Raw genomic sequence first — 56,245 nt, 5'->3', positions numbered from 1 at the left:
GCCGGGCGCACATAAAAAAAACCTTCATCCCAAAAGGGACGAAGGTTTAGCTTCGCGGTACCACCCTCATAAGCCACATCATAGTGATCTGACCCACTCGAAACTCGTAACGTGAGTTAACGGCTACACCTACATTAAGAGTTCTCTTATTTCTCAGTGCGCGATTCAAAGACTGCTTCAATTTAACGATCCTTACTGAATTTCCACCCTCATCAGCTCTCTAAAAAGTTCGTCTAAATTTACTCTTTCTTCTCGTTATCTTTGCTATTTTTTACTATTATAACGGGAAATTGTGTCTCTGACAAGCTATTTTTGTAATAATACGTTTTTAAGCCATATCTTTAACCATATTATTAATCCATTTATTTGATTTAAAACGACGTCGTAAAATAAAGAAACGTAAGACTTCTTCAAATGTCGATAAAAAAATTACTGAAGAAATGGACCATTTAAACACATAGGCTGCAATGAAAGCAAGTGGAATTCCGACTAGCCACATCGATAATCCTTGAGCAATCGAACCATACTTAGCATCGCCCCCTCCGCGTAAAATTCCGACGATTTGAACCCCGTTATAAACACGCGGTAACATAAAAATAGCATAAATCATTAGAATCTTCATCGCATCGTTACGAACCATTTCAGACACATTATACACTTGAACAATGAACGGAGCTAACACGGCTAAAGTAATCGCCATAATAATTCCAACCACCACAGCTAAACGAATAATTTTTTTCGCATAGGTAATTCCTTCTTCCTCACGATTAGCTCCAATTTCATTCCCAATGATAACGACTGAGGCATGTGCCATTCCAAAGATGACAATGGTAAATAAGTTGATGATCGTTGATGTAATTTGCGTCGTGGCAATAGCATTCACTCCAATATGACCATAAATCATCGTGTAGGTAATATTCGCCAGCCCCCAGCAAGCTTCATTTAAAACAACTGGTAAAGCTGTTTGATAAAGAAGTTTCACCATCGGTATTTCAATGTGTTTAAAATCTTTAGATGACAAACGAAGCGGCTTAACTTTTAACGTAACGACCGTTAAAATAATTAAACATTCAACAATACGTGCAATTAATGTTGCAATCGCCGCTCCAGAAACACCTAAGGCAGGAGCCCCTAATAAACCAAAAATTAAAATAGCATTTAAGACACCATTAATCACTAACCCAACTAAACTCCCCCACATGGGTAAAGCACTATTTCCAATACTTCGTAACGCCCCGGCGTAAACAAACGACAAGGCTGAGACAAAATAACTAAAAATAGAAATACGTAAGTAGTCACTTCCTAGACGAATAACCTCCGTATCTGAATTAAATAATCCAATAATCGTCTCTGAAGCAAAGAAGCCAATTATCATAAAAACAAGTGCAAAGCCAATGGCTCCGATTAAACCAAGTTTTAGAACCGAATGTATTTTCTCTTCATCTTTTTTCCCCCATAATTGGGCAATTAAAATGGAACACCCGGCACCTATTCCCATCACAAGTAAACTATATAAGAAATAAAATTGATTGGCAACTCCAACAGCAGCTAACTGGACCTCACCAAGATTACCAATCATTAAGGTATCTAACATATTTAATGAGGTTGTAATTAAGTTTTGAATGACGATTGGTAACGTTAGAATTAACAATCGCTTATAAAATCGTTTATTTTCTGTCATAAAATCCCTCTTTCTAACATACTGATTTTCTTAAAAATTGCATACAAAAACCCCCAATTTGAAGTTTGTTCAAAGTGGGGGTTCAACACTTATAGTAAAATATCTATTTTTTACAATATCCATTACATTATATCTAATTTTCTTGAAAGAATCAAGTCTTTTTTATGAAGAAGACTAGTCAAAAACATCATTTTTCGATAGAATGAAGATAAAATGTGTTAGAAAGGAGCATCTATGATGAGTCAAACCAAACAATCAATTAAAGCATTATTAGAACAAAAAAAACAAGCGACAGCCAATCAAAAGGCACAATTATTACCAAGTCGTGAAATGGTCAAAGGACAAAAAGGAAAAAGTAAACGACGTAAAGCAGGTATTTTAGGTTAAATCATTCGCCTCTGTTACATCTTAAAGTTAAAAAAGCGATAGACATTCAATGGGTCTATCGCTTTTTTTCACTTTAAATACAGAAAAATCGAAGCCTCTTTCATCCTTAATCATCAGAAGACTAGTGACTCAATGACATAGTTGATCATTTCTAACGACTATTTGCCTATTGTCCTTACCTCTAAAAATCATTAGTGCTTCATATCTTCTTCATTTTCTAATTAATTGAATCCCAACACTATTAGAGAATTATCTAAATTTTTTATTATATAATTATATTGTTTTTGTTTATTAAAAACGCATAACTTCTAGACTAGTCATCAGTTACTAAAAGTTATGCGTTTAACCTACTACGCGTATTCTCTGAAGGAATCATCAAAGAAGCAGAAATTTATACTGCTTCTTCAAGCGATTCCTCTTTTTGTTTTTGAGGGGACAGATATAACTTCTCATACTCTTGATCAATAAATTGAGTAAAATAAAGCTTAATCACTCCCATGATGGGTACACCTAAAATCATTCCGATCATTCCCATAAATTTTCCACCGATTGTCACAGCTAATAGCGTAAGAAAGGGGTTAAGCCCCATCTTTTGTCCGACAACTTTAGGGTCAATAATTAAAGTTTCTACCTGTTGAACAATTAACAAAAAGACGAGGATCATTAAAGCCACGAAGGGACTATAAAAAAAGTTAATTCCAACCGCAATCAATGTCCCGAAAATAGGTCCAATAAAAGGAATCATATTCGTAATTCCAAAAATAACACCGAGTAACAACGCATATTTGGCTCCCATTAAAGATAAACCAACCACCGCACAAATCCCAACAAATAAAGAATCAATGGATTTCCCTATTAGATACTTACCAATATTTGAATGAAATAAGTAAGCCATATGAAAAACATGCGTCGCTAGCTTAGGTCGACAGATAATACTAACTAATTTTCTTGTGATTGAACTAAACTTTTCTTTCTCAAGTAACACATAAATACTAATAATAAATGCTAATAAAACGTTACTTGTCCCCATGAGCGCATGATACATCACCCCAATAACAGATGTTAAGGAGTTCGTTAAAACATCCGTTAATTTCGGAATAATTCTTAAGATTTGATCCTGAATTGCAGCTAAATCACTAACATCTATCTGTTTAAACTGACTTGTCCAGTTGGTTAGCCAAATCTGAATCTCACTGGCAAAGCCAGGAATTTGTGAAACTAAATCTTTTGAACTTTGATAGATAACTGGAAATAAAAAACTCGCACCCAGATAGCAAAAAAGTAATAAACCAATATACGTTACTGCAATACTTACTGTTCGCTGACACTTAAACTTTTTTTCTAAAAACACAATGATGGGATTAAAAGCATAAGCCAAAACAAAGGCAAGCAAAAAGGGCCAAATGGTTGCCAGCATTCCATTGATGCCATTAAATAAAACTTCATAATGATCAATGACTTTAATCAAAAGATAAGCCATTCCAACAAACAATAATCCCTTAAAAAAAGAGAGCGAGAGGTTATTCATTCGATTCATACAGCACTTCCTTTAGTACAACATAATACAACAAATTATACTATCTTATACTAAAGTTTACAATTTAAGGTGCCAAAATTCTACCGTTATTCTACATTATAAAATATCAATTTGTATTTCATCGATACTTACCTCATAATTTGATTCAATAAAATTAATGACCTGATCCAAAACAGATTGAAGCTGTGCTGTTGAATTCGAACCGGTCGTAATGCCTAAAACAATCTGTTGATGAACATCATGATCATCGATTTCATGAACCGACACATTAAACGTATTTCGAATTTTAGCCACTAAACTTCTTACAATCATTTGCTTTTCCTTTAAACTATGGACCCAAGGTGCACCTAATTTAATTTCTAAACAACCAATTTTCATTAAAAATACCTCGCATTCTTGAAATTACCTTTACTTTTTTCGACAAATCGATCATGAAGAATAGATAAAACGTCTTAAATATTATAAAATAAGAGAGTTAATAAAATTTTAACATCATTATTTTATGTGTAGGAGAACAAATTATGGCAACAAATATGGATTTAATGAAAAAAATCATTGAAGAAAAACGTCAAAAAACGAAACAACAAGATAAATTAAAACGCCCTGACAAACAAATTGGTGAAGCACGTAAACGCATTAAACAACATAAAGGTGGCGGATTATTCGATAAATAAGACGAGCCAACCTTTTTAAGCCAACCGTCAAATGACACGATAAAAGGAGGATGACTATGTCTTTATCATTTGAAACTCTTAATCTAAATCCTTCATTAATTGAAGGTTTAGCCAAACAAAACATTACAACACCGACAACAATTCAAGCGGAAGCCATTCCCGTTATTTTATCACGTCAAGATGTGATTGCACAATCACATACAGGAAGTGGGAAAACATTAGCTTTTGTGACGCCACTTTTCCAACTGATTGATAGTAGTAAACGTGAAATGCAAGTTTTAATTTTAGCTCCCACTCACGAATTAGTCATGCAAATTGATGCTCAAATTAAATTACTAGCTGCTAATTCAGGTGAACCTGTCACATCAACGACAATTATTGGGGGAGCAAACATTGAAAAACAAATTAAAAAGCTTAAAGAAAAACCTCACTTCATCGTGGGTTCAGCAGGACGTATTCTTGAATTAATCAAAAAGAAAAAAATTACAGCCCATACGATTAAAACAATTGTCTTAGATGAAGCGGACAGCTTATTAGATAATACGAATACGAAAACGATTCAAGATATCATTAAAACAACATTACGCGATCGACAATTATGTCTATTCTCTGCTTCAATTAGTGATAATACTTTAGAATTAGCCAAATCATTGATGAAAGAGCCGGTGGTTTTAAAAACAGCTGAGACAGTAGAAATGAATCCTAATATTGAGCACTTCTACTTAAAAGGTGATCGACGTGATAAATTTGAATTACTACGTAAATTAATTGTCGCTGAAGAACCACAACGTGCTTTAATCTTTGTTAATCAAAATGATTCAATGCAAGAAATTGCAGAAAAATTAAATTATCACCAAAAAGAAACATTTATGATGCGTGGAAACATTAAGAAAGAAGAACGCAAACGCGCCTTAGATGCCTTCCGTAGCGGAAAAATTAAATTATTAATTTCATCAGATTTAACGGCTCGTGGTCTAGATATTCCTGAAGTGACCCATATCATTCATTTAGATTGTCCATCAAATCCAAATGAATATTTACATCGTGCTGGACGTACAGCTCGAGGAAACGCCTCAGGTAAGTCAATTTGTATCGTAACAGATAAAGATTTAAGTACGTTAAAAAAATATCAAAAGAAATTTAAGATTCAATTTGAAGAAATGAAAGTGAGCCATGGAAAGTTTATTTCTGCTGCTTCAAATTAAAAAAGATGACCTTGGCGTCATCTTTTTTAATTGATAGCTTCTTCAAGCGCATACGGATTAAATTTTCGAACTTGTTCATCTGTTAAATTCGCAATAAATTGGCGCTTAATTTCAAGCAAATGCATCACATCATTCAAATATTGAAATAGCATCGCACGATTTTCAAACTCTTCACGAGTTTTTGGTAACTCTTGATTTCGACAACTCGTTAAGACTGCTTTTGTCTTTTTAATCAAGTCATCAGCTGTATTGAATTCATGTAAACTCATTGCTATATGTTCAGTTAAATCAGCTAGCATGATTGACTGTTCAAGTGTCATGACTACTTTTCCAAGCGTTTGTCGCATATTCGTTAAGACGTGATATTGCATCGTGCGCATCTCCATATACTGTGCGTAATACGTCATCTCATCAAATAAGTAATTTTGACGATTTTGTTCTGCACGAAGCCGTGCTATTTCTAAACGATTCGCTAATGATAAAAATAAAGCTTCTTCGTCAATTGACACCGATTGACTTCTCGTCGTATTTGCTAAACAAAATAAAACAGTACGTAAGTGTTCCTCAATGTCATCTTGATCCTTCTTAATTTGATGTATCATTTTTGGCATATATAAGTTAAAAATTAAGGCGATTCCTGCTCCAATGAGCATCAGCATCAATTCATTGATTAAGAGCGACAAATTAACATACCCCTCACCTAGTAAATGGGTGACTAAAACCGAACTCACAACAATCCCATCGCTTAATTTAAAATGAGCAGCTATTGGAATAAAAATTAATAAGTAGATACCAAAGGCAACTGGATGAAACCCTAATAACAAAAATAAAATACAACTAATTCCTAACGCAAGCAGCGTCGAATTTAATCGTAAAAGAGCAATTTCTAACGATTTTTTCTTGGTATTTTGAACACTTAAGACGGTAATAATCCCTGCTGATAAGGCGTATTTTAACCCTAATGACTGGGCCATTAAAATTGCAATGGTCGCACCAATTGCCGTTTTAATCGTACGCATACCTAATTTATGTTTCATTTTTTATCTCCTTTTTTTTCTCTCTTACATTAACATTGAAAGTAGTCGATAAACAGATTCTTCTGCTTTCATAAACCATGATTTACTTTGTTCGTATTCAAAGTCTAAGCGACGACAATCTTTTTGATCAAATTTAAACTGCTCCACTAATTGTTTAGCCATCGTATCGTTATAAATAAAAGCAGCTAATTCAAAATTAATACTAAAACTACGAACGTCCATATTAACTGACCCCACCGTTGCCATTTCTTGATCAATGATAATAATTTTCGAATGTAAGAATCCTTCGTAAAAGTATACCTCAATTCCCGCTTCGAGTAACTCTTTGATATACGATGTTGTCGTTCGATGAACAAAATGATTATCCGGAATGACGGGAATCATAATTTTAACATCAATTCCTGAATGGGCAGCTATTTTTAAAACATGTAAAAATTCACTATCTGGAATAAAATAAGGTGATTGAATCCAGATACTTTTTTTTGCCGTCATAATTAATTTAATATAGGCAGCACGCATATGATCTGTTTTTTGGTCAGGACCATCACAAACCAGTTGCATAAATGTCTCATCTTCATCCAATGAAACGGAGCGGAAATAACGCTCAATATTTGATTCCACCTCATTTAAATCAGAGACATCTTCAATGACAGCCGCATAATCTTTAAAAAAGCGTAGCTGTAACAATTGGACGACTCCCCCTGTGACTCGCAGATGCGCATCACGCCAAGGCGTAAATTTAGGATTTTTCGATAAATATTCATCACCAATATTCATTCCTCCTAAATAGGCAATGGTCCCATCAATCACGACAATTTTCCGATGATTTCGATAATTCCAATTTAATGTAAAGATCTTAAATTTAGCGGGATAATGTTTGACAACAGTTCCTCCAGCCTCCTTTAAAGGTTTAAAAACTGATGAAGGCGTCATAAAACTTCCTCCATCATCATAAACTAAGCGAACTTTAACACCTTCACGAGCTTTTTTAGCTAAAGTCTTAATTAAAGCTTTTCCACTTTCATCACCACGAATAATAAAATACAGGACGTTAATCGTATCCTGCGCCTGTTCAATATCGGATAGTAAACGTTCATATTTATCATTCGCATCGCTAAAATACTCTAGCGTATTATGGCGCGTTAAAATGCTACGATTATAATTTAAGTTAAATTTTATTAAAGACATATAGGATGATGGTATTGTTGACACCGAATCCATCATTTCAAGTTGTGAATCAACGGCTTGTTGATAGTAGTGTTCTTCTATGGCATCTAAAAATGTTCGTTTTTCTTTAATAATCGGTCCATGTCCAAATAAAAGGTACAATAAGAAACCGATAAACGGAATAAACGTCATAATCATTGTCCATGCAATAATATAAATCGGTTCATCTCTTCGACGAAAAATCATAACTAAAATCGTACATAAGTTAAGAACTTGTATCACCATAAGTGATAACGCAATCATCCAAGCAATCATGAACAAACCTCCAATCCCTCACCTCTTCGTATCCAATCTCAAAAGATGAGCTTTTTCCTTCCTTTGCGTGATTTTATCATGATCCATGAAAAAACATAAGCTTTCCTATTATACCTTAAATTTCGCCTTTTGGTAAGAGGGCTAATGTGACTGCCCTTCTTGTGTTGATTTAAGAAAATTGCTTAAAGCTAAGATAAATTGTTGCGTATCTTCTCTCGTTCGTTTCTTTGGTCCTTTTAAACGCTGACCAGATTGACGTAACTTGGACGAAAGATGACGGGTAAATAATAGCTGATCAATATTATGATCCTCATATGTACGGCCATTTTGATTCATCGCATAACCTTTTTTGGCCAATACAAGCGCACCTAAGCCATAATCTTGTGTAATGACTAAATCACCCGGTTGTAATCGATTAATAATTTCATAATCCACCGCGTCTGAGCCTGGCATGACTGTAATCGTCTGAACTCCCTCATGCATAAAATAATGAGCAGCATCACAAATAATAATCACTGGAATTTCAAATTGTTTCGCGACGTTAATAGTTTCCTTCACGACAGGACATCCATCGGCATCAATATAAATATTCATTTCTTTCACTCCTATTTCACAGCTTTAATTCGATTCATTTCTGCTATATTCAAAAAATTAATGGGAAATTTGTGAAAAACCTTATTTTTTCAGATTACATCGGATATAATTAACCTTATCAATAAATCCTATTTAACACAAACATGATTGGAGGCCTCATATGTCTGTTAAAATTATTACCGATAGTACATCATACATTCCTGAATCTATTCGTCAAAAACTCGATATCACCATTATTTCTCTTAATATTATCACGGATACCTCCTCAAAACGAGAAGTAGAAATAAATCTAGATGAGTTTTATCAGGAACTCCCTCACCTTTCAGCCATTCCAACCTCTTCTCAGCCAAGTCCAGATGAAATGTTAGCTGCCTTTGAGCAATTAACGAACGAAGGACATGAGGTACTCGGAATTTTTCTTTCCTCTAAAATGAGTGGAACGTATTCAAGTGCACATTTGATTAAAAATTTAATCCTCGAAACAAATCCAGATGCAAAAATTGAACTTTTTGATTCGTTAACGAACTGTATGCAAATGGGGCTAATCGTGATGGAAGCTGCTAAAGCAGCCCAATCAGGCTCATCTTTAGAAGAAATCTTATCGCTTATTCACACCGTGCAACATAACAGTCGTTTTTTATTCACACCACACACCCTAGATTATCTAAAGAAAGGTGGCCGAATTGGAGGGGCTTCCGCTCTACTTGGAAATCTATTTCAAATCAAACCAATCTTAACCGTTGAAAATGGTGAAACGACAGTATTTACAAAAGTGAGAACGAAGAAAAAAGCTATTCTAAGCATGATTAACAAATTAAAAGAAGACCTTGATGGTCATGAACTAGGAGGTCTTTTCGTGCATCATATTAGTTGTGAAGATGAAGGTCTAGAATTGGCCAAACAAATTGAATCTGAACTAAATACGCCAATTCAGATTCAATCCATTGGACCGGTCATTGGTTGTCATGTAGGCCCTGGTAGTATAGGAATTGCATATTTTGTAAAATAATGATTGCGACGACTCATAATGAATGATATAATGCAAAAGCTAAGAAAAACTATTAGAAATGCGAAGTGAGATTATGAAGAGTTCAGCTATTGAAAAGCGTATTGTAAAAATCGATCAAGAAATTCAAGCGATGAACATTGCTAAGAAATATTTAAATAACCATGAAGAAATTAAACAAGTGATTTTAGAGTTAAATCGCGAACGTCAATTATTAGTTAATGATTTATATCGTGATGATAAAGCGTCTTATGCCATCGTACGTGATCACATGGAATCATTAGTTGAAGTTGAATTAGATGCTACACAACAAAAAGAATTATTAGAGTACATTAAAGAAACATTCGGTCGTCAAGCGGCTACAGATGGAAAAACAGCCACAGGATTAAATGCCTGGTTAAAAAAATTAAACGTTAAATTCAATTGGCAAACAACAGATAATTCTGATTGGGCAACGTTAATTATTACGGGATTCGAACCATTTAAATGCTAATGATGAAAGACCTTTAGAACTTTTTTCTAGAGGTCTTTTTTAATTTTCTATTTTTTTCATTTAACTTCACTTTTATTCCATTATTCTACATTTTACGGTATACTTATCTTCGGAGTGTCAAAAAATGATGTAGACATAACAGACAAAGGAGGCTCATTATGGAAAAATTACAACTTATTGGAGAACGTATGTTAGCATTCCTAAGCGATTTGATTAGTTTTGGGAATACGTACATCGGAACATACTTATTAATTATTTTATTATTAATCGCAGGGTTCTATTTTACTTTCAAAACGCAATTTGTACAATTTAGAATGATAAAAGAGATGATTAAGCTATTAGGGGATGGCGTTGGAAAATCATCAAAAGATGGAAAGGTTTCATCTTTCCAAGCCTTTTGTATTAGTACTGCCTCACGTGTTGGAACAGGAAATATTGCAGGAGTTGCCTTAGCAATTGCTGTTGGAGGGCCTGGTTCAGTATTCTGGATGTGGATCATTGCGTTAATTGGTGGAGCTTCAAGTTTTGTCGAAAGTACATTAGCGCAAATTTATAAAGTGAAAGATGCGTCAGGAGCTTATCGTGGTGGACCAGCTTATTATATTGAAAAAGGATTAAACAAACGCTGGTTAGGGTTACTGTTCTCAATTTTAATTACAATCACTTTTGGATTTGTCTTTAATGCCGTACAAGCAAATACGATTACAGAAGCATTCCAAACAGCATTTGGTATGGATAAATTATTCATGGGAATTATCTTAGCCATTGTAACAGCTGCCGTGATTTTTGGAGGAGTTCAACGTATTGCTAAAGTCTCTGAAATTATCGTCCCAGTGTTAGCCGTTGCTTATGTGTTAGTAGCCCTCTTAGTGATTGCGTTAAATATCACCAAAATTCCAGCAATGATCAGTTTAATCGTTTCTAATGCCTTTGACTTCAGCTCATTCGCATCAGGTGCTTTTGGGGTCATGTTCATTCAAGGGGTTAAACGTGGGTTATTCTCAAATGAAGCTGGGATGGGATCTGCCCCAAATGCAGCTGCTACAGCAGAAGTTAACCATCCCGTTCAACAAGGTTTAATTCAAACGCTTGGAGTCTTCACAGATACCATCTTAATTTGTAGCTGTACAGCATTCGTGATTTTATTATCAGGAATTTATGCGGATTCAGACTTAACAGGAATTCAGTTAACACAAGCAGCTTTAACCTCACAAATTGGCGTAATCGGTAACTACTTTGTTGCCTTCTGTATTTTATTATTTGCATTCAGTTCAATTATTGGGAACTACTACTATGGTGAGTCAAATATCGAATTTATGAGTGCAAAAAAATTCTGGTTGGTCGCTTACCGTATTATCGTAGTTGGAATGATTATCTTTGGTTCATTGACAAAAGTCGCAATCGTTTGGGATTTAGCTGACTTATTTATGTCATTTATGGCGATTGTTAACTTAATCGCAATCTTACTATTAGGTAAGTTTGCATTTAAAGCCTTAAAAAATTATACTGATCAAAAGAAACAAGGAGTTAAAAATCCTATCTTTAAAGCGTCTGACATCGAAGGTTTAACAAACGTTGATGAATGGAAGTAAGCAAAAAAACAGTTCTAGTCTATCTAGAACTGTTTTTTTGCTTAGGCTAAGGCAACAAATAATGACCCCGCCGCAATTAAAATAACGCCGATGATTCCTTTAAGTGTTATTTCTTCTTGGAAAATTAAAATAGATACGATGACTGTCATCACAACCGATAATTTATCAATCGGTGCCACCTGCCACGTCTTTCCTGTCTTTAGAGCAATATTTAAAAACAACCAGGATAAAGCTCCTGAAATTCCTGCTAAAATTAAGAAACCAAAATCTTTTTTGTAGGTCACCAACTCTTTTAAGTGTCCGAAGTCCCCTTTGGTTGCAGAAACAATCACTAAAAAGACGGCCATAATCATCGCTCGAACTGAGGTTGCTAACGTAGGGGTTAAATGGTGAATCCCGAGTTTCGTAAAAATAGTAACAAAACTGGCACTAACCGCTGCAAGCAAACCGAAAATTAACCACTGAGCCATATAAAACCATCCTCTCTCACGCTACGGGATGATTATACGCTATGAATCCTCTCTTTTCAATCACTCGATTTAGATGTTAAGATTGAATCTTTCTTAACACTTGAATGAGCGGTTGATTTTGGCTATTTTTCACACTAAGTTGTGGGAAAAATAACACATGATGTTGCCCGTTAAAATCATAATGAAATAGTAATGGCCCCACGACACAACGACAAATAAATGGATTTCCACTTTCTAATACAATAGTCACGTAAGGTCGTGTCTGACGAATAAATGAAATTCGTGCCTCAAGCTCACTTAATTCATTAGCCCCAAACTGTTCAGATGGTGCTCCGTGAGAGGTTGTCACATACCAATTCATTCGAGAGCCTTTACGAATTAAAGGTAAAATAAAGTCATCTGAGGTGACAAATTTCAGGTTAGACTGTTTTGTTGGTGTCATAACCCCAAATAAGATGCCATGTGCTTTCATCCGATCTAATGAAGCTAGAATCTCTTGATAAGTTGAAGGTTCTATATATTGCTTAATTTCATCTCCTCCACCTTCTAAGGTGACTAACGGCAAAACATTTCCTAGTTTAGATAAGGCAAGACAACGTTGATCATTCAGTAAAACGCCATTTGTTAGAACGATAAATTCCATATCATCATATTTTTCATACACTTTAAATAAGCTATCGTTCATCAATGGATCCCCGCCAGTTAAAACGATAATATGAATGCCAAGCTCTCGTGCTTCAGCTACTAGTCGATCAATCTCTGCTAAAGGCATCGCTAAACTCGGATCTGATTTACATAAGCACCCTTTACACGCTAAAGAACAATTCATCCCAATATTGATAACGAGCGAGTGAGGGACATTAACTGAATATTTTTGTGACATTTGTTCTCGGATAGAAAGCCCCTCCCATAGTTCTTTAACTGCAATATTTTGTAAAAAGTGATTTAAACACGTTTTATTCGTATTATATATCATATTTTTAACATATCGCTTAATCGAAGGATGGCTATCATAATAGCCTTTAATTTGTCCAATAATTGCCTTTATCTGAGAATCAGTAATAAAAGTTCCCGACATTTCATATAATTTCTCTACTCCATTATCAGGATCCTCTTTTAGCACTTCGACAATATTAGCCACAATAAAATTTTTCGGCAATAAATTCATATTATTTAAAAAGTTCATCATGTTCTTCACCTCATTTTTTTAATTCGATGAAACTTTACTTCATTTCATTATATTGTCGATTTTTATTATTCATGACTTTTCTTTGATGCTTTTGCACAAAAAAAGAAGAGACTCACTCTTCTTTTAATAAAATGTAACGTTATGATAATCGATATCGACTGAAATAGGTTGGGTTTTATTTTGTAACAAGAGGGGCTTTAAAAGTTGATAGACATAGGCGCGTGCATTACCCTCATCTGTATCAAAAAAGATAAAAACATATCGTAATCGTTTGCCTTTTAATTTTTTCAGTTCATAGGACGTTGAAGTATTAAAATGATTAATCGCCACAACATAATTCACTTCATCTTGTTCATCATTGAGCGTCGCTAAATGATGAGCAATAATACAAGCTTCATTGATTCCAAACCAATGTTGGTATAAATCATTAATCAGATCACTACTGGCGCCTTCTTGATAGTAGCGAACTGCTGAGCTATTTCGTCCAAACTTTTCAACAGCTTGTTGTTTATGATTTAAAATCAGAACTTCAATACGGTTGATATTCATGACACTTTCATCCCCTCTCTCTCATTTGGAGGGCATGCTCACTAGACTCCCATCTACTTCTGCTCTGCCTTTAATTAACACTTTATTATATGCATCATTAGGCAAAAATGGAACAACTCTATTCTGTCACTGGAATAAAATCAAAGATTATCACATCAAATAAACCTTTATCCGTCAACTTAATACTTGGAATAACGGGTAATGTTAAAAAAGATAACGTTAAAAATGGATTAAAACCTAGATTCGGTGATAGCTGTTCTAGTGCCTCATGAAGTAAACTTAATTCAGAAACGACCTCATGTGCTGGACGAGCAGTGATTAATCCAGCTATTTCAAGCGCGATTTGAGCTAATACTTTTCCCTCATTCACCACAACAATTCCTCCACCTATATTTTTAAGCTGTTTAGCCGCCTCTAACATATCCGCATCATTTGTTCCACAAACGATTAAGTTATGTGAATCATGTGAAATCGTTGTTGCAATAGCTCCTTTTTGGAGTTTTAACCCTTTTAACATCCCTAAACCAATATTCCCTGTTAGATGATGCCGCTCAATGACTGCCACCTTTAATAAATCTTCTTCAATACATGATCTCACGTCGTTTGTCATATTTAGAGCTTTTAATTCATATTGGCGATGAATCGTTTCTAGCTTATTTGGAATAATTTCAATGACATTAAGCTTTTGGCAGTTGCTCGCCTGAATTTCAAACGATTTTTCACTTAAGTTTTCTGGTAAATGAACCGTATTTTCAAAGATGAAACGTTTGTTCTCACGCTCCTCATCTAGTTGAAGTTGTCCTTGTCTCACGACACACTTACCATTTTTATAAACCGAATTAATTTTAAAGGTCTCTAACTCATCTAAAATAATAAAATCGGCAATAAACCCAGGTGCAATCGCTCCTTTATTTTTGAGTTGATAACACTCGGCTGTATTTAACGTACTCATCTGAATCGCTGTTTCAATTTTTAAACCACTATTAACGGCAATTTTAATGGCTTGATCAATACTTCCTTCACGAATTAAGTCATCAATATGTTTGTCATCCGTACAGAAACAAATACGACGACTATTAGAAATACTGGCCACCTGAATTAAATCTTTTAAGTTTTTAGCAACACTTCCTTCTCTCATTAACACATACATCCCACGACGTAAACGCTCAATCACTTCTTCAGCCGTATGACATTCATGATCTGTTAAAATCCCGGCTGTGATATAGGCATTTAACTGGTTCAAATCAAAACTAGCCCCATGTCCATCAATTCGATAACCTTTGGTTGTGGCATCGACTAACTTTTGTAACATATCGTCATCCCCATTCAGGACTGCTGGGAAATTCATGACCTCAGCCAATCCAATCACTTTTTCATGAAAATACAAGGGATTTAAATCAGCCGCGAGTAAGGTCGCCCCTGAGTTTTCAAAGGTTGTCGCCGGAACACACGAGGGTAACATCACATACATATCAAATGGAATATTCTTTGATAAGTTTAACATTAACTCAATTCCTTTGCCCCCTAGAACATTAGCAATTTCGTGTGGATCCGTAATCATTGAAGTAATCCCATGTTTTAACGCTTCTTTATAATATTCTTTAGGTGATACAAGGGATGATTCAATATGGGCATGCGCATCAATGAGACCTGGACAAATATACTTATTTGTCCCATCTATTTCATTGATTCCCTCATATGACCCTATTCCGATAATATATCCTGCTTCTATCGCTACATCAGCCATAAATCGATCATTTTGAAACACATCAATGACCGTGATATTTTTGATAACGAATGAGGCCTTTTGTTGGTTTGAAGCACATTTAATACGCGTTTTTAATTCCATTAACTTCTCTTTCATCTGTCTCACCTCATGAAGTTTTTTTCTATTCAATCATATCCTCTTTAAAAAGTCTACTATTTGAACTTGTTTTTTATCATTTTATGTCCAATTTCAGTTTTTTATCCTAACTAATTACTACATTTTTACTTTTTTGGTATAATAAGATAACTACTTTATGACTGGAGAGACAGAAAGAATGAATTCCTATAAACGACAGCTATTATGTATTGGATTAGGGATTGTTATTGCTCTTTTACGAGCTCTATTATCGGCTTTCCCTACTGTGATTGACACTTATTACTCCAAAGGGATTAATAAATGGTGGATTGAGCAACTAAGTCGTTTGAGCGCTCTAGTTCCTTTTTCAATTTTTGAACTTCTCATCTATATCGCGATCGTGGTCTTCGTAGCCGCTCTTATTTTTTATTCGATTAAACTCATTCAAAATCATAAGAAATGGGGCTCTCTCATCCTTCAATATTTATTAAATCTTCTAGCAGCTTTCTCGATTGGCTACTGTATTTTTATCCTCTTTTGGGGACTCAATTACGACCGTCCGTCATTAGAGGCTGATTTCTCGTTGGCGAGTGAAGGACATGACCCAGAAGAATTAATTGCTCTTTATGAGCAATTAATTCAACAAGTCAATGAGGCCCGACTGAATACCCGTGAAAATGAACAAGGTATTTTTATCGCTAACGGATCTTATCATGACATTTTCAAACGAGCACCCATTGGTTATGAGCATGCCGCTCAAACATATCCTGTCTTAAGTGGAACATATGGGCTAGCAAAACCCATCCTTACATCCAAACTAATGAATTATACGAATATTACAGGAATCTATTCCCCCTTTACAGCAGAAGCCAATGTTAATGTGGCGGTACCAGATTCCACACTTTTATTTACAACAATGCATGAAATGGCTCATCAGCGAGGTTATGCGAGTGAAAATGAAGCAAACTTCATTGCTTTTTTGACCTGTATTCATCATCCAGACCCAGACTTTATTTATGCAGGTTATCTATCGGCATTGAACTATACGAACGTGGCGCTTGCAAAAGTTGATTCTGAGTCATTAATCGAACTCAATGCACAGTTAAGTGATGGCGTCCGGCGGGATATGCGCTATTTAAATGAATTTTGGGCGCAATATGAAGGGAAGGTCGAGGAAACCTTTAACTCTATGAATCAAACCTATCTCACACTCAACGGTATAAAGGATGGTGTTAGAAGCTATGGACGAGTAGTTGATTTATTATTAGCTTATTATGATCATGAATCGTAGGATAGTCAAATTCATTGAAATATGCTATGTTAAATTTAGGAGGGATTCAAATGAAATGTAACATTTTTGGAAATGATTTACCAGGTGTCTCAATTATTCTAGATAAAGGCGAAAGTGTCTATACACAGTCCGGCGGAATGGCCTGGATGGATGAAAAAATTAAAATGGAGACGAATGTAAAAGGGGGGCTGATGAAAGGAATTGGGCGTATGTTTTCAGGCGAGTCACTATTTATGGCAACCTATACCTCGATGGCGCCTGCACAAGAAATTGTCTTTGCCTCGACTTTTCCTGGTCAAATTCTTGAGTTTGATTTACTAAAAGGAGATGAGTGGATCTGTCAAAAAAGTTCATTTTTAGTCGGTGAACCTAGTATTCATTTAAATGTCGAGTGGACTAAGCGACTTTCTGCTGGCCTATTCGGTGGGGAAGGATTTATTTTACAACGTATTAGTGGACAAGGTAAAGTCTTTTTAGAAGCTGCAGGAAGTGTCGTCAAGCGAGAGTTAAAACATGGAGAAATTATCAAAGTTGACACTGGAAATGTCGTTGCTTTTAGTCGTGGGGTTAATTACGAAATTGAAACCGTTAAAGGATTTAAAAACATCTTCTTTGGTGGGGAAGGATTATTCTTAACTAAATTAACCGGACCAGGAACCGTTTATTTGCAAACCTTAACGATGCAAAACGTTGCCACTCGATTAATTCCATATATTCCAACAACTTCAAAATAAAAAGCATAGTGGAGTCATACCATACTCCACTATGCTTTTTATTTATTTAAATTCACAAAGACTGATTTTTTAGCTTCAGTTTGACAAATTAATTGATGATTTAAACGTTCGAATGAAACAATATGATTTAAAATGACTTCTTTTTCTAGTGTAAATAGATGGAATCTCATTAGTTTTGTGTCAGATAAGTAGTAAATATTAAATCCTACCACCACAAAATCTGTTGCATCTAATGAATGACGAGCCATCGGGATTCGCCCATTTAAGACAAATACGTCACCTGTCTCTTGATGGAGGGCAAACACTGTATCATTTTCACAAACAAGCTTTTTAGCAAGAATTCCATCAATTGGACCATTCTCATTTTCATTTTCCTTGGCCATTGCCATCAATTGATGCGTCTCCGTTTCAATATAATAAACATGACGACGATCTTCTAGGGCGATATAACTTGAACTTGCTTGCCCTTCTTTTTGATTCCCATCATCCATCGTTTCACGATCACTTAAACGCATAATTTTATCTTCAATTGCTGTTAAACGCTCGAAGTACTCCTCTTTAAATTCATCAACATGTAATAAACGTTCATACGTCTGCGAAATTTGATCTAAATTTTGATTTAATAATTGGATTTTTCGGCTCCCCTTTTCAGATAACTCTACAATCTCCTCGAGATGTACCATTTCTACAAGCTCATCTAAATTTTGGCGTAACCCCTCTACCACATCCTTGAAGTTTAAAATCGTTGTATCTAATGTTTCCAGTCGTTTAGCTGTTTTTTCAAATGTTTTTATTAAATCTAAAAATTCCGTTTCCATTCCTCTCATCCTTTCAACTCGTGTATCGTTTCAATCATTCGATCAATGACCTGTGCCTGTTTTAGAAGATGTCTTGAATATAGCTTATTAAATCGCTTCAACCAAGTGACACGTACGTCTTGCTCATAAACAAAAGTTAAAACATTACTTCCTTCTTTCTCAAACTCTTGTTGGATTTGAGCAAAGGGTAACTCTTGAAAGACCAATGCCTTTAAATAGTTGAGTCGGTCATGTCCTTGACGATAACAAAGCGCCGCTTTTTCATACTCTTTAAGGTGCATTAAGTCATGTCCCGCTTCAACATGATGGCCCTCTTTGTTCTTCATTAATGCACGGCATCTTGCAATATCAGTTTTTGCTTCTTCAAGTTGTGATAGTTCATATTCCGTAATCGCTTGCTCATAAAGCTCACGACGCTCATATAATTGAGCTTCTTTATAAAATTGATTATCCGTTGATAATTGGTTCAGCTTTAATTCGGTTTCATCAAATGTATCAAAAGATAAAAACTCACTTTCAAATTGCTCATAAAGTGAGGGTGGCATATCTTCTTCAATGAAACATAAATGATGACGAGCTCGTGTCAATGCCACGTACAATAAGTTAAAGTAATAACGATATTGATTTTGATACATCATATCTTGATTTAAGATTGTTTCCCACGCCGTTTTATACTTCGTCATGACATTATAGCAAATGATATAGTCCTTTTCGATTCCTTTAATCTCTTCAACCGTAAAGACAGCTCCTTTTTGTTGAGTGAGTCGTTCAAAGTTTTTCTTTTCTTCTTCATCTGGAACAACAATGGCTACATAATGTCGGTTGAGTCCCGTCTCAATTAACTTAACCATCTCAAGAGGATGTTTCGCATCAAAATAATAAATCGGATGCTGTTCTCCTCGAATTGGAATTTCATAATAATCATTTTTTTTATTTAAACCTAAACACTGAATTCGCAAAGTAACCACTTGATTAGCTAAATCAACGACTTCTTTCGTACTTCGATAATTTTTAACTAATTGATGTTTAATAAATCCTAAATGCGTATTTGACGTTTTTAAGATACTCTCAATTCGTCCTGTATGAAAATAAGTCGGACGAATGGTTTGATTGATATCTCCACTAAATAATAAGTTATTTCGATTTCTAGCCAGACGAATTAAACAATAAATTTGAATTTCTGTTAAGTCTTGAATTTCATCAGCAATGACAAAATCAAATAAAGGAACCTTTTGATTCATTAAACGATTGAGAAATTGCCTTGCCATGTCATTCTCGTCCACTTTTCCTTCAGCAGATAAGAACATTTGGTATCTTAAGGTTAGTTCATATAGTAGTTCACGCTGAGACGATGAATATAAACAATACTGCTCATCTAACGTTAAATAGATTTCTTTTGGAATGAGGGCATGATTGAGTAAATACTGATCGAGAATTTGATGCATCAGTAAAACTGCTTTAAGTTCATATTGATCTAAAAATCGAGTCTTTGCTTCATAAAGTTTTTCGGCATGAAGCACGAGATCTTCTCCATCCACATGACCTAAACCTTTTTTAACAATCACCTCAACTAAATCTGATGCAAGAGACCACTCTTTCATATTCACTCGATAATCTATCCATTCTTTTGGAATCATCCCTTTAATAATTCCTCGAATTTCTTTCCAAATATCATAAATGCCGAGTCCTAATTGTTTTAACAGCAAGGGCTGACGTTCAATAACCCACGTGCGAAACTGTTCATAACTCACCGTTTGATAAATTGAAACTTCTTGAGAAATATAATCGTTCAAATGGTAAAAATGAACACGCTTTAATAATTCATCTGCACGATACTCTGGTGACTCTTCTAAAATTTTTTGAAATAACTTCTTCGCATCTTCGACGAGATAAGAGGAATAGGTAAAGTAAGCAATCTTAATCGGTTGCATCGCCAAAATAAACGCTTTATGAATATTAATTGTTGTTTTTCCGCTTCCGGCACTACCAAAAATAAAGGTAGGGGCATCTGTTGGTGCCAAGCATTCAAACTGTTCATCATTCAAATAATAAACCGCCTTATCCTCACGTTCATCTAATAACTGTCCCATGGTCTCGACATTAATGACACGAGTAATCACGCGATTAGGATCGTAATCAAAATTGATATATTGCTGATCGATGAATTCATCAATCGACTCTTCAGATGTCAAATATTCCTCAACTTGTTGGTTTGAAACTCCAATCATTCGCCCTCGCATCGCTTGATCATCATGATGGCAATAATCTAAAAACAAAATCGCTTGACGGTATTCTGAACGTACCCGATCCGTATCAAACGTAAACAAAATCCGATCGCCTTTATTAATTCGGAGTTTAAAAATGCGTAACCCATTTCGATTATTTTTAATTTCACGGACGGATACACCTGTACGCATAACAGACATATTAAATTTTGAAGCAACATATTCACGAACAAACTGACTCATTTTTTGTAGGACAAAGGATTCTTTCCCTTGAGGGATGTGACTTAAAAACAATTCAGTAATTAATATTTTCATAACCATATCCCCTTTCTACATAATCTTATCTATATTTTATCAAATTAGACACTAAATGTATATTAAAACGTCGCTACGCTGTCGTTAGTTGATAAGAATTTCCTCAAAAATTGTTTTATGAACGAAAGAAATTTTTTCATCTACACTAAATCTTTCATTTCCTTTATTTTTAACCTTTATTCTTTACGTCATCCATGCTCGGTCAGTTCAGTAGGAATAAAACGAATAGATCAAAAGATAAAAAAAGCCGAATAACCGCACAGGCGCTTATTCGACTCTAAAACCGGACTAAGATTCGATTAAAGGAGAACTACTTTCTTCTAAATCATCCTCAATATTGAGATCAAACTCTTGCATATGGTATAACTTTTTTCGTTTTTGTAAATAAAAATAAATCACAACTAAAACAATTCCCTTTGCCACACTACTTAATGATATAGCCCACCAAACACCATTAATTCCTAAAAGCGTAGGTGTTGCAATTAAATAAGCAAGGGGAATACGAGCAGCCGTTAAAATAATCCCCACTGCAGAAGGAATATACGTTCGACCTAATCCATTAAATAATCCTTGTGTTGTAATCTCGATACACATAAATAATTGTGAGTACCCTAAGATTTTTAAGTAATCCGTTCCTTGGTGAATTGCCTCTGCTTCAGGTAAAAAGAAGGTAAAAATAGGACGACCAGCAAAGATGAGTAAGGCGGTCGTAAATGCCCCTAGTCCTAAGGCTAACATTAACGTGGTACGATAACCTTTCTGAATTCGCTCATATTGTTTTGCACCATAGTTTTGACCGACAAACGCTCCTAAGGCTGTTGAAAAACCACCAGCTGTCATCCAAGAAATCGATTCAATCTGTGATCCCACTTTTTGAACCGCAATTGGAACTGCTCCATAAACCGCGACTAATCGTCCTAAAATCATCGCAATTAATGTAAATGACCCACTTTGGACAGCCCCTGGAAGTCCGAGTCTACAGAGTGTTTTCATGGATACAATATCCGGTTTCTTAAAAAGATCCACTTTTAAATCATTCACTTTACTTCTAATCATTACCACTACAAAGCAAATTGTGACCATAATTTGTGCAGCAACAGTAGCTAACGCGGCTCCTAATACCCCTAAGGCTGGAATAGAACCAAATCCTAAAATTAATAATGGGTCAAATATAATATTGAACAATAACCCAATCGTATTAATAATAAATGGAGTTTTACTATCCCCTGATCCATTAAATATAGCAGTTAAAACAGGATTAATAAAATAAAAAATCATTCCGAATGCCATCACCTCTAAATAGGTATATGACATCTGAATAATCTCAGTATCACCTAAGTTAAAGAAACTAATCAACGGTTCTTTTAAAATAAGTAAAACTAGCATATAGATTATGGCAAGTATTAAGTTAATTTGAATGGCACTTCTAACATACATTTTCGTTTCATCAAAACGCTTCGCTCCAGTTGATTGAGCGACCTTAATCTCAGCTCCATTTTTTGAAATCATGATAAAAGCCATCGCAAGCCACGTAAAAAAACCAGCCGTTCCGATAGCAGCCACTGCCTTACTTCCAACTTTACCAATCCAAATCATATCCGTCAGATTATAAGCCATTTGGATAAATGATGTTCCCATAATTGGCAATGCTAATTTAACTAACGTTCTCACAATGGGACCTTTGGTTAAATCAATACGCTTCTCCAAACTATAACACCCCTTTTAAAATTCATCTCTTTTAATTCTTCCTATTCATCTTTAACATTCCAAACTGAAAAAAACAAGAGATTTTTGATGTTTTGAATCAACTTTTGCTACTAGCTTCTAATCATTCATCTCATTTTAAACCTCATTGACAATTAGCGCATCATGACTCAATCATTGTTTTCTATAAAACATTTTACTAGATTCTCCATCTTCATTTAATCTTTTAATCCATAAGAAAAAAGCTAGTGATAAAATGATCACTAGCTCTAAAAAATGTTATGAATGATTATAATTTAACAACGTTAGAAGCTTGAGCTCCACGGTTTCCTTCAACGATATCGAAAGAAACTTTTTGTCCTTCTTCTAATGTTTTGAATCCTTCACCAGTAATTGCTGAGTAATGTACGAATACATCTTCTCCACCTTCAACTGAAATGAATCCGAATCCTTTTTCTGCGTTAAACCATTTAACTGTACCTGTATTCATAATAAATACCTCCGAAAACAAATAAAAATTTGTTACTTAATACTATTTTGCTACCCACATCATTACCCTTAGTTATAAACCCCAAGAAAATTTATTCATTTGAACCTGTGAAAAATACCAAAAGAATTATTAAGTACAGGTTAAATATAGCACGTTTTTCAGAAAAAGACAACCTTATATATAATATAATTTGAAAATCATTTCAAAAATATTCCTCTTCCCCCTCATCTTTTTTATTTTTTTGTTCTAAAACAGTGGTTCATGATGTTTAATTAACCCTGGATTAATTACCAAAATTTACGTTTCATTATTTTCAAAAAAACATTTGCAGTCCATCTAAGAACATGTTATATTATGTTTCGGCAATTCTCGATATTTTTCGTTTTTTTATTGAGTAAATTCTCATTAAATTCGGTTCATTAGACTAAATTCAATGTCAATAAACCATCAACATAATTGAGAGGAGAAGAGAGAATAAGATGAAACAACAACGAAAAGCAACACTATTTGAATCATTGATTCCTATCGTATTTTTAATTATTATTTTAGCGTTATCCTTAATGGTCTTTAAGGTGGATCCTCAAATCCCACTTTTATTAGGGACAGCTGTTGCTTCCTTAATCGGAGTCTATCGACTTGGCTTTAAATGGTCGGAGCTTGAAGACGGAATTATCGAAACGATTAAAATGGCTATCCAAGCCATTCTGATTTTATTAATTGTAGGAACACTAATTGGAACATGGATTTTAAGTGGGGTTGTTCCTTCAATGATTTACTGGGGATTAAATATTTTGTCACCTAGTATTTTCTTAGTGGCAACGTTATTAATTTGTTCAATTGTTTCTGTTTCAACAGGTTCGTCTTGGACAACTGCGGGAACAGTTGGGATTGCTCTATTAGGAATTGGTCAAACATTAGGAATTCCATCACCCGTTATTGCAGGAGCCATTATTTCAGGGGCTTATTTTGGTGATAAAATGTCACCTCTTTCAGATACAACCAATTTAGCACCAGCTATGGCAGGTGCAACTTTATTTGATCATATTAAGCATATGATGTATACGACTGTTCCGGCTTATGTCATCGCAATCGTCATCTATGCGATTCTTGGCGTTAAATACGCCGGTCAATCATTAGATATGGCTCAAATTAACATCATTAAAGAAACATTAGTTTCAAACTTTAACACCTTATCTCCAATTCTTTTATTAGCTCCTGTCTCTGTTATTGCCATGGTTATTTTAAAACTTCCTGCACTTCCAGCCTTATTAACAGGAACATTAATCGGTGGTGCTTTTGCAATCATTTTCCAAGGAGCAAGTTTAGGTGATGTCATGTCAGCCATGCATTACGGTTATCAGTCACATACAGGTGTCGTAGCGGTTGATGACTTATTAACTCGTGGTGGATTAGATAGTATGTTATGGACTGTTTCTTTAGTTGTATGTGCACTATCATTTGGTGGAGTCCTTGAAAAAACAGGTATGCTTGAAACGATTGCAACACGTATCTTACAGTTTGCTAAAGGAACATTCGGTTTAGTTTTTGCAACAATTATCACATGTATCTTTACAAACATTGTAACTGGAGATCAATATTTAGCAATTGTCATGCCTGGACGCATGTATAAAGACGAATATGCGAAACGTAACTTAGCAGCTAAAAACTTATCACGTGCGATTGAAGATAGCGCAACAGTAACATCAGCTTTAATCCCATGGACAACCTGCGGTTCATACATGATTGCCACATTAGGGATTAATCCAATTGCCTTCTTACCATATGCTTTCTTTAACTTATTATCGCCTATGATTTCATTAATTTTAGCAGCCACAGGATGGACAATGGAAAAACGTCAATCAACAGAGCAAAAATAGAAATAAAAAAAACTCTCGATTTCGAGAGTTTTTTTATTTCCTTAGTCTATTAAGATTAATGACGGATGAAAAAATGTCACCCCAGTAACAATCCCCTTAAACTCCCAGCCAACTCTAACATAACAGTTATCTGCAGGAATAGGATAGGTCACACAAATTCGTTTAAAATGTGGAGTCACTTCAGAAGCAACATTATGACAACAAACATCAATACAAGAATCAGCTTCATTATAAAACGCAACTTTATAATTGATTTCATCCACATCATTTCCCCGAATAATCAATCCAATGGTCAATTGTCTTTTACCTACCGTGTTAATTGTTTCAGTATAAACTAAGCGCTCATAATCCTCTTTACTAAAACTAAGGCTACCAACCTTATAACCATCAATCTCTGTTTGATCAAAGTGAAGTTGTCCATCCGTTTTAAAATATCGGGGAAACTCCCCTTCCCTTTCACACCACACACTATTTTTAATGCTATTCCCTTTCATATTCACTCCCCCAATATTTCATACGATTGGCTTAAAGAAAGCTGATAAATATCTGTATTAAACCAATTCGGTGCTTGATTTTGCTTGTAAATCATTTCAATTTGAAATCCGACTTTTTGATAAAGCATCAACGCTCGGTGATTAGTTGAAAACACACTCAATCTTAACGTTTTAAGATGCCGGTTGGTAAAGCAATCATCAATGAATGCTGTAAGAACCTTTGTTCCTATTCCCATGCCCCACCAAGTTGGCTTTATGCCTATACTCATCCAAGCCTCACTTTGATCGTCATTAAAGTCAGTTAAACTAATAAAACCTATCCATTCTTTACTTCCTTCTATCCAAATCGAAAAGTAATACTCATCCAAAGAATGAATAGAATGCTCATACCAATCTTCTAACTGTTGTTTTGTCTGTCTGTCTTCATCTATTTTTCCGTATCCTTGAATAAATAATTTATCCTGGTATAACTTTAACAGTTCTTCTAAATCAGATTGATTTAAGGCACGATAACTAACGCTCACTGACTCTTCTGCTTTTAACATCTTAAAACTCCTCTAGACTTAACGTCCTTTAAATAAGATAATTCTTAAATCTAAACAAATAAACACCGTCATAATAAGATCAATAATCCATAATAGATAACTTAAAAATAAAACAAAGCCCGCGGTAAAACACCAGCTAAGAAAAAATCTGTAAATAACGATTGAAACTAAAATTCCAATAATTAAAGCAGCAATTAACGTGACCGGAGTCAAACATTTATAAAGAAAATGCATATCTCCAAAAAAGAACAAATACACAATCGCCACAAGGGCTGCTCCTGTGAATAAAAAGTATCCAACTCCCCATAGCCAGCTCTTATAGCAAAACTGAATTAATACTTGTGAGACTAAAAATAATGATAGAATACTCGCTAAACTTCCGAAAAGATAGCATTCTTTCATGACTTTCCGACCTTTTCCTAAATTAGAATTCATAAATAGTGATAAAACTCCGATAATGGGTAAAATCAGAGCAAATAATTCGATTAAACCAATACTAAACCGTAGTGCCAGAATACAAATTAGCGTGACTATAAAACAAAAGGCATTAATCCCACAATGAACCTGTAAAATGAATTGTCGTTGATATTGGATTGGACCTCTCATCCTCACCCGCCTCCCTCATAAAGTCATCTAGTACAGTGTATTCTCGATGACTTTAAAACATGAATAAAGAAAGGTTCTATAATCAAACACATTTTGATAAGAAAAAACAGCTAAGAAAGGATTCTCTCTTAACCGTTTTCATCTTATGACTTTTTACTAGTCACCACTCCATAAATCGCTGCCACTGTAAATAAGGCAACCGTTCCATAGCCCATTGTTTTTTTATGTTGTTCACTGAAAAAATACTGATCTCTTTCATCACACTTTTCAACTTTAATGGTTAATTCTTTTAATAATTCAATTAACTCTAACTTTAATTCATGAGCAATATCATCACGCTTTAGTAATTTCATAATCGCTTTTGACACTTTATAATAATATTTTTTCGTTCGTTTACTTGATTTCATGGTCTGTTTCATCGTTTTATGACTTGATTTAAGGACAAGTTTACTTTGTTTCACTAATTGAGGAACTTTTTTAACAGCTAACTCATAAAGTTCAGCATCCAGTTCTGCTCCCGATGTTAATAACTCTAAGAATTCAGTTCCCTCTAAATCTTTCCATTCTTTAATTGGTGACATGTTGATTTCAGACTTGTTATAATCAATTATTTTTTCTGTCATCTTTATTCTTCCTTTTTAATCCAAGTGTCTTTTTTATATTTTATCATAGTTTAGTGAATTACCTAGTATTTTTCACCCTTTTTTCCGTTACATCATTATTTTTTACATGATTTCATTAAATTATGAGACAATAACACTGTAGAAAAACAGTTTAATGTCGATTTTTGTGGTATAATTCAAATTGAGGTGTTACATATGAAACAGTTAAAAATTTACTTTACATCTGATTTACACGGTTACGTCTACCCAACAGATTATACCGATACAACAGAAAAACCAATGGGACTATTAAATATTTTGTCTCACTATCAAAAAGATGGAAACACATTAATTATTGATGCTGGTGATACCATTCAAGGCTCACCATTTATGACTTTTTTAAGTACTGAAAATCTAGAAAAACATCCGGTTGCAACCGTTATGAATCAAGGTGGATATGATTATATCACCTTAGGTAACCATGAATTTAACTATGGCTATGACTATTTAAAATCGTATTTAACAAACTTAAATGCGAAATGTTTATGTGCTAATATCATAGATAAAACTGGCATTTTACCGATTGCATCATCTGACATTAAAGTCATGGAAAATGGATTAAAAGTAGGTGTCATTGGATTTACAACTGACTTCATTCCAATTTGGGAAAAAGCGTATAACTTAACTAATTTTGATGTATTAGATACATTTTCTTCGATTCAAAAGATTCATGATGAATTAAAACCACAAGTTGATGTTTTAATCGGGATTTACCACGGTGGATTTGAATATGATTTAGAAACTCACGAACAACTGAGCACATCATCTGAAAATATTGCTTATAAAATTTGTAAAGAATTACAGTTTGATCTCTTATTAACTGGACATCAGCATGTCCCGCTTCAAGATCAAGATTTATTTGGAACGCATATTATCCAAACTCCACATAATGCCTCTAAGTACGCTCAAGTCAATATAACAGTTGCAGACGATCAAAAACTTTCTATTCATTCGTCTTTGAATGCCGTTTCAATCAATCCAGAGCCCCATTTATACGAGGCATTAATGCCGTTAGAAACTCGTGTTCAACAGTGGCTAGACTCTCCAGTGGGTTATCTAAATGTTGAACTACAACCTGAAGACCGTATAGATATGGCAGTAAACGGGGCACTATTAGCAAACTTCATTAATCAAATCCAATTAGAAGTGGCTGAATCCGATTTAGCCTGTACATCCTTTGCTAATGCAATCAAAGGATTTGATACAAGTGTCACTGTTCGTGATATCGTGTCAACGTACGTTTATCCAAATACGCTTGTTGTCCTTGAAGTCACTGGGACGGTCTTAAAACAAGCATTAGAAGTTTGCGCTTCATACATTCATAATGAAAATGGTAAACTCTCAGTTTCTCGTCGTTTCTTACAACCAAAAGTCGCTCACTACAACTATGACTTCTTCTCAAATGTCTTCTATACCTTTGATTTAACCAAACCAGTTGGTGAACGTGTCACATCCATGATCGTAAATGACAAAGAAGTTCAACCTGAAGATACTTTCAGTTTAGTCATGAACAACTATCGTTCAAGTGGTGTTGGAGGTTATGAATTCTTCCGTGACTGCCCAGTTATTAAAGAAATTCAAATCGAAATGACTGAGATTATCATCAATTACTTCAAAAAACATCAACACATTACCGTCGATGATCGTCAATTTATTAAAGTCATCAGATAAAATTAAGAAAGCCGTCCGTTTAAATGACGGCTTTTTCTGTTAATCTTCTTCTTTCACTAGGCTACAAAAGATATGATAAACGCTAATCACAAACAGAGTAGCCATCCCAAATCTCAAAAAACATTGTTCATTAAAAGCACATTCTTCCATAAATTCGATGTTTAAAAAATGAGTAAGAAAGATAGACATAAATTGTAATAATCCATCGTTCTCTAATCATTTATAAATCTTCCTAAACTGAGTATGTTATATGGGCTTATTGATGTAAAAATATATGAAAATTACATTATTTTATTAAAATCTCCCCTTTTTTGAAAAAAAACATAATTTTGCTTAAAATTTACTAATTTTTATTATTATTTATATGATACTATAAGAAGGATTTTACAATCTTTTAGAAAGGAGACTTTTATGAAAAAAAGTTATCGACAATACTTACTAGGCTGCATTTGTCTAATCATAGCAATACTCGTTCTGTTTTTATATCACTCTAATTCCCCTTCTGTTGAAATCGTTCAAGATACCTTAACTTCTCAACAAGAGATTGATTCTACCTTAAGCGAAACGATCACAAATGGAACGTATACTCTAGAACAACCTTTTGTCATTCTGAATCCTTACGGGAATGCTCCTTTATCAGCTTTAATTGCCTTTTCAACTGAAAAAGAGACGTCTGTAACGATAACAGTTGCAGGAAAAGATGAACAATCAACCTTCACGCATGAGTTTGGTCAAGCTACCTCACACCTAATTCCTGTTTATGGACTTTATGCTGATAGCTTAAATCAAATCACACTCACTTTAAGTGATGGTCGTACACAAACAATTGAAATCCAAACGGATCCACTCCCTAACGACTTAGCACTTCCTTCATCTGTCTATGCGGATAAATCTAGGTTAGAAAATGACCTCTATTTCGTGACTCCATCCTCTCAAGGCTATACAGCTGCATATGATATCAATGGCGATGTCAGATGGTATTTAACTAGTAAAAATGTTTGGGACGTCAAACGTCTAGAAAACGGAAATCTCTTACTCAGCTCTGATCGAACGATGGCCCCACCTTATTATATGACCGGTCTAATGGAAATGGATTTACTCGGTAAAGTCTACGTAGAGTACGTCCTTGAAGCAGGATATCACCATGATGCTATCGAACTTCCAAATGGAAACCTATTAATCGCTGGTAATAATCCAGATCGCATGACGGTAGAAGATTATGTTGTGGAACTTGATCGTACAACAGGACAAGTCATCAAATCTTGGGACTTAACATCTATTCTCCCCACTGAGGCAGCAAAAAGTGAAAATTGGACTGAGCATGATTGGTTCCATAATAACTCCGTTGATTTTGATGAAGCAAATCAAGCCATTATTTTATCAGGACGCCACCAAGATGCTGTCATCAGTATTGATTACAAAACAGGTGATTTAAACTGGATTGTTGGGGATTCAACAGGTTGGCCTGAAGAAATGCAACACTATTTCTTTACTCCTATTGGCGAAAATTTTGAATGGCAATGGTCACAACATTCTGCAAAAATCTTCCCAAGTGGAGATCTTGCGATTTTTGATAACGGAAACAATCGTTCAAAGAATCCTTATAATTATGTCAATCCAAATAATAACTATTCACGAGGCGTGATTTATCACCTAGACACTAACAATATGACGATTGAACAAGTCTTTGAATATGGAAAAGAGAGAGGAAGCTCATTCTATTCTCCCTATATCTCAGAAATTGATTACTTAGGTGCAAACCATTACTTAATTCATTCTGGTGGTATCGGATCCATCAATGGGGAAGCTTTAAATCAGCCGGCTTTCTTCTATGAAAATGCCAATTTATCTAGCCAAACCGTTGAAGTTTTAGATGGTGAGCGCATTTTTGAACTCGATTTACCCAGTCATTTTTATCGTGCATCTAAGTTAAGCCTTTACACTGATTCAAATAACTATTCACTAACACCTGGAAAACGCGTCGGAACACTTGGAGAAACCAAAACCTTACCGATTAAAGTCAAGGGGTTACGTTTTAATAAAAATGAATTAGGTGAGGAGTATCAAATTAAACTCACGCAAGAGTCCGATCGTTTAATATTAACTGGAAATTTCAAAGAAGGACAAAAAGTCAAACTTATTTTAAATAAACTCGGTGATCAACGTGTCTATGACATCAGAATTACAACGACTGCTTATACGGCCATGTGTGTTGATTTATTCAATCCTGATCAGGTGACAAATGCTGATCGTCTAAGCATTACTAAATATGTCAATGCAGAGGGATTACTTGGACAATATGAACTATATTTAGAAGTTGACAATATCGTCTACCCTCTTCATCAATCCGTTACTTTTCAATAGTGATTTCCCCTATCACCTTCTTTGGTAGCTAAAAAGTTCTTTATGTTTGATCAAATGATCATTACTACTTAATGAATAGGGAGAAATAGATTTATTAATGTATACTTGAAATAAATCTTGTCACCTAAGTACAACTTGTATATCTTTCAAAGAAAAAAGGATATCTGCTCGATATCCTTTTTTGCTTGTTTAAAGAGTTAGATTAATTCTAATTTGAAACCACAACGTCATGTTTTTTTGCACGACGTGCTCTCTTACGTGATTGATTAATTAAACGTAAAATCCATTTAAACACTTCATTAAATAAAACGACGGTTGAACCAACTCCGATAATCTTTAACCACATCACTCCACTTAATGGAACTGTGTGGAAGAAATCTCCTGCTACTTGTGTCACAATCACCTGGATTCCAAATGTTAGCGCTAAAATGAGAAGAGCAATTTTATTTTTAAAGAAATTCATAAAGATACTAACTAGTCCAAATTCTCGACAGTTTAAGGCATTAAACAGAACTAAGCTAACAAACAGACTAAAAATAACTGTTTGCCCTTCACTTGCACCACTGGTCACATGATTTAAATCCGCTCCAAGGAAGTTAAATTGTAATTGACCTAATAACACAATAATCATAAATAAACTATTAATCACAATGGTATGAATCATAAAGCGGTTAATAATATTTGCATTTTTTGATGTTGGCTTACGTCTCATTACCGTTTGTCGGACAGGTTCCATTCCTAGAGCTAACGCAGGTGGACCATCCATGATAATATTTACCCATAATAAATGTATCGTTGTAAATGGCAGCGGTTTGTCCATTAATTGAGTGATGATCGTAAGTAAAAAAGCAATGACATTAACTGTTAACGTAAATTGCAAGTAACGTTGGAAGTTATTATAAATCCCTCTTCCCCACTTAATTGCCTCAACAATCGTATTAAAACTATCATCTGTTAAGATAATATCTGCTGCATTACGACTCACTTCAGTTCCAGCAATCCCCATGGCAATTCCAACATCTGCTTTCGTTAAAGCTGGGGCATCATTAATCCCATCTCCTGTAACGGCTACGACTTCTCCATTTTTTTGAAGCGCAGCAACAATTCGCATTTTGGTATTTGGCATTGAACGTGCCACAATCGCAATATTTTTAATTTCTTTTCTCAATTCAGTATCGGTTAAGCCATCAATATAACTCGCTTCAACCGCACGTTTATCAGGTGTTAAAATCCCTAGTTCATTTCCAATGGCGATGGCTGTATGGATATTATCCCCTGTCAAAATTTTTGTTTCGATTCGTGCCTGACGTGCACATTCAATAGATTCTTTAACGCCCTCGCGTAACGGATCATTAATCCCAACAAATCCATGAAACGTAAATTGCGCACTCCAATGATTTTTATCCATAAAATCTTCTTTTTTTGTCGTTTCTTGATAAGCAAAGGCAATAATTCGCATAGCATTTGATTGTAATTCTTTCATTTTATCTAAAATGGCTTGTTCACGAACTTTTGTTAATGGACGAACTTTTCCATCAACGATCTCATTTTTACATTGTTTTAAAATGACTTCTGGGGCACCTTTAGATAAGATGAGATACCCAGTTGGTCGCTTAGTGACCGTTAACATATATTTGTTCGATGAAGTAAATGGAATTTGATACACAATCTGTGCCGATTCTCGAACTTGTTGATAACTTGGATTGTTAATCATCGAGATAATCGCACCCTCAGTTGGATTCCCAATGTAATTTTGATGAGTTCCATTAAATTCAACATCAGCCGAACTGTTAACTAAACAGTTTTCAACTAAAATCGGATGTTCATTTACCTCTTTAAATAAAGTTTCATGGCCATCCACAAAAACTTTTCCAACTTTCATTTTATTCTCAGTCAATGTCCCTGTTTTATCGCTACAAATCACACTAACAGACCCTATTGTTTCACATGCTTCTTTCTTGCGAATTAAGACATTAATTTTGGCCATTTTAGCCATTGTCATAGCAAGCGTGATATTAACCATGGTTGGTAACCCTTCTGGTACGGCAGCGACAATCAATCCGACACAAACAACAAAAGCCGTTTTAATACTTGGGAATACCATGTTAACATCGTGTAAAGAATGAACGAAAGCATCCCAGCTAGAGAATTTCAACTGAATTTGACTACCTTTAAAGATTTGAATAATCATGTAAATAAAGAGCATCGCTGCAACTGCAGAAGAAATCGAAGAAATTCGCTGTCCAAGTTTTCCTAATTTTAACTGGAGTGGCGTCATTTGTTCTTCTTGATTTAAATCTTTTGCAATTACTCCCATTTCTGTGGCATCCCCAATTTTAGTCACCTGCATTAGGCCATATCCATTTCCAACGAGTGTTCCGCCGTAAACAATATGTTCTTTTTCTTTTGTGACCTGATCAGCTTCACCTGTTAACATATCCTCCCGCAACTTTAATTCTGTCGCCTCTAAAATGACGCCATCTGCTGGAACCATATCTCCTGTTTCTAGATAAACTAAATCATTAGGCACGATTTCGGTTTTGTGTACCATCTGTTTTCGTCCATCTCGTAACACTTTAACTAAAACGTCGTCTGTCATTTTAGCTAATGATTCAGCGGCTTTTTTTGATCTTCCCTCTGTGACGCGTCCGATAATAATTCCGAGTAGCACAGCCATACAAATCCCTATTCCATCCTGATACTCTCCTACTAAAAAGCTCATTCCACTGGCAATAAATAAAATCACCATGAGTGGTTCCTTAAAAACATCAAGTAACTCAAATAATAGGCCACGTTCTTTTGGCTTTGTAAATTCATTAGCACCGTATTGGGTTCTTAAAGATTCGACTTCTTGCTGTTTTAATCCTGTTTTTAAATTTGTAACGACGATATTAGCTGATTCTGCTTCATTTGCCAAACGTTTAATGACCGACACCTTCTTTCTTTTTGTTTTACAATCAACCCTATGCGGATTAACTAAAAAATAGAACAAAAAAAGCTCCTCTTAGGAGGAGTTTTTAATCATTCATTTCTTTTTCTAAAAATCCACGAACTAATTGTTCAATCATTTGAGCTGCCATTTTATTTTGATGGACGGTGTCAATTGTTAAACTTAATCCCGCTTCCTGTGAGATTTCCTCCCAGGATTTTTTCATAACATAATGCTTAAAAGATGGGATAAAATAAGCGAAAGGAGAACGAACCACTCGTTTCTGTTTAGTCGGGCGATGGGTTTCATAATATTCGAGCTGACGCTCGTTTAGTGGTAAATAGGTGATGTTAGTTTCTTGCGCTACGGCGTGAATTTGTTTACTATACTCAACAGCCGCTTTAAAAGCAACTGAATCACTATCTTCGCTAATCAACGGCAAAGATAAAATCGCAATTTTAGCATTCGTGTGTAACTTAAGTAAGCTAATTAACTGTCTCAGATTTTGAATAAACCATGATTCGGTCGGTTTCTGTGGTAACTGTTTTTTGATTTCAAAATGAATTTCGTTTGACTTACTTAAACGAGCTAAAATATCGTTCGTTCCAATTAAAATAATAATATAATCTGGTTCACATTCAATAACATCTTCCACACGGTGTAACGCATTATAAACTAAATCCCCATTCACTCCTGCATTAATAAAATCATATCCTTTATCCCCCATCTGAACGGCTAAATCATTTACAAAGTTATGAGCCATCGTTCCTTGAGTATGACTATCCCCTAAACAAGCTACAACCTTTCGAGAAAAGTGTTCTGACTTGAGAAATTTTTCAGGTGTATTGGCGGGACGTTTACTAAAGCGATACACGGTATACCCAGCAATCGTCGTCACAATGCCCCCCACTGTAAATAACAACCATTTTCTTTGTTTTTTCATTTGAGACCTCCCACTCATAAGCTTCTCATCTATTCTATCATTGATTTGCTTCATAATCATCGTCTCATCTTGATGATTTATTAAATCCAATAAGAAACAAGGTCTAGCTTGAGCTTCTCTTTCTCATGCCATTTATCCAACACACTCCTTTGATTCATTCTAATAACCAATAAAGCTAACTTATTTTTTTCCATTTCATATTTCCCCTTACGTCAAAATATAGTATCATTATTTGATGAGAAAAGTAATTTTATTTTCTATAGGAGGAATATGATGTCTACACAAACAACAGATTTAGGGAGAGATTCTATTGGAAAACTCCTTTTCAAATTGGCTACTCCCGCTATTATCGCCCAGTTAGTCAATGTTTTATATAATATCGTAGACCGAATTTTTATTGGCCGATTACCAGAAGGAGATTTAGCAATGGCAGGTATTGGCGTAGCCTTCCCAATTATCATGCTAATCTCAGCAACCAGTGCTTTAATCGGAATGGGAGGTGCCCCACTCGCAGCCATAAAAATGGGAGAACAAGATCATGATGGGGCAGAAAAAATTATGAGCAATGCACTCTCTATGCTAGTTATCCTTTCAATTTTATTAATGATGAGCTTACTAATCTTTAAAGAGCCTTTATTATTAGCATTTGGCGCTAGTAGCCAAACCTTAGTTTATGCCAATGATTATTTAGGTATTTATATTCTAGGAACATTATTTGTTCAAATCGCTATTGGAATGAACCCTTTCATTAATACACAGGGCTTTGCTAAAATCGGGATGATGACCGTAATGGTTGGAGCAGTGGTTAATATTATTCTTGATCCCATCTTCATTTTTGGACTCAATTTAGGGGTTAAAGGAGCTGCATTTGCAACGATTACCGCTCAATTTATTTCAGCCATTTGGGTCATTCGCTTCTTATTCGGTAAGAAAAGTACATTAAAGATTAGAAAAGAGTTCTTAATCCCTGAACCAAAAGTGGTCTTACCTATCATGGCCCTTGGAGTTTCACCATTTATTATGCAAGCAACAGAAAGTATTGTATTAATTTCATTAAATAATCAATTAGCACACTATGGGGGAGATTTAGCAGTTAGTGCCATGACGATTATCAGTAGTGTGAATCAAATTATTTTATTACCCTTAATGGGATTAACCTCAGGAGCTCAACCGATCATTAGTTACAACTACGGAGCGCAACAGTTCGATCGCGTCAAAAAAACCTTTATCCTGTTGCTAATTGTTTGCTTGATTTATACAACTACGATGTGGTTAGGCATCCTGCTCGTTCCAGAAGTCTTCGTTAATATCTTTAATGATAAACCAGAATTGGTGGCCATCACCTCTCGTAGTCTTCGTATTTTCTTCGCTGGAATATTCGTTTTTGGTGTACAAGTTGCTTGCCAACAAACATTTTTAGCATTAGGACAAGCTAAAATCTCATTAGTACTTGCCTTACTTCGTAAGATGATCCTATTAGTTCCATTAATCTTCATTTTACCAGCGACACTAAAAGCATTTATGGCCCCATTAGACTTAGTCTTCATGGCTGAACCCGTCGCTGATATTATTGCAGCCTTAACAACAGTCATTTGCTTTATTATATTCTACCGTAAAACATTTGTCCATTCCCCACAAGAATAGGAGCTTGAAACTTAAAAAAATCCGTTTAGATATTATCTAAACGGATTTTTTTAGTTAACGTGTTTTGATTTACATTTTGGACAAACACCTTTAAATGCCATTTCACATTTTGAGATGTCGGCACCTGTTGATTGTTCCACAACTGATCCGATTCCATATAATTCTTGAATGAATAAATCTTGAACTTCTCCACACTCTAAACATAAAAAGTGGAAGTGATCTTCTAAGGTTCCATCGAAGCGATCAGGATAGCCAGGAATACTGACTTTTCTAATCATATCATGATCCGCAAGCTGCGATAAATTACGATAAACAGTCCCTAAACTTAAGTTCGGATTATCTTTCTTTAACATTTCATAAATGGCATCGGCAGTTAAATGCATCGGGTTATCCTTAATACAATTATAAATCATTTCTCGTTGTTTTGAATATTTCATCTAAACCACCTATTCTACATTTTAATACCCAATTATAGTATATACCAATATTATAATAATAATGATTACTAATTTAAGTATAGAAGAATAGTTTGAGAATGTCAATATGCTTCACCATATAAACTTAAGCTTTCTTTTTGATTAACTCTTCTTTTTTCACACGTGATAATTGCTTAATCTCATATTCACGTCGGCAAGCTGCTTGACGACTTTCAAAACTTTCTGCATATCTTAAGACAACGGGACGACGGCATCGAGTATACTTTGCTCCTTTTTTAGATTCATTATGCTCTTTAATCCGTTTCTCAACATTTCGTGTATACCCCGTATAGTACGTTCCATCTGAACACTCTACAATATAAATCCAGTGCATCTCTTTCTCCTTTACTTCTTCCAACCTCATCTATTCCCTATTTTACCGAAGTGAATTCTAATTGACAAATCATAAATTTTGTCAATCAGAAAAAGATAGGATTCTATCTTTTTTATTTAATAATTCTTAAGTATGGATTAATCTCCTCTACGAGTAGAACCAGAAATTCTAACGTAATGACAAATTGATTCGTCAGACTAATACACTTGATTTAATTCTTGAACCTCCCTATCTGTTAAGTTGGAGTCATCAATGACATTCCTACTAAATCAAATAATACCCGCTACCTCTAGCTTAACGAATTGTTCATAACGTGCAGCATTTTAACCTTCCATTAATCAAAACGATTCTGCATTTGGCGGCTATCCGATAGGTCTATTTCTAAGACATCATAGGGTTCTAAGATCTTTAATTCAAGCGGCGAAACATCATTTGCTCTGACTTCACATGACTCTAATTCATAATAAATTTGAGGAACTTCTAACTCTTGAGATCATAAACTCATTGATTTTAACTCTTTTTAACTTCCCCCAATTCGGACAAATCCCAGGTGTTTCAATCGTAAAACAGCACACCCTCTTTATAAATCATGTCCTCCCCCATCAAAATGATTAAAGTTGTTCACTCTGATTGACGATATATTCAATTAAAGTTTCTGTCATCGGAATAGCATCTGTTAAGTAACAGTCAAATTGTTCATAATAATCAATCGGATCTTCTACTTTCCCAAGTAAAAACCGATATCTCTTACCATATGGCCTTGGGATATATAATAATTGAATATAGGATCCAGCATGATTCCAACCTTTTGCTACCACGACATATCTGACTAATGCTCCATCACCTGCTTCATAAGTTCCCATCTCTAACTTTTTTAACTCCGCTAGTTGATCAAGATATTCAATTAATAATCCGACACGAACAAATCCATTTCGTTGATGATGAATCTTGTCTAAGTCTTTAATCATCTCCTCACACTCCTTTATGTGCCTTACTTAACTATATGCAGCATAAAACTCTCACATGAGTTCTGAGGTGATGATTTCCAAAGTAATAGCCAAAATGAATTAAAATTTGATGTTTTCTACTTTAACTCGCCTCATAAACACAACATTCATTCACAAATGTTTGTCACACTTCAGTTTTTAATCAATCGATCGGCTCCAATTCAAAGATATCTTGATTTAAAACAATAAAGTCCACAAACTTTCCAACGTTTAACGAACCTTTTACACACTCTTTAAGTGTTAAAGCTTCTTTTATATTCCACCTGATTCTAGTTGTCCCGATAAATCTTGACGTATGATCGCACAATATAAATTAAGACATATTCAACCCCACCATCCGTTCCAAGGGAAATATAAATCCCTTTATTCAACATTATTTTAAAGGCGTATAATGCTTAAAATCCCCCTTATCCATACGACGATTAATAATTGGCATATCAAAATTTAAGAAAACCAGTTGAGTATAAGTGAATATATTCAGCTTTACCAATCGTTCTAATAACCCATCATCGTGATTTGACAACGGACAATTCCATATCAATAATCTTAATGACATTGAAGTGATCCAATAAATTTAAAGTAGCCTCAATCGCTAAATCTCTAATGGCATAAACGACTACCTGCATCTTAGGCTTATGATTTCATTTAACGCTTCTTGTAAATAACAAAGATGAGTTGATGGAAATAGGACTGTCTCATCCCTGCAGTTCTTCCACCAGGTGATTGCTGTTTTCATTTCCTATCCCTCTTATTCGACTTCCTCATGTAAAAAAAGTAGGTCGGTGTTGACCTAGCTTCATCCCGTCCGTTTTAAAAATAAACTTCTACCTCATACCATCGTCTATACTACATTTTTTGTCATTTCATCATTTGAAAGCCATAGCTAACCAATAAGAGTTGAATGACCATCAAACAAGGAATGCCGATTTTAAAAGACCAGTGTTTCGTTTTATGCCGAAATTGCTGCATGCCCGCGTACACTCCAAAACTTCCAAAACAAGCGGCGCATGTAAATAATGCTTTTTCACTGATTCGCCACTTTCCCTGAATGGCACGTCGTTTATCAATTCCCATTAACGTATAGCCCACTACATTCATGCCAATCCAAACAAACCACCACATCCTATGATTCCTCCACAACAACTGAATCAAACACGACTGAAATAACCTTTGATAAATCTTGTGGATTGAGTTCCATCTGTAATCCAATCTTTCCTCCACTCACAATAAATGAAGAAAGGTCTTTTGCACTTTCATGAATGATCGTTTGATAATTTTTCTTCATTCCAACTGGTGAGCACCCACCTCGAATATATCCAGTTAATTTATTAATCTCACTGACTGCAATCATCTCAATTTTTTTCTCTTTCACCACTTTAGCTGCTTTTTTTAAATCTAATTCTTTAGCGACTGGGATGACAAAAACATAAATCTCTTTACTATTTCCTCGTGTCACCAGCGTTTTAAAAACTTCTTCTGGATCACGTCCTATTTTATTTGCAACTGAAACCCCATCAATAGCCTCCCCCGCTTCATACGTCATGAGTTCATAACTAATTTTATGTTTATCTAGTATGCGTATGGCATTTGTTTTAACTTTTGACATCATGTTAACCTCCTGATTATTCGATAAATTTATTATACAATGATTTTCTTAGTTTATCATACCTTTCCCTTAGATTTATGTAAAAACCTCCCACATCTACGCTAGATGAGGGAGGTTTTGATTCATTTATCAGTTTAAAAACTACGCAAACGCTTTTTGATGTAGACGCCAATCTTTAGCATATTCATCAAATAGTTCATTAATGGCTTGACCAATTTGTTGATAATCTTGCTCGTTTAAGTTAGCTAATGATACACGAATAGACCACGCTGGACCTTCAAATCCACTTCCATTTAAAAGAACAATGCCATAGCGATGTGAAAGATCAAATAAAAATTCTAAAACACTTCGTTCATTTTCTAAATAAGTGGCGAATGATGCCCCGTATTTTAATTTTGCCCAAACTAATAAATCATATTTATTGTAATAAGCCGTATTCAATTGGTTCTCAAGATACGGATAACCTTTTAACTCATTGTAAACTAATTGCTCACGACGACGACAAATAGCTTTTGTTTGTTCTTTATAACGATTTTCTTCATCAAGAATCGCAAAGACTGAGAAAATGGCCATCTGTACTTGTTGTGGCGTCGATAATCCAGCCGTGTGATTTAAAGCAACCTGACGACTATCTGCCACAATGCGATCAATAAACGGAATGGCATGAGGTGTTGTTGTTAAAGCTTCATAACGGTGGTGTAAGATTTGTTTTTCTTCGGCTGGTAACTTTGCCATCAAGTCGTTATAAACATTCTCTTTAGCTAACGCAATGACACCTAAGCGCCATCCTGTCACCCCAAAATATTTAGAATAAGAGTAGACACCTAATGTATTGTATGGCATCGTTACCATTAATGATTTAAACCCATCACAGAATGTCCCATATACATCATCTGTAATAATCATTAAATTAGGATGATAGGTTGTGACAATTTCATTTAAATAAGCCATTGATGCTTCACTCATCGCAACTGCTGGTGGATTACTTGGATTGACCACACAAGCTAATTTAATACTTGTATCTTTTAATTTATCTAATTCCTCTTTTGGATATTGCCACGTTGGTATCCCATCTTCATTTACCTCAGATGCATGAATCATAACAATCTCGAACTCATTGGATGGTAAATTTGCAATTTCAACATATGGAGTAAAAATAGGCACAAATAACGCAATTTTATCTTTTGGTTTTAAAAGATAATTGGCTTTTAGTGAATCAAAAATACAGCACATCGCCGCTGTTCCACCTTCAACAGCAAATAAATCATGCGTCGACGTTTTAACATCTCCACCCATTTCTTTTATTAAATAATCTTTAACCACTTGTTCAATTTTAATCAGCATTCGATCAGGAACTGGATAATTATCACCAATGATTCCATCCACTAATTCAAAGACCCAAGCATCTGGATTAAACTGATGTTCTTCAATTCCATATTCCACAATGGCACGCAATAAATCAATACCTGGGGCTTCTTTATGCGTTTGAACATAGGCTAAAAAGCGCTCATAGGCTCCTTCTTGCTGTGGCATTCCCGCCAAATCCCCCTCACACCATGTTAACTGCGTTTCTTCAACAGCAAACTGACCTAAGGTAAAAAAGGCTTGGCGTGGTGTAGCCGCCGTCCAATTGGGATTTCCACGTCCTGCATTTAAAATCTGATGATTACTCACCTGTTTTGATTTTTGTGCCATTTTAATAAATTCATCTTTTAATTCAAATGGACTTAATGTTTTTACTTTTTCAATTAATTGTTTAATGTCATTTCTTCTTAAATTTCTCTTTGTTGTCATACTTGTTCGATACCCTTCTATTATCAACTACCTATCCTTCCACACTTTCTAATAAAGGCCGGATTTTGCTAGATATAAATAGCTTCTGATTTAAAAACAAAAGCTATGTTAGATGTTATTCCCCATCAAAGAATCACTGATATTAATCCTCTTGTGATGAGAGAAATCAACTCATTCTTTGAATCAATATATAATTAATACCAAATTCAATCTGGTCATCTAACCAATCTACGATTAAAAGCTTCATCTAGCATAACTAATTTACCATACTCTTGATTGAAAACAAATAGCTTTAACATAATATTCGATATTTTATTCTCGTTTAATCTAACTGAATGACATGAGATCAATCTACCGCCATCACCTCATTCATTTTGAACCGATTATAGTCATCACCTTTTGGGGCATAGATCCTAAGATACTAACTATAACCTATCCTCTTATTTTGTACAATATGACACCTTAGACTAGCATGATTATTGCACCCCCCCATGAACTACCACCAAATAAATCACTAAATCGTTCCATCTTTTTAATATGCTCATAAGAAAAGGGCCACCATTTCTATGATAAAAAATAGGATAATAGCTCGCCTTCTCAACCTTTATTAAAAGGACTTCTAACATCTCATTTCATCCTTCCTCTAAAAATAAAACTTTGATAAATGAAACTATTCCGATATAAGATAACGTCTATTTGTCTAATCCAATAGAAATTTTAATTTTCTTTAAAAGGCAACGCTATCAACGTTTTAAAACCTCAATAACATGGTCTAACAGAGCGAAAAATAAAAAGAGGAATGTGAGCTCATTCCTCCTTACGTATCCTTTACTTATTCTGAACGTATTTTTTTGACAGCTAAGCACTCAGCAAAGCGCATCATTAATTCATCCATATCAATGTCGCTTTCTTCAATTTTTAATCGCCCCTCTACATAAAATAACGTATTTTTATAAACACGCTTTGGATCATTCACGGTAATGTAACAGTCATTTCCAAGATAGTAGAACTGATCCAAATCATTATGTTCAATGAGTCGTTTAAAAATAGGGCGCTGCTTATGTTCTTTCGTTAATGTCGCGATCGGTAGAACGACGACAAATGGATACTTTTCATTATGGTTATACTGATCTTTTTGAATAATAATGCATGGGCGTAACTTAATTCCTGTCACCACTTCAAGACTTTCTGAACGACGTTTTCCGGTTTCAGGTTCTGAGACTCCTTCAAATCCATCTGGTCGTTCGATGATTCGATATAAGTCTTCATGCTGTCCATCTTTCTCGACAAACCGAAACGGTCTTCCCTGCGTATACGGTAATGCGACATAGAAGATTTTCCCTCGATGGATATCTTTACTTTGAACAAGTCGGGGTAAATCCATTCGATTATTCTTCTTTCTTCACAGCATCTTCAAACTCTTTAACACCTGAACGATTTTCTTCTAAGTCAATGATATCGAATAAATTTTCTTCAAAGAAAGCCGCGACGTCAAATTGTTGAAGAGGTGTTTTTTTGTGGTTACGCGTACTTGAGGAAGACTTTGTTTCTCTTTGTAACATACCTTTATTCCACCCATCTTTGCCTCGATTAACCATTTTCTTCACCTCGAATTAGAGATTTCCTAAGTTCTTATCCTACTTTAAAACAACTACAATCCTTGCTCTACTGTATCTTATTCGTCTTTAGGTTTGAAATATATGTAATCGCCCGATGAATCGTAGATTTAACAACTTTATTCATGAAAAAAGAAGCGACTAAAAACTCTTCCTCATATGGTTAACAAAAGGGGTAACGTCTTTTTTGACGTTACCACATCTTTTATTCCTGTTTTAAATACTTATTAGAATCTTCATTAGTAGATTTAGACTCTAATAAAAGATCCTCAACTTTTTATTTCAAATGATTTCCATATAAGACTAAAATTCTTAAAATAATGTGACCGAATAGATCATAATTGGGAATTAACTCGATTCCACATACTTGAACCATCAGTGGAATTAATGAAAATAAACTTAGCTAAAATCCATAATTTCTGACACGCCACTTTAACTAATCTAATAGTTGTTTCATTTCAACTCATCTCCTGAGGGATTGATGAATTTTATTCTTCTAGTTAAGTTTACTACGTCAAGTGAGACAAATAAAAGCCAGAAGCAATATCTGTGATTTAGCTATCTATCCATAGAACGGTACGGGGGTGAACCCTTCCCCCACGATACTATATGAAATAGAAAAAAATTTGACTTTTCCTTTGTCTCATTCCACTCAAACAAAAAAAGACCTCATCATCCCTGGCCACTTCTGCAAGGTCTTAAGGTCTTTTTTTATTTTTTTTCTTGTTTTTGAATCAGATAATAACTCCATACACAACCAATCAATGCAATAATCACACACCCATAGCGTAACCCTTTCGTTTCAATCCAAGGTAGCATACTTTTAGTTAAACCTAATAAACCTAAAGTTATTAATGTGACTAACAAATACATCTGAGGCTGTCTTCGGTACTGTTTTAGCACGATTATAAAACAAGCCATCAAAATCATTAGTTGAATAGCGACTTTCACAACGTTCTCCTTTATTCATCTAGCTTAGTTTAATTTTATCAATGGAAAATAGCTAAGACAATAGCTATTTGAATGATTTATTTAAAAGAGCTAAAATCAAGTCCGCACTCTCCTCTTGTCTTAACGAATTACTCAAGACCGTCACAACTTTATTTTTTGTCTCTATTCCTTTGGCCTCTAATAACTTATTTCCCTCTAATCGAATGGCATAAACATGGTCATCCTCTGCTAAAAGATAATCACTTGAATCGATTCCCTCTACTTCTTGTAACAGTTCATCCAGTGGTTTAAAAAGTCCTTGTTCGTAAAAATATGAGAAATCATTCTCCTCCAAGATAAACACATCCAGTTCACTAATAGCCACTTGAGCAACAAACTTCTCTAAATAGACTTGGGTTAAATCACTAGAACTACTTTCGATATTATTAAAAGGATAAGTATAAATGCGAATCGTTTCGTTCTCTTCTGCTTCAGACTTAACTAGTTGAGTTAACTGCTGTTCTAACTCCGTTACATCCGTCCTTTCATTGATCATTTCTGAAATCACGACATTTAGCAAAATAGTTGACTGGTTAGCTACCTCCCTTATAACAGTTCCCATCAATACAAGAATTAAACAAGCCCCAATCACATGATATCGATAATAATCCCAAAAATAACTGCATCGTTTTTTCATGGTCATCTCTTTTAACTTAATATTTTGTTTCACCATCTCTACTCCCCCTTTATCTTATGATGGGTCTATTTTACCAAATAATTTAGAGATTGAGTAGCATAAATGCAACCGTTTTCTATTTTTGAAATTGAATCCTGTGTTTAACTTTCAGTAACACCTCCTAACGAAGGCAATGAACCCTATTTCTTCTCTAAAAAAATCCGGCATGAAACTGATTCAACAGTAGTTTCATGCCGGACACTAAGATTCAATTAATTTATTTCTCTAGTTCAAAAATAATCGATTCAAATGGTCTTAGAGTTAAACAAGATAACTGCATCGATGAATCTTTGTAATTTGATAAAATAATTTGTTTAGCTGTAAATTTAGGTAAACAAATAATCGCAGGTTTCTCAAAGAAGTTTGAGACAACTAATAATTGTTGATCATTTGATGTTCTTAAATAAGCATAAACATTCGGATGGTTCTCACTTAATTGTGTATACTCACCGTAAACAATGACATCTTTATAAGAACTAAAACGTCTTAATTCAATTAATTTACGGTAATGTTGTAAAATTGAATCTTCGTCATTGATTTGATCTTGAACATTAATCGTTTGATAATTCGGATTTACTTTAATCCATGGTGTTGCCGTACTAAATCCGGCATTTTCTTCATTACTCCACTGCATTGGTGTTCTTGCATTATCACGTGCCGTTACGGCAATATGACGTTTAACTAATTCTTTTGGATGTCCTGCTTGCAATAAGAGGTCAATACTTTCAAGAACTGAAACATCACGATAATCTTCAAAATTTTCATAATTAGCATTTGTCATCCCAATTTCTTCACCATTATAAATAAATGGCGTTCCCCACATCATAAATAAACTTGTCGCTAACATTTTTCCAGATTCTTTATGATAATGAATCGGGCTACCGTATTGTGACATGACACGTGGATGATCATGATTTAACCAATAAAGTGGATTCCATGCCTTATTATATAAACCTAATTGCCATTTTTTAAATACTTTCTTAAGTTCGATTAAATCGGTTTGATTACTCCATGTTTCACTTAACGAATTAAACCCATTATTTAACCAACAGTGATCAAACGTAAATACCATATCTAACTCATTAGATGAAGTCGATGCATATAATAAAGCATCGTCTACACTTGCTCCTCCACCTACTTCACCAACAGTAAACATATCATAATTTGAGAACACTTCTTGATTTAACTCTTTTAAGTAATCATGAACCTTTGGAAGATTTGAAAATTTTGACCAATCTGGTTTATATCGGCCATCACTTTCTAATGTTGAATCAGTAAACGTTAAATCGCGATCAAGATGCGCTACCGCATCAACGCGGAATCCATCAATTCCTAATTCAAGCCACCATTTCACCATTTTATATAAATCTTTACGCATTTTTTCGTTTTCCCAGTTTAAATCAGGCATTTTTCTTGAAAAAATATGCATATAATATTCATTTGTCGCCTCATCTTTTTCCCAGCAAGACGGTGTGAAAAATGAAGCCCAGTTCGTTGGCTCTGTTTCATTTCCAAATTCATCGACTTTTCCTTTTTGCCAAATATAGTAGTCACGATAAGGACTATCAACTGATTTTCTTGCCTCAACAAACCATGGATGTTCATCACTGGTATGATTTAATACTAAATCCATCACAATTTTAATGTCACGTTTTTTAGCTTCTTCTAATAATTGTTTAAACTCCTCGATGGTTCCAAATTCTTGAGCAATTTGATAATAATCCGACACATCATATCCATTATCATCCATTGGTGACTGATAAACAGGACATAACCAAATAATATTGATTCCTAAATAAGCCAAATAATCTAGTTTACTAATAATCCCTTTTAAATCACCAATTCCATCTCCATTGCTATCACAAAAGCTTTTTGGATAGATTTGATATCCTACGCCTTCTTTCCACCATTTACGTTCTGCTCCTGTCATTAACTTCATCCCCTCTTAGCTTTTGTTAGTTACAGCACCATTTTATCATAGGTCATAAGCACTATCTAATCCTTCCTAACTGTAATCGATTCCATGTTATCACTTTATTGGTATAATCTCTCATTTTTGTTTTAGGTGAAAGGGACGTAAGCACTGCCACAAACTAATCGTTCGTTACATTATAAAAGAAATTAATATTTAATCCTATAAATAAGGTTGAACTTGCTGTTAGCCAATCCCTAATCACTGTCTGGATTTTCTCTCTTACAATAACTTGATTCGTCTCTTTAAATAAATCAGACGTTTTACTAAATCACATAATTCATCTCACCAATAAGACATTCGTCTCATTTCGAAAATTAAATCATAAATTTTCATGTCATTCCTGTGCTTATTTTCAATCCTCTTATCTTAATCCCCATCACTGAATGATAAGTGTTAACCGAGCTAATCGGTGCATCCCCATTCAATATTTAGTTCAATATGGCGAATATGCCATAAAACGTTATCTATTACTATAAAATTCACGACTTATACAATATATCCATATTTTTTTTGCATTTTATACCATCTACAGCCAATTCCATACTAGTTTTCAACATTTTTTATGTTTTTTTTATGTTCTTTGTTAAAAAAAACACAAAAAGGACTTACTTTATTGTTCCTTTATTGCTAGAATATAGCTTGTCTTTGAGATACAAAATTAAACGTAGGGGGTATAAACACATGTTAAAAGGTAAACTTTTAATCGCATTAGCTTCAGCTGTCTTATTCTTAGGGGCTTGCTCAAATGAGACACCACAAGAACAAGAACAACCACAAACAACTCAATCAGAATCTCCTTCAGAGACAACTGAAGGATACACAGGAGCATTAACTTACGAACGTTTATATGATCCAACTGGAGCAAAAACTGATGTTGTTTCAATCGTCATGGAATTTGAAAACGGAAAACCTACATCAGTTGATATCGACGTATTAATGGATGGGCAATCTAAAAAAGAATTAGCTGCTAGTGGTGAATACGTAATGAGCACAGAAGAAGGTGCATTACAATGGGATGCACAAATCGTAGAATTAGAAAAAGCTTTAGCAGATAATAACTTTGACACAACAAAAATCAACATCACTGATGATGCTGGACATACAGATTCAGTAACAGGAGTATCAATTAAAGTTGGAACTTATGTACAATTAGTACAAGAATTGATCGATGCTGTTGCACAAGGTAATACTGACTTTGAATTCTCTGGTGTGAAAACAACAGAAATCGAAGGTGAAAAAGGAACTAATATCATCGAAATCGTTTATGATAATGGAAAAGCTGTTAACTTAAACATCGATATGATTCAAGAAGACGGATCTTCTAAACGTGCCGCTTCTGAAGAAGGAACTTATGACATGGGTGGAGAATTAGCTTGGCATGAGCAAATGGACTTATTAGAAGACTTCATCGTTGCAAACAACTTTGATTTATCAAAAGTAAACTTAACTGATGAAGATGGACACACTGATGCAGTTTCTGGTGTATCAATTAAAGTTGGTTCTTACTTACCATTAATCGAACAAGCTTTAGAAAATAAATAATTTCTGATTTAAGAATAGATTGAAAAAAAGGTGTAGAATGCTGATTCTACACCTTTTTTGTCATTGTTTTAATCAATTAAAATCAGAAGTCATTTCCAAACGTGTTGTTTCTACCGCAACATTTGCAGCAATTTTGACGACGACAAGCGCACCATCCGCGACGATAACCTTCACGTAACCCTTGTTGATAAGCACGGCGAGCACAACAACAGCAATTTTGACCCCATTGACAGTTACTAGATCCTTGATTACTGTATTCTTGATTAGCAGATTGAGAAGAGGTTGTTGATGAAGACGTATAACTTCCCATCCATTCATCAGAAGCGTTATACATCGATGCTGTATTTGTACTCGCTTGTGAAGCAGCCATTCCCCTATTACCAGATAATTGATAAACAGACCCTGTTGCTAATACATTTCCGGTTGCTAATACTTCTTTATCTGTCATGATTGGACGTTCATGAGGTTTTAGAGGCGGTTTTTTACCTCTTCCTCGTTCTTTCTCATCTTCTTTTTTATCTCGCTGTTTTTTACAACGTTCTTTTCTGTCAGAGTCTTTATGACGTGCCTCTTTAGCATCATATTTTCTTTCATCATCGTCTTCTTCAGCATATTCCCAGTCGTTGTTTTGTTCAAAACTAAAACTTTCATCACAATCAAGATATTTAGTTGTAATATTATAATTATTATACATTTCGTTGTCCCCTTTGTTCGTTGTAATTTCAACTACAGTATAACTTATTCATTTATAAAAATAATGGATATAGTTTGGCCTATAGACACTATGAATTCTAGAAAATACTCAAACTAAATCCGCTAGCAACAAGACCAATATTTCATAATGAGCACTATCTAATAGCCACTAACTTGCGATGCAGCTACCTCCTTATCTGACTGTTGGAACATAGGCACACAAGCTTGATTCAGTCACTTATAAAAAACACGCTATCATTAACAATAACTCCCCTTATTTAGTTTATCATCATTGAATGATCCTAACTATTCACATCACACGAGTTCACATGACTTTAGTCAAATCCTATTATTAAAAAAGTTATATCTAACTTGTCATAACAACAGCTTAGATATAACTCATTTTTATGAATTAATTAATGTCTAGAATAAAAAGAAATCATCATCATTGTTCATGTTGTTATTTGTAGTTGAATTATTTGCTGTGAATCGACTGTTTCCAAAACAGCATCCATTGTTTGATCCTTGGCGGTACCCATCTCTAAAACCTTGTTGATAACCTTGACGACATCCATCTCTAAAACCTTGTTGATAAGCACTGCGACTGCGACAGCAACATCCACCGCGCATCATAGATGTTCCAGTCGTACTTCGCGTACTTGATATACCTGATGTACTTGATGTATTTGAAGTCAAGTTCTGATTACTAATTGTAGAATTAGTTGAGTTACCTACACGGTAAACATTCCCTGTTGCAAATACATTTCCAGTTGCTAAAACATCTCCACTTGTAATGATTGGACGATCACGACGTTCTCGATCATCAGGATGGCGACGTTCTCGATCATGTTCTCGATCATCAGGATGACGACGATTTCGTCTTCTACATCCACAATTATCATCGTCATTATCAAAATTAAAGATTGAATCAGGGTCAAAATTAGTAGTATTTATATTATTATTATTTCTATTACGCATATTTCTTCAGCTCCTTTGAACATGTTAATTTCAACTACACTATAATTTATTCATGAACTTTATTTTTGCATATGCTTTTATACATATTCTTGTCTGATGTTGATATTTATCGTTTAACCATAGAAATATCTAACATCTTTTGTTATAATGACCTAATGGATTAGAAAGAATATACAATAGAGGTGATCATCAGGATGACGCAAAATAACAATCAATATGAAATCGATAATGATGTGGTTAAATTAACAGTTTTCAACAAAAAAGGAAAAGCCTTTACGGCTCAATTTGATTTAGAAGATCTTGAAAAAGTTAAAGCATTAGGAACGTGGCATGCCCAATGGAATAAAGACTTTAATAACTATATCATTCAAACCAGTACAGAAGTTATTCAAAAAGGTAAAAAACGTTATATTAAACCTACCCTACAATCAACCGTCTTAGGAACAAGTCCTAACGCACCAATCCGTCATTTAAACGGTGATTTATTAGATAATCGAAAATCGAACCTAGAAATATATAATCGTCGTCAAATCAACGATTATGAGGTTTTAGAGAATCAGGTCATTGCCATTCATTTAAAGGACCGCTATGGAAACTTAGTCAATAAAGCATTAATTTCTGCTGAAGACCTGGATCAAGTCGTAAATGAAAAATATACATGGGTTTGTCAGAAGAAAGCAAATGGTCAACCTTATGCCATTGCTCATACAGAAGCAGGACGTGTTTACCTAGATACTTATTTAACAAACTGTCAACCAGGGTTCCGTGTTCATCACATTAATAAAAACCCTTTAGATAACCGTCGTCAAAACTTAGAGGTTAAAGCATTAGAAATCGCTCAACCAACTGAAATCTAATAAAAAGCAACTGAAATCTATCAGCTGCTTTTTATGTTCGTTTAATGGTTATTTTCATAATTTAATAAACTCCAGAAAAGATTTTTACTTACCTGAATCCTTTAATCGGTCTAAGAAACTAAAGTACAGCTTTTCCCTACCTCATAAAAACCCCGCTACCAAAGTAGCGGGGTTTTGTATTAATGAGTTAATTCTAATTCCACTTCGACACCAAAATGATCCGAGACCACTTCTTTATTTTTGCCATTAAAAATAACATGTGATGACTTGACTCTGACTGGTTGATTCGTTAAAACTAGATCGATACGTAAATCTTTTTTATTGTCAGACCACCCATCGATCTTACCTTCAACGGTCATTCCCTCATCGTTTATGTTCGCTACCTTATAAGTATCGATTAAACCTTTACTTAATAAATAGTCATATCCTTCGTCACGAATATTTGCATCATTGTTAAAATCTCCCATAACGATATTGAGATGATTTGGATTTAACTGCGCAACTAATTCATTCACTTGCCCTTGAAATGGCTCTTCTTCATCATGATACCAACCTAAATGACATGAGTATACCGTAACGGGTTGATTTTCATGCATGATTTCTAACCCAATGACACGACGAGTACGGAAGTTTTTAATATCGTCACTCTTTGTCACTAAAAAAGATTTTGCATTGTTAATTTCACATCGTGTTAAAATGGCTAATCCTTCTTCATAAATATCAAACCCAATATGAGCAAGATCCCACACAAATTTATAATCATTAACGCCTAACTTCATTAATTCACTTAATAAAACGACTGCATAATTATCTTGTTTTACTTTCTCTGAAGTCGTTGTGTCAATTAACTGCATGACTTCTTGTAAAGCAATGACATCATATTGTTTTTCTTTAATGACTTGTGCTAAATGTTGAATTTTTTCAATTTGGTTTTCTTCTTGCCAAGCATGACAATTTAAGGTTAATAACTTCATAAATAATCTCCTATAGACCTAAAATATCTTGAATTTCTGATTTTAACACGTCTGCTTTTGGTCCATAAATCGCTTGGATTCCATTATCTTTAATGATTAATCCTAATGCTCCTGTTGCTTTCCAATCTGGTTGGTCTGAAACAGTTCCTGAATCTTTAACTGTCACACGTAAACGAGTCATACAAGCATCTACATCTACAATATTTTCAGCTCCACCTAACAAGAAAATGATATCATTTGCTAATTGACTACCAGATGCTGCTGTTGTTGATGTTGATCCTTCTCCTTGTGTTTCATCTTCTTCATTATAATTTCCTAATCGTCCCGGAGTTGCAATTTTGAATTTTTTAATCGCAAAGTTGAACACCCCGAAGTTTAAAGCAAAGAATCCTAAACATGCTAAGACAAAGTTAATCATATCTCCCGTTAATCCTGCATTCGCCATCATTGGAATACGAGTAATGAACTCAATGATACCAAAAGCATGGATACGTAAGTTAATAATATCAGCTAAAGCAAATGCTAATCCCGCTAAAATTGCATAGCATAAGTATAACACAGGTGAAATAAACATGAACATAAACTCTAATGGTTCAGATACCCCTGTTAAGAATGTTGCTAATGCTGCTGAAATAAACATTGATTTGTATGCTGATTTTTTATCTGAATCGACATTTCGGAACATGGCAAAGGCAGCTCCCATTAAAGATGCAGTTGATAAAATAACTTGACCTGCTTTAAAGCGAGCTGGAGTCACTGCATTTAATAACGAGTTATAAGCTTCCATATCACCTGCTGACTTTAAGTTATTTAAATCTGTTACCCAAGCTAACCATAAAGATTCTTGACCTGCAACGATTTGTCCAGCATTTGAACCTGTTAAGATTTCATACGTTCCACCTAATTCTGTATAATTCATTGGAATAGTTAACATATGGTGTAAACCGAATGGTAATAATAAACGTTCACCTGCTCCATACACGAATGGTGCAAGAATTGGTGCTGTATCTTGTGAAGTTGCAATCCATTGACCAAAGTTATTTAAAGCTCCTTGAGCAAATGGCCAAATAATTGATAAAACTAATGCTGTCACTACTGATCCACCGATAACAACGAATGGAACAAATCGTTTCCCATTAAAGAAGGCTAATGCTTGTGGTAATTTATTAAAGTTATAGTATTTGTTGAATAATGATGCTCCTAAGAACCCTGAGATAATCCCAACAAACACTCCCATATTTAAAGCTGATGCGCCTAAAACTTCAGTGAAGTAATCTGAAACAACCATCTCAGATCCAAAGAATGATTGAACGGTTGCAGTTGGATCTGCCAACATTGCTGTTGATACTCCAAATAATGCTCCCGTAATACGGTTAATTAATAAGAATGCGATTAAAGCCGCAAATGCTCCACCTGCACGTTCTTTTGCCCATGATCCCCCGATGGCAACCGCAAATAGGACATGTAAATTTCCGATAATTGCCCATCCGATATCTTCCATCACTGTAGCAATCGTTGCAATAACAGCAATATCTCCCCCTGACATTCCAACTAATTTCCCTAAAGAAATCATAATCCCCGCTGCTGGCATAACAGCAATTACAACCATTAAGGCCTTTCCAAATTTTTGCCAGAAATCAAACGACATAAATCCTGGTTTTTTCATAACTATTCCCTCCTAATAACTCTATATCATCATAGCTTAATTTAAGCTGTAGATGCGTGCTTCAAATGGCTTTAATGTTAACTCTTGAATTGACTCATGTTCCTCAACTGGGATATTTGATAATAATAACTGATCCGTTGAAACTGTGATCTTTTCTAAGTTAATACTTGTTTGCTTATTCGTTAAGTTACATAAGATAAGCACACGTTTTTCACCTAATGTTCGTGTATAAGCATAAATCTCTTGATGATCTTCAAACACTAAGTCATATGTTCCATAAACGAAGATATCTTCTGATTTTCTTAAAGCAATCATTTCTTTATAGAAGTTTAAAATCGAATCTGGATCTTCTTCTTGTGCTTCAACATTAATGGTTTGATAGTTTGGATTAACTGCTAACCATGGTGTTCCAGTTGTAAATCCACCATTTGCTTCATGACTCCATTGCATCGGTGTACGACTATTTCCACGTGCTGTGGCCCAAATAATTTCCATAATATCTTCATGACTCATTCCTTGTTCAAGTTTAGAATAATAAAGTCCCGTACTTTGAACATCTTGATAATCCTCTACTTTATCAAACTGAACATTCGTCATTCCAATTTCTTGACCTTGATAGATAAATGGTGTTCCCTTCATCATAAAATACATCATTCCAAGAGATGTAGCACTTTCTTTCCAATAGTTTTGATCATCCCCCAGTGTGGATACAATACGGGCTAAATCATGATTTTCAATGTATAACGCATTCCATCCGACACCTTCTAATCCTTTTTGCCACTTTGTTAAGATTTTTTTCAATTGACGGACATCTGTTCCTTGATCGCCATTATCCTTCCATAAGCCTAAGTGTTCAAATTGAAACACCATATTAAATTTTCCTTCTTCTTCGCCAACCCATAGATGAGCATCCTCAATTTTAACGCCGTTAGCTTCTCCTACCGTCATAATATCGTATTTATCAAACGTATTTGCTTTTAAGTCGGCTAATAAAGGATGAATCCCTTCCACATTCATATGTTTATCAAATGATGAAACATATTTTAATCCGTGGGGATTTGGCATATCTGTTAATCCCTCTTCTTTTTTAATATGACTAATCGCATCTACTCGGAATCCATCAATTCCTTTATCTAACCACCAATTCACCATTTCATATAATGCTTCACGTACTTCAGCATTTTCCCAGTTTAAATCGGGTTGTTTTTTTGAGAATAGATGCATATAGTATTGTCCAGTATTTTCATCATATTCCCAAGCTGAACCACTGAAGATACTTTCCCAGTTATTCGGCTCTTCCCCATTTTTTCCATCACGCCAAATATACCAATCTCGTTTTGGATGATCAACCGATGAACGAGATTCGATAAACCATGGGTGTTCATCACTCGTATGATTGATGACTAAATCTGCAATTAATTTCATTCCACGCTTATGTACCTCTTCTAATAAGCGATCAAAATCTTCCATTGTTCCAAACTCATCCATAATATCTTTATAGTCACTAATATCATAACCACAGTCATCATTTGGTGATTTATAAAATGGGCTCACCCATATGACATCGATTCCTAACGCTTTTAAATAATCAAGTTTTAAAATAATACCGTTGAGATCACCAATTCCATCTCCGTTCGAGTCCATAAAACTTCTTGGATAGATTTGATAAGCCACAGCTTCTTTCCACCATACTTTATTCATCTTCTCATACGACTCCTTTTTCTTCTTTCCTGCTGCTTATGGTAAAGTGTCACCTTCATTTAAAACGTTTACAACAGAAACTGTTCCGAAAGTAAACGCATTACTTTCTTCGACACCTTGATTATATCGCTTTCACAATAAGAAGACAACAGACAATCAACATGTAACCGATAACACGTTTTTCGACAATTACTGTTCTTTTGTATAAAAATAGTTATAAAATTTATTTTGTCTAAAAATCGAGTAGGAGATAATTAATTAATTTAATCATCGTCCTCTCACACCACCGTACGTACGGTTCCGTATACG

50 protein-coding genes and 1 other annotated feature are annotated in these 56,245 nt (G+C 34.7%); of the genes, 14 read left to right on the top strand and 36 right to left on the bottom strand.

From position 1 onward, the window contains the following. Positions 1-31 precede the first annotated feature (31 nt). Positions 32-265, bottom strand: a binding site (T-box leader). Positions 266-328: 63 nt separating this feature from the next. Beyond that, positions 329-1,681 carry an MATE family efflux transporter gene (locus NEH75_RS09275; RefSeq protein ID WP_055304182.1) on the bottom strand — a complete coding sequence of 451 codons (1,353 nt, stop codon included), beginning with the start codon at positions 1,679-1,681 and terminating at the stop codon, positions 329-331. 237 nt (positions 1,682-1,918) lie between these two features. Here NEH75_RS09275 and NEH75_RS09270 point away from each other — a divergent pair, with 237 nt between their 5' ends. Then, a complete protein-coding gene (locus NEH75_RS09270; RefSeq protein WP_162492327.1) occupies positions 1,919-2,068 on the top strand; it encodes a hypothetical protein in 150 nt (49 codons plus the stop codon). 391 nt (positions 2,069-2,459) lie between these two features. On the opposite strand, the gene NEH75_RS09265 is transcribed toward NEH75_RS09270, so the two are convergent. Together NEH75_RS09265 and NEH75_RS09260 are read right to left on the bottom strand one after the other, a co-directional pair. Beyond that, positions 2,460-3,605, bottom strand: coding sequence for an AI-2E family transporter (locus NEH75_RS09265; protein ID WP_055304184.1), 1,146 nt, complete (start codon positions 3,603-3,605; stop codon positions 2,460-2,462). A 96-nt stretch (positions 3,606-3,701) separates the two neighbouring features. Beyond that, positions 3,702-3,983, bottom strand: coding sequence for a DUF503 domain-containing protein (locus NEH75_RS09260; RefSeq protein ID WP_262948804.1), 282 nt, complete (start codon positions 3,981-3,983; stop codon positions 3,702-3,704). Positions 3,984-4,126: 143 nt separating this feature from the next. On the opposite strand from NEH75_RS09260, the gene NEH75_RS09255 reads away from it, so the two are divergent. Both NEH75_RS09255 and NEH75_RS09250 read left to right on the top strand, forming a co-directional pair. After that, positions 4,127-4,279 carry a hypothetical protein gene (locus NEH75_RS09255; RefSeq protein WP_172676242.1) on the top strand — a complete coding sequence of 51 codons (153 nt, stop codon included), beginning with the start codon at positions 4,127-4,129 and terminating at the stop codon, positions 4,277-4,279. A gap of 56 nt (positions 4,280-4,335) precedes the next feature. Further along, positions 4,336-5,484 carry a DEAD/DEAH box helicase gene (locus tag NEH75_RS09250; RefSeq protein ID WP_055275753.1) on the top strand — a complete coding sequence of 383 codons (1,149 nt, stop codon included), beginning with the start codon at positions 4,336-4,338 and terminating at the stop codon, positions 5,482-5,484. 26 nt (positions 5,485-5,510) lie between these two features. Here the strand turns inward: NEH75_RS09250 and NEH75_RS09245 are convergent, their stop codons facing one another. From NEH75_RS09245 to NEH75_RS09235, 3 genes are all read right to left on the bottom strand, one after another. Continuing rightward, positions 5,511-6,521, bottom strand: a complete 1,011-nt coding sequence (locus NEH75_RS09245) for an aromatic acid exporter family protein (RefSeq protein ID WP_262948802.1) — start codon at positions 6,519-6,521, stop codon at positions 5,511-5,513. Positions 6,522-6,545: 24 nt separating this feature from the next. Beyond that, positions 6,546-8,003 (bottom strand): cardiolipin synthase, encoded by a 1,458-nt coding sequence (gene cls / locus NEH75_RS09240; protein WP_055244183.1) that lies wholly within the window; start codon positions 8,001-8,003, stop codon positions 6,546-6,548. 141 nt (positions 8,004-8,144) lie between these two features. Continuing rightward, positions 8,145-8,597 (bottom strand): YaiI/YqxD family protein, encoded by a 453-nt coding sequence (locus tag NEH75_RS09235; protein ID WP_055244185.1) that lies wholly within the window; start codon positions 8,595-8,597, stop codon positions 8,145-8,147. Positions 8,598-8,757: 160 nt separating this feature from the next. Between NEH75_RS09235 and NEH75_RS09230 the strand changes: the two genes are divergently transcribed. The 3 genes from NEH75_RS09230 to NEH75_RS09220 all read left to right on the top strand — a co-directional run bounded on the left by NEH75_RS09230 (position 8,758) and on the right by NEH75_RS09220 (position 11,688). Then, positions 8,758-9,606, top strand: coding sequence for a DegV family protein (locus NEH75_RS09230; protein ID WP_055244186.1), 849 nt, complete (start codon positions 8,758-8,760; stop codon positions 9,604-9,606). A 73-nt stretch (positions 9,607-9,679) separates the two neighbouring features. Beyond that, positions 9,680-10,096 carry a hypothetical protein gene (locus NEH75_RS09225; protein WP_055244188.1) on the top strand — a complete coding sequence of 139 codons (417 nt, stop codon included), beginning with the start codon at positions 9,680-9,682 and terminating at the stop codon, positions 10,094-10,096. Positions 10,097-10,254: 158 nt separating this feature from the next. Then, positions 10,255-11,688, top strand: coding sequence for an alanine/glycine:cation symporter family protein (locus NEH75_RS09220; RefSeq protein ID WP_055304192.1), 1,434 nt, complete (start codon positions 10,255-10,257; stop codon positions 11,686-11,688). A 41-nt stretch (positions 11,689-11,729) separates the two neighbouring features. Here NEH75_RS09220 and NEH75_RS09215 read toward each other — a convergent pair whose 3' ends face one another. From NEH75_RS09215 to ade, 4 genes are all read right to left on the bottom strand, one after another. After that, entirely contained in the window at positions 11,730-12,158 is a 429-nt protein-coding gene (locus NEH75_RS09215) for an EamA family transporter (protein WP_055244192.1), read from the bottom strand. A 76-nt stretch (positions 12,159-12,234) separates the two neighbouring features. Continuing rightward, positions 12,235-13,347: a radical SAM protein gene (locus NEH75_RS09210; RefSeq protein ID WP_262948800.1), complete on the bottom strand. Its 1,113-nt coding sequence runs from the start codon at positions 13,345-13,347 to the stop codon at positions 12,235-12,237. Between the two features lie 123 nt (positions 13,348-13,470). Further along, positions 13,471-13,896, bottom strand: a complete 426-nt coding sequence (locus NEH75_RS09205) for a hypothetical protein (RefSeq protein WP_055244196.1) — start codon at positions 13,894-13,896, stop codon at positions 13,471-13,473. Between the two features lie 118 nt (positions 13,897-14,014). Continuing rightward, a complete protein-coding gene (gene ade, locus NEH75_RS09200) occupies positions 14,015-15,760 on the bottom strand; it encodes an adenine deaminase (RefSeq protein WP_262948798.1) in 1,746 nt (581 codons plus the stop codon). A 178-nt stretch (positions 15,761-15,938) separates the two neighbouring features. Here ade and NEH75_RS09195 point away from each other — a divergent pair, with 178 nt between their 5' ends. Continuing rightward, positions 15,939-17,030: a DUF3810 domain-containing protein gene (locus NEH75_RS09195; protein ID WP_262948797.1), complete on the top strand. Its 1,092-nt coding sequence runs from the start codon at positions 15,939-15,941 to the stop codon at positions 17,028-17,030. 50 nt (positions 17,031-17,080) lie between these two features. Next, positions 17,081-17,764, top strand: a complete 684-nt coding sequence (locus tag NEH75_RS09190; RefSeq protein WP_262948795.1) for a TIGR00266 family protein — start codon at positions 17,081-17,083, stop codon at positions 17,762-17,764. Between the two features lie 38 nt (positions 17,765-17,802). Here NEH75_RS09190 and NEH75_RS09185 read toward each other — a convergent pair whose 3' ends face one another. From NEH75_RS09185 to NEH75_RS09170, 4 genes are all read right to left on the bottom strand, one after another. Continuing rightward, on the bottom strand, positions 17,803-18,582 hold the full coding sequence (locus NEH75_RS09185; protein ID WP_212724812.1) for a hypothetical protein: 780 nt from the start codon (positions 18,580-18,582) through the stop codon (positions 17,803-17,805). Between the two features lie 5 nt (positions 18,583-18,587). After that, positions 18,588-21,122, bottom strand: coding sequence for a UvrD-helicase domain-containing protein (locus NEH75_RS09180; protein ID WP_262948794.1), 2,535 nt, complete (start codon positions 21,120-21,122; stop codon positions 18,588-18,590). Between the two features lie 288 nt (positions 21,123-21,410). Further along, a complete protein-coding gene (locus tag NEH75_RS09175; RefSeq protein WP_262941231.1) occupies positions 21,411-22,829 on the bottom strand; it encodes an MATE family efflux transporter in 1,419 nt (472 codons plus the stop codon). A gap of 286 nt (positions 22,830-23,115) precedes the next feature. Continuing rightward, the gene (locus NEH75_RS09170; protein ID WP_006785622.1) at positions 23,116-23,316 is read right to left on the bottom strand and encodes a cold-shock protein; all 201 of its coding nucleotides are present in this window, start codon (positions 23,314-23,316) and stop codon (positions 23,116-23,118) included. Positions 23,317-23,795: 479 nt separating this feature from the next. Between NEH75_RS09170 and nhaC the strand changes: the two genes are divergently transcribed. After that, positions 23,796-25,193 carry a Na+/H+ antiporter NhaC gene (gene nhaC / locus NEH75_RS09165; RefSeq protein WP_068759659.1) on the top strand — a complete coding sequence of 466 codons (1,398 nt, stop codon included), beginning with the start codon at positions 23,796-23,798 and terminating at the stop codon, positions 25,191-25,193. Between the two features lie 41 nt (positions 25,194-25,234). Here the strand turns inward: nhaC and NEH75_RS09160 are convergent, their stop codons facing one another. The 4 genes from NEH75_RS09160 to NEH75_RS09145 all read right to left on the bottom strand — a co-directional run bounded on the left by NEH75_RS09160 (position 25,235) and on the right by NEH75_RS09145 (position 27,461). Further along, positions 25,235-25,687 (bottom strand): hypothetical protein, encoded by a 453-nt coding sequence (locus NEH75_RS09160; protein ID WP_055304330.1) that lies wholly within the window; start codon positions 25,685-25,687, stop codon positions 25,235-25,237. 2 nt (positions 25,688-25,689) lie between these two features. Further along, entirely contained in the window at positions 25,690-26,232 is a 543-nt protein-coding gene (locus tag NEH75_RS09155; protein WP_055304332.1) for a GNAT family N-acetyltransferase, read from the bottom strand. Positions 26,233-26,250: 18 nt separating this feature from the next. Next, complete coding sequence (locus NEH75_RS09150; RefSeq protein ID WP_055243645.1) at positions 26,251-26,838, bottom strand: hypothetical protein; 588 nt, start codon at positions 26,836-26,838, stop codon at positions 26,251-26,253. A 143-nt stretch (positions 26,839-26,981) separates the two neighbouring features. Then, a complete protein-coding gene (locus NEH75_RS09145; protein WP_055275726.1) occupies positions 26,982-27,461 on the bottom strand; it encodes a hypothetical protein in 480 nt (159 codons plus the stop codon). Between the two features lie 195 nt (positions 27,462-27,656). Here NEH75_RS09145 and NEH75_RS09140 point away from each other — a divergent pair, with 195 nt between their 5' ends. Together NEH75_RS09140 and NEH75_RS09135 are read left to right on the top strand one after the other, a co-directional pair. Continuing rightward, a complete protein-coding gene (locus NEH75_RS09140) occupies positions 27,657-29,171 on the top strand; it encodes a bifunctional metallophosphatase/5'-nucleotidase (protein WP_055304334.1) in 1,515 nt (504 codons plus the stop codon). Positions 29,172-29,582: 411 nt separating this feature from the next. After that, positions 29,583-31,535 (top strand): aryl-sulfate sulfotransferase, encoded by a 1,953-nt coding sequence (locus NEH75_RS09135; RefSeq protein WP_055275722.1) that lies wholly within the window; start codon positions 29,583-29,585, stop codon positions 31,533-31,535. A gap of 208 nt (positions 31,536-31,743) precedes the next feature. On the opposite strand, the gene NEH75_RS09130 is transcribed toward NEH75_RS09135, so the two are convergent. Both NEH75_RS09130 and NEH75_RS09125 read right to left on the bottom strand, forming a co-directional pair. Then, entirely contained in the window at positions 31,744-34,527 is a 2,784-nt protein-coding gene (locus NEH75_RS09130; protein ID WP_082411208.1) for a calcium-translocating P-type ATPase, PMCA-type, read from the bottom strand. A 25-nt stretch (positions 34,528-34,552) separates the two neighbouring features. Next, positions 34,553-35,407: an SGNH/GDSL hydrolase family protein gene (locus tag NEH75_RS09125; protein WP_055305845.1), complete on the bottom strand. Its 855-nt coding sequence runs from the start codon at positions 35,405-35,407 to the stop codon at positions 34,553-34,555. A 273-nt stretch (positions 35,408-35,680) separates the two neighbouring features. Between NEH75_RS09125 and NEH75_RS09120 the strand changes: the two genes are divergently transcribed. After that, complete coding sequence (locus NEH75_RS09120; RefSeq protein ID WP_055275719.1) at positions 35,681-37,051, top strand: MATE family efflux transporter; 1,371 nt, start codon at positions 35,681-35,683, stop codon at positions 37,049-37,051. A 50-nt stretch (positions 37,052-37,101) separates the two neighbouring features. Here the strand turns inward: NEH75_RS09120 and NEH75_RS09115 are convergent, their stop codons facing one another. The 11 genes from NEH75_RS09115 to NEH75_RS09065 all read right to left on the bottom strand — a co-directional run bounded on the left by NEH75_RS09115 (position 37,102) and on the right by NEH75_RS09065 (position 47,480). Beyond that, entirely contained in the window at positions 37,102-37,488 is a 387-nt protein-coding gene (locus NEH75_RS09115) for a Fur family transcriptional regulator (RefSeq protein ID WP_055243631.1), read from the bottom strand. Positions 37,489-37,612: 124 nt separating this feature from the next. Next, entirely contained in the window at positions 37,613-37,861 is a 249-nt protein-coding gene (locus tag NEH75_RS09110) for a GIY-YIG nuclease family protein (RefSeq protein WP_055275717.1), read from the bottom strand. Positions 37,862-38,472: 611 nt separating this feature from the next. Further along, a complete protein-coding gene (locus NEH75_RS09105; protein ID WP_055243626.1) occupies positions 38,473-38,829 on the bottom strand; it encodes a hypothetical protein in 357 nt (118 codons plus the stop codon). Positions 38,830-39,726: 897 nt separating this feature from the next. Beyond that, positions 39,727-39,990, bottom strand: a complete 264-nt coding sequence (locus NEH75_RS09100; protein WP_055305850.1) for a DUF1294 domain-containing protein — start codon at positions 39,988-39,990, stop codon at positions 39,727-39,729. Position 39,991: 1 nt separating this feature from the next. After that, entirely contained in the window at positions 39,992-40,474 is a 483-nt protein-coding gene (gene ybaK / locus NEH75_RS09095) for a Cys-tRNA(Pro) deacylase (protein ID WP_055305851.1), read from the bottom strand. Between the two features lie 141 nt (positions 40,475-40,615). After that, positions 40,616-42,268 (bottom strand): aspartate 4-decarboxylase, encoded by a 1,653-nt coding sequence (aspD, locus tag NEH75_RS09090; protein WP_055305852.1) that lies wholly within the window; start codon positions 42,266-42,268, stop codon positions 40,616-40,618. Between the two features lie 832 nt (positions 42,269-43,100). After that, positions 43,101-43,652, bottom strand: a complete 552-nt coding sequence (locus NEH75_RS09085) for a type II toxin-antitoxin system PemK/MazF family toxin (RefSeq protein ID WP_055243617.1) — start codon at positions 43,650-43,652, stop codon at positions 43,101-43,103. A 4-nt stretch (positions 43,653-43,656) separates the two neighbouring features. Continuing rightward, positions 43,657-43,830: a hypothetical protein gene (locus NEH75_RS09080; protein ID WP_237252561.1), complete on the bottom strand. Its 174-nt coding sequence runs from the start codon at positions 43,828-43,830 to the stop codon at positions 43,657-43,659. A gap of 765 nt (positions 43,831-44,595) precedes the next feature. Next, positions 44,596-44,835, bottom strand: coding sequence for a hypothetical protein (locus NEH75_RS09075; protein ID WP_055243611.1), 240 nt, complete (start codon positions 44,833-44,835; stop codon positions 44,596-44,598). Between the two features lie 64 nt (positions 44,836-44,899). Further along, complete coding sequence (locus NEH75_RS09070) at positions 44,900-45,547, bottom strand: hypothetical protein (RefSeq protein WP_055275712.1); 648 nt, start codon at positions 45,545-45,547, stop codon at positions 44,900-44,902. Positions 45,548-45,767: 220 nt separating this feature from the next. Continuing rightward, positions 45,768-47,480: a glycoside hydrolase family 13 protein gene (locus tag NEH75_RS09065; RefSeq protein WP_055243607.1), complete on the bottom strand. Its 1,713-nt coding sequence runs from the start codon at positions 47,478-47,480 to the stop codon at positions 45,768-45,770. A 726-nt stretch (positions 47,481-48,206) separates the two neighbouring features. On the opposite strand from NEH75_RS09065, the gene NEH75_RS09060 reads away from it, so the two are divergent. Then, positions 48,207-49,067, top strand: coding sequence for a hypothetical protein (locus NEH75_RS09060; protein ID WP_055305855.1), 861 nt, complete (start codon positions 48,207-48,209; stop codon positions 49,065-49,067). Between the two features lie 82 nt (positions 49,068-49,149). On the opposite strand, the gene NEH75_RS09055 is transcribed toward NEH75_RS09060, so the two are convergent. Then, positions 49,150-49,761, bottom strand: a complete 612-nt coding sequence (locus NEH75_RS09055; protein ID WP_055305856.1) for a hypothetical protein — start codon at positions 49,759-49,761, stop codon at positions 49,150-49,152. A gap of 422 nt (positions 49,762-50,183) precedes the next feature. Then, a complete protein-coding gene (locus NEH75_RS09050) occupies positions 50,184-50,738 on the bottom strand; it encodes a Yae1 family protein (RefSeq protein ID WP_262948793.1) in 555 nt (184 codons plus the stop codon). Positions 50,739-50,932: 194 nt separating this feature from the next. Here NEH75_RS09050 and NEH75_RS09045 point away from each other — a divergent pair, with 194 nt between their 5' ends. Beyond that, a complete protein-coding gene (locus tag NEH75_RS09045; protein WP_055305858.1) occupies positions 50,933-51,595 on the top strand; it encodes a hypothetical protein in 663 nt (220 codons plus the stop codon). Between the two features lie 179 nt (positions 51,596-51,774). On the opposite strand, the gene NEH75_RS09040 is transcribed toward NEH75_RS09045, so the two are convergent. Genes NEH75_RS09040 through NEH75_RS09030 form a run of 3 tightly spaced genes read right to left on the bottom strand, consistent with a single transcriptional unit; the run spans position 51,775 to position 55,936 of the window. Next, positions 51,775-52,569 carry an endonuclease/exonuclease/phosphatase family protein gene (locus NEH75_RS09040; protein WP_055306062.1) on the bottom strand — a complete coding sequence of 265 codons (795 nt, stop codon included), beginning with the start codon at positions 52,567-52,569 and terminating at the stop codon, positions 51,775-51,777. Positions 52,570-52,579: 10 nt separating this feature from the next. Continuing rightward, entirely contained in the window at positions 52,580-54,235 is a 1,656-nt protein-coding gene (locus NEH75_RS09035; protein ID WP_055306061.1) for a PTS transporter subunit IIBC, read from the bottom strand. Positions 54,236-54,271: 36 nt separating this feature from the next. Further along, positions 54,272-55,936 carry a glycoside hydrolase family 13 protein gene (locus NEH75_RS09030; protein ID WP_055306060.1) on the bottom strand — a complete coding sequence of 555 codons (1,665 nt, stop codon included), beginning with the start codon at positions 55,934-55,936 and terminating at the stop codon, positions 54,272-54,274. Positions 55,937-56,245: the final 309 nt, after the last annotated feature.

It is taken from the genome of Turicibacter sp. T129, from assembly GCF_025594975.1.
Lineage (GTDB): Bacteria > Bacillota_I > Bacilli_A > MOL361 > Turicibacteraceae > Turicibacter > Turicibacter bilis.
Note: the sequence above shows the minus strand (reverse complement) of the source record. Positions and strands in the feature narration are given on the sequence as shown.

Bases quoted from the DNA above. Each gene is read 5' to 3' on its own strand.
- NEH75_RS09275 (WP_055304182.1), bottom strand. From the start codon at position 1,681: ATGACAGAAAATAAACGATTTTATAAGCGATTGTTAATTCTAACGTTA.
- NEH75_RS09270 (WP_162492327.1), top strand. From the start codon at position 1,919: ATGAGTCAAACCAAACAATCAATTAAAGCATTATTAGAACAAAAAAAA.
- NEH75_RS09265 (WP_055304184.1), bottom strand. From the start codon at position 3,605: ATGAATCGAATGAATAACCTCTCGCTCTCTTTTTTTAAGGGATTATTG.
- NEH75_RS09260 (WP_262948804.1), bottom strand. From the start codon at position 3,983: ATGAAAATTGGTTGTTTAGAAATTAAATTAGGTGCACCTTGGGTCCAT.
- NEH75_RS09255 (WP_172676242.1), top strand. From the start codon at position 4,127: ATGGCAACAAATATGGATTTAATGAAAAAAATCATTGAAGAAAAACGT.
- NEH75_RS09250 (WP_055275753.1), top strand. From the start codon at position 4,336: ATGTCTTTATCATTTGAAACTCTTAATCTAAATCCTTCATTAATTGAA.
- NEH75_RS09245 (WP_262948802.1), bottom strand. From the start codon at position 6,521: ATGAAACATAAATTAGGTATGCGTACGATTAAAACGGCAATTGGTGCG.
- cls (WP_055244183.1), bottom strand. From the start codon at position 8,003: ATGATTGCTTGGATGATTGCGTTATCACTTATGGTGATACAAGTTCTT.
- NEH75_RS09235 (WP_055244185.1), bottom strand. From the start codon at position 8,597: ATGAATATTTATATTGATGCCGATGGATGTCCTGTCGTGAAGGAAACT.
- NEH75_RS09230 (WP_055244186.1), top strand. From the start codon at position 8,758: ATGTCTGTTAAAATTATTACCGATAGTACATCATACATTCCTGAATCT.
- NEH75_RS09225 (WP_055244188.1), top strand. From the start codon at position 9,680: ATGAAGAGTTCAGCTATTGAAAAGCGTATTGTAAAAATCGATCAAGAA.
- NEH75_RS09220 (WP_055304192.1), top strand. From the start codon at position 10,255: ATGGAAAAATTACAACTTATTGGAGAACGTATGTTAGCATTCCTAAGC.
- NEH75_RS09215 (WP_055244192.1), bottom strand. From the start codon at position 12,158: ATGGCTCAGTGGTTAATTTTCGGTTTGCTTGCAGCGGTTAGTGCCAGT.
- NEH75_RS09210 (WP_262948800.1), bottom strand. From the start codon at position 13,347: ATGATGAACTTTTTAAATAATATGAATTTATTGCCGAAAAATTTTATT.
- NEH75_RS09205 (WP_055244196.1), bottom strand. From the start codon at position 13,896: ATGAATATCAACCGTATTGAAGTTCTGATTTTAAATCATAAACAACAA.
- ade (WP_262948798.1), bottom strand. From the start codon at position 15,760: ATGAAAGAGAAGTTAATGGAATTAAAAACGCGTATTAAATGTGCTTCA.
- NEH75_RS09195 (WP_262948797.1), top strand. From the start codon at position 15,939: ATGAATTCCTATAAACGACAGCTATTATGTATTGGATTAGGGATTGTT.
- NEH75_RS09190 (WP_262948795.1), top strand. From the start codon at position 17,081: ATGAAATGTAACATTTTTGGAAATGATTTACCAGGTGTCTCAATTATT.
- NEH75_RS09185 (WP_212724812.1), bottom strand. From the start codon at position 18,582: ATGGAAACGGAATTTTTAGATTTAATAAAAACATTTGAAAAAACAGCT.
- NEH75_RS09180 (WP_262948794.1), bottom strand. From the start codon at position 21,122: ATGAAAATATTAATTACTGAATTGTTTTTAAGTCACATCCCTCAAGGG.
- NEH75_RS09170 (WP_006785622.1), bottom strand. From the start codon at position 23,316: ATGAATACAGGTACAGTTAAATGGTTTAACGCAGAAAAAGGATTCGGA.
- nhaC (WP_068759659.1), top strand. From the start codon at position 23,796: ATGAAACAACAACGAAAAGCAACACTATTTGAATCATTGATTCCTATC.
- NEH75_RS09160 (WP_055304330.1), bottom strand. From the start codon at position 25,687: ATGAAAGGGAATAGCATTAAAAATAGTGTGTGGTGTGAAAGGGAAGGG.
- NEH75_RS09155 (WP_055304332.1), bottom strand. From the start codon at position 26,232: ATGTTAAAAGCAGAAGAGTCAGTGAGCGTTAGTTATCGTGCCTTAAAT.
- NEH75_RS09150 (WP_055243645.1), bottom strand. From the start codon at position 26,838: ATGAGAGGTCCAATCCAATATCAACGACAATTCATTTTACAGGTTCAT.
- NEH75_RS09145 (WP_055275726.1), bottom strand. From the start codon at position 27,461: ATGACAGAAAAAATAATTGATTATAACAAGTCTGAAATCAACATGTCA.
- NEH75_RS09140 (WP_055304334.1), top strand. From the start codon at position 27,657: ATGAAACAGTTAAAAATTTACTTTACATCTGATTTACACGGTTACGTC.
- NEH75_RS09135 (WP_055275722.1), top strand. From the start codon at position 29,583: ATGAAAAAAAGTTATCGACAATACTTACTAGGCTGCATTTGTCTAATC.
- NEH75_RS09125 (WP_055305845.1), bottom strand. From the start codon at position 35,407: ATGAAAAAACAAAGAAAATGGTTGTTATTTACAGTGGGGGGCATTGTG.
- NEH75_RS09120 (WP_055275719.1), top strand. From the start codon at position 35,681: ATGTCTACACAAACAACAGATTTAGGGAGAGATTCTATTGGAAAACTC.
- NEH75_RS09115 (WP_055243631.1), bottom strand. From the start codon at position 37,488: ATGAAATATTCAAAACAACGAGAAATGATTTATAATTGTATTAAGGAT.
- NEH75_RS09110 (WP_055275717.1), bottom strand. From the start codon at position 37,861: ATGCACTGGATTTATATTGTAGAGTGTTCAGATGGAACGTACTATACG.
- NEH75_RS09105 (WP_055243626.1), bottom strand. From the start codon at position 38,829: ATGATTAAAGACTTAGACAAGATTCATCATCAACGAAATGGATTTGTT.
- NEH75_RS09100 (WP_055305850.1), bottom strand. From the start codon at position 39,990: ATGTGGTGGTTTGTTTGGATTGGCATGAATGTAGTGGGCTATACGTTA.
- ybaK (WP_055305851.1), bottom strand. From the start codon at position 40,474: ATGTCAAAAGTTAAAACAAATGCCATACGCATACTAGATAAACATAAA.
- aspD (WP_055305852.1), bottom strand. From the start codon at position 42,268: ATGACAACAAAGAGAAATTTAAGAAGAAATGACATTAAACAATTAATT.
- NEH75_RS09085 (WP_055243617.1), bottom strand. From the start codon at position 43,652: ATGGATTTACCCCGACTTGTTCAAAGTAAAGATATCCATCGAGGGAAA.
- NEH75_RS09080 (WP_237252561.1), bottom strand. From the start codon at position 43,830: ATGTTACAAAGAGAAACAAAGTCTTCCTCAAGTACGCGTAACCACAAA.
- NEH75_RS09070 (WP_055275712.1), bottom strand. From the start codon at position 45,547: ATGGTGAAACAAAATATTAAGTTAAAAGAGATGACCATGAAAAAACGA.
- NEH75_RS09065 (WP_055243607.1), bottom strand. From the start codon at position 47,480: ATGACAGGAGCAGAACGTAAATGGTGGAAAGAAGGCGTAGGATATCAA.
- NEH75_RS09060 (WP_055305855.1), top strand. From the start codon at position 48,207: ATGTTAAAAGGTAAACTTTTAATCGCATTAGCTTCAGCTGTCTTATTC.
- NEH75_RS09055 (WP_055305856.1), bottom strand. From the start codon at position 49,761: ATGTATAATAATTATAATATTACAACTAAATATCTTGATTGTGATGAA.
- NEH75_RS09050 (WP_262948793.1), bottom strand. From the start codon at position 50,738: ATGCGTAATAGAAATAATAATAATATAAATACTACTAATTTTGACCCT.
- NEH75_RS09045 (WP_055305858.1), top strand. From the start codon at position 50,933: ATGACGCAAAATAACAATCAATATGAAATCGATAATGATGTGGTTAAA.
- NEH75_RS09040 (WP_055306062.1), bottom strand. From the start codon at position 52,569: ATGAAGTTATTAACCTTAAATTGTCATGCTTGGCAAGAAGAAAACCAA.
- NEH75_RS09035 (WP_055306061.1), bottom strand. From the start codon at position 54,235: ATGAAAAAACCAGGATTTATGTCGTTTGATTTCTGGCAAAAATTTGGA.
- NEH75_RS09030 (WP_055306060.1), bottom strand. From the start codon at position 55,936: ATGAATAAAGTATGGTGGAAAGAAGCTGTGGCTTATCAAATCTATCCA.